The 56,993-nt window shown below is 71.0% G+C and carries 49 protein-coding genes and 1 pseudogene; 33 read left to right on the top strand and 17 right to left on the bottom strand.

The features are described from left to right. Window positions 1–396: 396 nt before the first annotated feature. Window positions 397–2,181, top strand: coding sequence for a hybrid sensor histidine kinase/response regulator (locus tag KF737_RS11805; RefSeq protein WP_296454672.1), 1,785 nt, complete (start codon window positions 397–399; stop codon window positions 2,179–2,181). Here KF737_RS11805 and KF737_RS11810 read toward each other — a convergent pair. Next, entirely contained in the window at window positions 2,132–2,830 is a 699-nt protein-coding gene (locus KF737_RS11810) for a response regulator transcription factor (RefSeq protein ID WP_296454673.1), read from the bottom strand. The genes KF737_RS11805 and KF737_RS11810 overlap by 50 nt on opposite strands. 78 nt (window positions 2,831–2,908) lie before the next feature. Here KF737_RS11810 and KF737_RS11815 point away from each other — a divergent pair, with 78 nt between their 5' ends. Continuing rightward, complete coding sequence (locus KF737_RS11815) at window positions 2,909–3,619, top strand: hypothetical protein (RefSeq protein ID WP_296454676.1); 711 nt, start codon at window positions 2,909–2,911, stop codon at window positions 3,617–3,619. A gap of 230 nt (window positions 3,620–3,849) precedes the next feature. Here the strand turns inward: KF737_RS11815 and KF737_RS11820 are convergent, their stop codons facing one another. Beyond that, on the bottom strand, window positions 3,850–4,695 hold the full coding sequence (locus KF737_RS11820) for a tetratricopeptide repeat protein (protein WP_296454677.1): 846 nt from the start codon (window positions 4,693–4,695) through the stop codon (window positions 3,850–3,852). Between the two features lie 452 nt (window positions 4,696–5,147). Here KF737_RS11820 and rpoD point away from each other — a divergent pair, with 452 nt between their 5' ends. After that, on the top strand, window positions 5,148–7,082 hold the full coding sequence (rpoD, locus tag KF737_RS11825) for an RNA polymerase sigma factor RpoD (RefSeq protein WP_296454679.1): 1,935 nt from the start codon (window positions 5,148–5,150) through the stop codon (window positions 7,080–7,082). Window positions 7,083–7,095: 13 nt separating this feature from the next. On the opposite strand, the gene KF737_RS11830 is transcribed toward rpoD, so the two are convergent. Next, window positions 7,096–8,265, bottom strand: coding sequence for an NF038122 family metalloprotease (locus KF737_RS11830; RefSeq protein ID WP_296454680.1), 1,170 nt, complete (start codon window positions 8,263–8,265; stop codon window positions 7,096–7,098). A gap of 220 nt (window positions 8,266–8,485) precedes the next feature. Here KF737_RS11830 and KF737_RS11835 point away from each other — a divergent pair, with 220 nt between their 5' ends. Then, window positions 8,486–10,132, top strand: a complete 1,647-nt coding sequence (locus KF737_RS11835; RefSeq protein ID WP_296454681.1) for a M28 family metallopeptidase — start codon at window positions 8,486–8,488, stop codon at window positions 10,130–10,132. 519 nt (window positions 10,133–10,651) lie between these two features. Here the strand turns inward: KF737_RS11835 and KF737_RS11840 are convergent. Beyond that, window positions 10,652–11,272, bottom strand: a complete 621-nt coding sequence (locus tag KF737_RS11840) for a TIGR02466 family protein (protein ID WP_296454683.1) — start codon at window positions 11,270–11,272, stop codon at window positions 10,652–10,654. A gap of 144 nt (window positions 11,273–11,416) precedes the next feature. On the opposite strand from KF737_RS11840, the gene KF737_RS11845 reads away from it, so the two are divergent. The 3 genes from KF737_RS11845 to KF737_RS11855 all read left to right on the top strand — a co-directional run bounded on the left by KF737_RS11845 (window position 11,417) and on the right by KF737_RS11855 (window position 14,150). Next, entirely contained in the window at window positions 11,417–12,280 is an 864-nt protein-coding gene (locus tag KF737_RS11845; protein ID WP_296454684.1) for a hypothetical protein, read from the top strand. A 51-nt stretch (window positions 12,281–12,331) separates the two neighbouring features. Then, complete coding sequence (locus tag KF737_RS11850; RefSeq protein ID WP_296454686.1) at window positions 12,332–12,781, top strand: DUF6152 family protein; 450 nt, start codon at window positions 12,332–12,334, stop codon at window positions 12,779–12,781. 274 nt (window positions 12,782–13,055) lie between these two features. Further along, the gene (locus tag KF737_RS11855) at window positions 13,056–14,150 is read left to right on the top strand and encodes a hypothetical protein (protein WP_296454687.1); all 1,095 of its coding nucleotides are present in this window, start codon (window positions 13,056–13,058) and stop codon (window positions 14,148–14,150) included. Between the two features lie 224 nt (window positions 14,151–14,374). Here KF737_RS11855 and KF737_RS11860 read toward each other — a convergent pair whose 3' ends face one another. Further along, a complete protein-coding gene (locus KF737_RS11860; RefSeq protein WP_296454689.1) occupies window positions 14,375–15,277 on the bottom strand; it encodes a hypothetical protein in 903 nt (300 codons plus the stop codon). A 268-nt stretch (window positions 15,278–15,545) separates the two neighbouring features. Between KF737_RS11860 and KF737_RS22455 the strand changes: the two are divergent. The 8 genes and pseudogenes from KF737_RS22455 to pgsA form a co-directional block, all read left to right on the top strand. Next, a pseudogene (locus KF737_RS22455) lies at window positions 15,546–15,680 on the top strand (ClpX C4-type zinc finger protein); the annotation flags it as partial. A gap of 321 nt (window positions 15,681–16,001) precedes the next feature. Continuing rightward, window positions 16,002–17,789 carry a long-chain-acyl-CoA synthetase gene (locus KF737_RS11870; RefSeq protein WP_296454693.1) on the top strand — a complete coding sequence of 596 codons (1,788 nt, stop codon included), beginning with the start codon at window positions 16,002–16,004 and terminating at the stop codon, window positions 17,787–17,789. A 559-nt stretch (window positions 17,790–18,348) separates the two neighbouring features. Continuing rightward, window positions 18,349–20,244 carry an excinuclease ABC subunit UvrC gene (uvrC, locus tag KF737_RS11875; RefSeq protein WP_296454695.1) on the top strand — a complete coding sequence of 632 codons (1,896 nt, stop codon included), beginning with the start codon at window positions 18,349–18,351 and terminating at the stop codon, window positions 20,242–20,244. Between the two features lie 80 nt (window positions 20,245–20,324). After that, on the top strand, window positions 20,325–21,458 hold the full coding sequence (locus tag KF737_RS11880; protein WP_296454697.1) for a hypothetical protein: 1,134 nt from the start codon (window positions 20,325–20,327) through the stop codon (window positions 21,456–21,458). 284 nt (window positions 21,459–21,742) lie between these two features. Then, on the top strand, window positions 21,743–22,039 hold the full coding sequence (locus tag KF737_RS22460) for a DUF4431 domain-containing protein (protein ID WP_367273226.1): 297 nt from the start codon (window positions 21,743–21,745) through the stop codon (window positions 22,037–22,039). 413 nt (window positions 22,040–22,452) lie between these two features. Further along, window positions 22,453–23,331 (top strand): hypothetical protein, encoded by an 879-nt coding sequence (locus tag KF737_RS11885; protein ID WP_296454698.1) that lies wholly within the window; start codon window positions 22,453–22,455, stop codon window positions 23,329–23,331. 686 nt (window positions 23,332–24,017) lie between these two features. Next, window positions 24,018–24,149 (top strand): hypothetical protein, encoded by a 132-nt coding sequence (locus KF737_RS11890; protein ID WP_296454700.1) that lies wholly within the window; start codon window positions 24,018–24,020, stop codon window positions 24,147–24,149. An 81-nt stretch (window positions 24,150–24,230) separates the two neighbouring features. Continuing rightward, window positions 24,231–24,851 carry a CDP-diacylglycerol--glycerol-3-phosphate 3-phosphatidyltransferase gene (gene pgsA / locus KF737_RS11895; RefSeq protein WP_296454701.1) on the top strand — a complete coding sequence of 207 codons (621 nt, stop codon included), beginning with the start codon at window positions 24,231–24,233 and terminating at the stop codon, window positions 24,849–24,851. Window positions 24,852–24,854: 3 nt separating this feature from the next. On the opposite strand, the gene KF737_RS11900 is transcribed toward pgsA, so the two are convergent. From KF737_RS11900 to KF737_RS11910, 3 genes are read right to left on the bottom strand one after another with little or no spacing between them, the layout of a single operon-like run. Next, window positions 24,855–26,225: an L-serine ammonia-lyase gene (locus tag KF737_RS11900; protein WP_296454703.1), complete on the bottom strand. Its 1,371-nt coding sequence runs from the start codon at window positions 26,223–26,225 to the stop codon at window positions 24,855–24,857. Between the two features lie 31 nt (window positions 26,226–26,256). Further along, on the bottom strand, window positions 26,257–27,147 hold the full coding sequence (locus KF737_RS11905; protein ID WP_296454705.1) for a pirin family protein: 891 nt from the start codon (window positions 27,145–27,147) through the stop codon (window positions 26,257–26,259). 22 nt (window positions 27,148–27,169) lie between these two features. Further along, the gene (locus tag KF737_RS11910; protein ID WP_296454707.1) at window positions 27,170–27,667 is read right to left on the bottom strand and encodes an Lrp/AsnC family transcriptional regulator; all 498 of its coding nucleotides are present in this window, start codon (window positions 27,665–27,667) and stop codon (window positions 27,170–27,172) included. Window positions 27,668–27,809: 142 nt separating this feature from the next. Here KF737_RS11910 and KF737_RS11915 point away from each other — a divergent pair, with 142 nt between their 5' ends. From KF737_RS11915 to KF737_RS11935, 5 genes are all read left to right on the top strand, one after another. Beyond that, on the top strand, window positions 27,810–31,262 hold the full coding sequence (locus tag KF737_RS11915; RefSeq protein WP_296454709.1) for an indolepyruvate ferredoxin oxidoreductase family protein: 3,453 nt from the start codon (window positions 27,810–27,812) through the stop codon (window positions 31,260–31,262). A gap of 628 nt (window positions 31,263–31,890) precedes the next feature. After that, the gene (locus KF737_RS11920) at window positions 31,891–33,255 is read left to right on the top strand and encodes a hypothetical protein (RefSeq protein ID WP_296454711.1); all 1,365 of its coding nucleotides are present in this window, start codon (window positions 31,891–31,893) and stop codon (window positions 33,253–33,255) included. Then, a complete protein-coding gene (locus KF737_RS11925; RefSeq protein WP_296454713.1) occupies window positions 33,240–33,875 on the top strand; it encodes a hypothetical protein in 636 nt (211 codons plus the stop codon). Before KF737_RS11920 ends, KF737_RS11925 begins: the two co-directional genes overlap by 16 nt. Before the next feature lie 57 nt (window positions 33,876–33,932). After that, window positions 33,933–34,691 (top strand): DUF169 domain-containing protein, encoded by a 759-nt coding sequence (locus KF737_RS11930; RefSeq protein WP_296454715.1) that lies wholly within the window; start codon window positions 33,933–33,935, stop codon window positions 34,689–34,691. Between the two features lie 65 nt (window positions 34,692–34,756). Further along, the gene (locus tag KF737_RS11935; RefSeq protein WP_296454717.1) at window positions 34,757–35,464 is read left to right on the top strand and encodes a DUF6624 domain-containing protein; all 708 of its coding nucleotides are present in this window, start codon (window positions 34,757–34,759) and stop codon (window positions 35,462–35,464) included. 168 nt (window positions 35,465–35,632) lie between these two features. On the opposite strand, the gene KF737_RS11940 is transcribed toward KF737_RS11935, so the two are convergent. Beyond that, window positions 35,633–36,169, bottom strand: coding sequence for a YkgJ family cysteine cluster protein (locus KF737_RS11940; protein ID WP_296454719.1), 537 nt, complete (start codon window positions 36,167–36,169; stop codon window positions 35,633–35,635). Beyond that, complete coding sequence (locus tag KF737_RS11945; protein ID WP_296454721.1) at window positions 36,166–36,837, bottom strand: spermidine synthase; 672 nt, start codon at window positions 36,835–36,837, stop codon at window positions 36,166–36,168. Before KF737_RS11945 ends, KF737_RS11940 begins: the two co-directional genes overlap by 4 nt. A 182-nt stretch (window positions 36,838–37,019) precedes the next feature. On the opposite strand from KF737_RS11945, the gene KF737_RS11950 reads away from it, so the two are divergent. The 4 genes from KF737_RS11950 to KF737_RS11965 all read left to right on the top strand — a co-directional run bounded on the left by KF737_RS11950 (window position 37,020) and on the right by KF737_RS11965 (window position 41,359). After that, window positions 37,020–38,231 (top strand): acyl-CoA dehydrogenase family protein, encoded by a 1,212-nt coding sequence (locus KF737_RS11950; protein WP_296454723.1) that lies wholly within the window; start codon window positions 37,020–37,022, stop codon window positions 38,229–38,231. Between the two features lie 54 nt (window positions 38,232–38,285). After that, window positions 38,286–39,311: a lysine-2,3-aminomutase-like protein gene (locus tag KF737_RS11955; protein ID WP_296454725.1), complete on the top strand. Its 1,026-nt coding sequence runs from the start codon at window positions 38,286–38,288 to the stop codon at window positions 39,309–39,311. A 193-nt stretch (window positions 39,312–39,504) separates the two neighbouring features. Next, a complete protein-coding gene (locus tag KF737_RS11960) occupies window positions 39,505–41,055 on the top strand; it encodes a L,D-transpeptidase family protein (RefSeq protein ID WP_296454728.1) in 1,551 nt (516 codons plus the stop codon). A gap of 10 nt (window positions 41,056–41,065) precedes the next feature. Further along, on the top strand, window positions 41,066–41,359 hold the full coding sequence (locus KF737_RS11965; protein ID WP_296454731.1) for a hypothetical protein: 294 nt from the start codon (window positions 41,066–41,068) through the stop codon (window positions 41,357–41,359). A gap of 197 nt (window positions 41,360–41,556) precedes the next feature. Here the strand turns inward: KF737_RS11965 and KF737_RS11970 are convergent, their stop codons facing one another. From KF737_RS11970 to KF737_RS11980, 3 genes are all read right to left on the bottom strand, one after another. After that, window positions 41,557–42,111, bottom strand: coding sequence for a YcbK family protein (locus KF737_RS11970; protein WP_296454733.1), 555 nt, complete (start codon window positions 42,109–42,111; stop codon window positions 41,557–41,559). Between the two features lie 185 nt (window positions 42,112–42,296). Further along, entirely contained in the window at window positions 42,297–42,479 is a 183-nt protein-coding gene (locus KF737_RS11975; protein WP_296454735.1) for a CsbD family protein, read from the bottom strand. Between the two features lie 63 nt (window positions 42,480–42,542). Further along, on the bottom strand, window positions 42,543–43,139 hold the full coding sequence (locus KF737_RS11980) for a TetR/AcrR family transcriptional regulator (protein WP_296454737.1): 597 nt from the start codon (window positions 43,137–43,139) through the stop codon (window positions 42,543–42,545). Between the two features lie 113 nt (window positions 43,140–43,252). On the opposite strand from KF737_RS11980, the gene KF737_RS11985 reads away from it, so the two are divergent. Next, window positions 43,253–43,585: a hypothetical protein gene (locus KF737_RS11985; RefSeq protein ID WP_296454739.1), complete on the top strand. Its 333-nt coding sequence runs from the start codon at window positions 43,253–43,255 to the stop codon at window positions 43,583–43,585. Window positions 43,586–43,764: 179 nt separating this feature from the next. Further along, window positions 43,765–45,429 (top strand): energy-dependent translational throttle protein EttA, encoded by a 1,665-nt coding sequence (gene ettA / locus KF737_RS11990; protein WP_296454741.1) that lies wholly within the window; start codon window positions 43,765–43,767, stop codon window positions 45,427–45,429. A gap of 32 nt (window positions 45,430–45,461) precedes the next feature. On the opposite strand, the gene KF737_RS11995 is transcribed toward ettA, so the two are convergent. Then, entirely contained in the window at window positions 45,462–46,727 is a 1,266-nt protein-coding gene (locus KF737_RS11995; RefSeq protein WP_296454743.1) for an MFS transporter, read from the bottom strand. Between the two features lie 203 nt (window positions 46,728–46,930). Between KF737_RS11995 and KF737_RS12000 the strand changes: the two genes are divergently transcribed. From KF737_RS12000 to KF737_RS12030, 7 genes are all read left to right on the top strand, one after another. Further along, entirely contained in the window at window positions 46,931–47,860 is a 930-nt protein-coding gene (locus KF737_RS12000; protein ID WP_296454745.1) for a 2-hydroxyacid dehydrogenase, read from the top strand. A gap of 41 nt (window positions 47,861–47,901) precedes the next feature. Beyond that, window positions 47,902–48,873, top strand: a complete 972-nt coding sequence (locus KF737_RS12005; RefSeq protein WP_296454747.1) for a metalloregulator ArsR/SmtB family transcription factor — start codon at window positions 47,902–47,904, stop codon at window positions 48,871–48,873. Continuing rightward, window positions 48,870–49,805, top strand: coding sequence for a methylenetetrahydrofolate reductase [NAD(P)H] (metF, locus tag KF737_RS12010; protein ID WP_296454750.1), 936 nt, complete (start codon window positions 48,870–48,872; stop codon window positions 49,803–49,805). The genes KF737_RS12005 and metF overlap by 4 nt, the downstream gene beginning before the upstream one ends. Beyond that, window positions 49,802–50,104 (top strand): antibiotic biosynthesis monooxygenase, encoded by a 303-nt coding sequence (locus KF737_RS12015; RefSeq protein ID WP_296454752.1) that lies wholly within the window; start codon window positions 49,802–49,804, stop codon window positions 50,102–50,104. The genes metF and KF737_RS12015 overlap by 4 nt, the downstream gene beginning before the upstream one ends. After that, complete coding sequence (locus KF737_RS12020) at window positions 50,101–51,162, top strand: homocysteine S-methyltransferase family protein (RefSeq protein ID WP_296454753.1); 1,062 nt, start codon at window positions 50,101–50,103, stop codon at window positions 51,160–51,162. The genes KF737_RS12015 and KF737_RS12020 overlap by 4 nt, the downstream gene beginning before the upstream one ends. 103 nt (window positions 51,163–51,265) lie before the next feature. Beyond that, window positions 51,266–53,914 carry a methionine synthase gene (gene metH / locus KF737_RS12025; protein ID WP_296454755.1) on the top strand — a complete coding sequence of 883 codons (2,649 nt, stop codon included), beginning with the start codon at window positions 51,266–51,268 and terminating at the stop codon, window positions 53,912–53,914. A 145-nt stretch (window positions 53,915–54,059) separates the two neighbouring features. Then, window positions 54,060–55,001, top strand: coding sequence for a phytanoyl-CoA dioxygenase family protein (locus tag KF737_RS12030; RefSeq protein ID WP_296454757.1), 942 nt, complete (start codon window positions 54,060–54,062; stop codon window positions 54,999–55,001). A gap of 151 nt (window positions 55,002–55,152) precedes the next feature. Here KF737_RS12030 and KF737_RS12035 read toward each other — a convergent pair whose 3' ends face one another. From KF737_RS12035 to plsY, 3 genes are all read right to left on the bottom strand, one after another. Next, on the bottom strand, window positions 55,153–55,455 hold the full coding sequence (locus KF737_RS12035) for a hypothetical protein (protein WP_296454759.1): 303 nt from the start codon (window positions 55,453–55,455) through the stop codon (window positions 55,153–55,155). A gap of 12 nt (window positions 55,456–55,467) precedes the next feature. Then, complete coding sequence (locus tag KF737_RS12040) at window positions 55,468–55,782, bottom strand: hypothetical protein (RefSeq protein ID WP_296454761.1); 315 nt, start codon at window positions 55,780–55,782, stop codon at window positions 55,468–55,470. A gap of 119 nt (window positions 55,783–55,901) precedes the next feature. After that, window positions 55,902–56,552 (bottom strand): glycerol-3-phosphate 1-O-acyltransferase PlsY, encoded by a 651-nt coding sequence (plsY, locus tag KF737_RS12045; RefSeq protein WP_296454763.1) that lies wholly within the window; start codon window positions 56,550–56,552, stop codon window positions 55,902–55,904. Window positions 56,553–56,993: the final 441 nt, after the last annotated feature.

The raw sequence follows: 56,993 nt of genomic DNA on the forward strand, positions 1-56,993 counted from the left end.
AACCATCGACGCACCGGAGGGTTGGGTCCCGGTCTTCGCCTGCGGCGAAACCGGGATGACAAACGGGGAAAGCCTCTGCGTATCTCCGCGATCTCTGCGGTTCGACTGACGGCCTTTCGACCGCCCGCATCCGGATGCGATGGCCCTGCCCGGCGGGGGAGGGGAAGCGATGAGATGTTTCAATCTCCTGTTCCGGCTCGTGAGCGCCGTCTGGAAGACCCTCGGTTCCCAACCCGCTCTAAGACCAAAGTCGTAGGACTTCCGTCCGATTCCGCGGGCCGGCGCGGGGCCCTACGCTGGCGGATGCCCGGACGTCCGCCAGCGCGGCTGTAGCCCTGTGACCGGAGTTCGGCGACAATCCCGGGGAGACGGTCGGGCTCGGGGAGGGGTCGGCCCATGAGCGACGAGACCAGCATCCAGCGGCACAGCCTCACCGACATCGTGCGGGCCGAGCAGGTGCGCATGCTCTACGCCGACGGCTCCACCTATTTCTCGACGATGCTGGTCGCCGCAACGCTGGGCGGCATCCTGGTCTGGGAGAAGACGCTCACGCCGCTGGCGGCGGCGATCTGGCTGGGCTTCCTGGCGTTCCACACGACGGTGCGGCTGGGCGTGCGCCGCGCCTATTTCAGGGCGAAGCCGCCGGTCGCCGACTGGGCCAGGTGGGGCTGGCGCGCCACGGCGGGCTGCATCGTCAGCGGCCTGACCTGGGCGGCGGTTCTGCCCTTCCTGCTGGCGCCGGACCGCGTCGACCTCCAGGCCCTGGTGCTGGCGGCGATGGTGGTGGGGACCTACGGCGTGATCGGCTCGGCGGGATCGTTCCGCCCGGCGCTCTACAGCTTCTTCGTGCCGTTCCTCTCGGTGATCCCGTGGCTGCTGCTCCAGGGCGACACCCTGCACATCGCCGGCGCGGTGCTGCTGGGGCTGTGGCTGCCCAGCGTGGCGGCGATGGGCCGGCGCTTCAACGCCAGCCTGGAGGAGGCGCTGACCCTGCGCTTCGAGAACGTGGCGCTGGCCGACGACCTGCGCGCGCAGAAGCAGGTGGCCGAGCAGACGAGCCTGGCGAAGTCGCGCTTCCTGGCCGCCGCCAGCCACGACCTGCGCCAGCCCGTGCATGCGCTGGGCATGTTCATCGGCGCGATGCGCAGCCACCGCCTGCCGAAGCGGACGGTGGAGCTGGTCGACCAGATGGACGCCTCGATCGCGGCGCTGGACGGCCTCTTCGGCTCGCTGCTGGACATCTCGCGGCTGGACGCGGGCGTGATCGAGAGCAGGCCCGTGGCGCTGCCGGTGCAGCCGCTGCTGGCCCGCATCTGCCGCGAACTGGAGCCCGAGGCCGAGGCCAAGGGCGTCGACATCGTGCTGGCGCCCACCACCGCCTGGGTCCGCAGCGACCCGGTGCTGCTGGAGCGGGTGATGCGCAACCTGATCAGCAACGCGGTGCGCTACACCCAGCGGGGCTGGATCATCGTAGGTTGCCGCCGGCGGGGCCGCCGCTTCTGCCTGGAGGTGCGCGACACCGGGCCGGGCATCGCGGCCGACCTGCACGAGGCGGTGTTCGAGGAGTTCTACCAGGTCGGCAACCCCGACCGGGACCGCGCCAAGGGCCTGGGGCTGGGCCTGCCGATCGTGAGGCGGCTCACCGCGATCCTCGACCATCCGCTGGAGATGGAGAGCCGGGTGGGCGAGGGGACGACCTTCCGGGTGCTGGCGCCGCGCGCGGCGGCCCGTGTCGAGGCGCCGGCGCCGCGCCGCCCGGCGGTCGGCGACCTGCGCACCGGCTTCATCCTGGCCATCGACGACGAGCAGACGATCCGGGCCGGGATGACGGCGCTGCTGGAGAGCTGGGGCCACGTGGTGATCGCCGCCCCCGGCGGCGATGCGGGCGTCGCGGCGCTGAAGGGCCGGGGCGCGCCGGACGTGGTGATCTGCGACTACCGCCTGCGCGACGGCGAGACGGGGCTGGAGGCGGTGCGCAAGGTGCAGGCCTCGGTGGGCGTCGAGGTGCCGGCGATCCTGGTGACCGGCGAGACCTCGCCCGACCGCATCCGCGAGGCGCAGGACAGCGGCTATCTGCTGCTGCACAAGCCGCTCAGCCACGCGCGGCTGCGGGCGGCCGTGACCCACCTGATCAGGCGGAAGGCGGCCCGGGTCCCGGTCCCGGCGGCGGCCGCGGAATGAGGCCGGCGGCCACGGCGGCGTTGGCCGCCTGGGTGCGGTTGAAGACCGCGAGCGCCCGGAAGATCGCGCCGACGTGGACCTTCACCGTCTTCTCGGAGAGGCCGAACTGGACGGCGATGTCCTTGTTCGAGAGCCCGCGGGCCACGGCGGCCAGGATCTCGCGCTGGCGGGGCGTCAGTTCGGCGATGCCGGGCGGCGGCGGCGGGGCGTTGGCCAGCAGCGGCGGCACGTAGACCTCGCCGGCCAGCACCATCTGCACGGCGGAGATCAGGGTCTCGGGGCTGGCCGACTTGGGCACGTAGCCGAGGGCGCCGAGGTCCAGCGCGCGGCGCACGTCCTCGGGGTCTTCCGACGACGAGAGGATGACCACGGGCAGGTCGGGCCTGAGGCGCCCGATCTCGCCGATCGCGCCCATGCCGCCGACGCCCGGCAGGTTGAGGTCGAGGAGCACGGCTTCCAGGTCGGGGTTGGCCTGCACGGCCGCCAGGGCCCCGGCGACGTCGCCGGCCTGGATCACGGCGGTGGCCGCGCCGCGCCCGTCCAGCAGGGCGGCCAGGCCCTGCCGCACCATGACGTGATCGTCGACCACCAGCAGCTTCATGGCGCGGAGGTTGCGGCGCGTCGGCCAGGCGACGCAAGGGTCGGTCACGACGTTATCCCGTTTGCCGGCGGCCCGGGCGCCGCTATCCAGTCAGGCCTGGTCGATACGCGGCGAGAGGGCCGGCGGATGAGCGACGACAGCGCGCGGACCCTCAGGTTCCGATGCCCGGCCGGGCTGGAGGGCCGCATCCCGCCGCCTGCGCCCGCCGCGCAGGGCCTGCCCGACTGGCTGCGCGCCATGCCGGCGCACCTGGTCTCGGAGTTCGCGGGCGGCGAGGACGACACGGTCAAGCGCTGCCCGCCGTTCGTGGACGCCATGACGAGCGGCTTCCTGATCCCGCTGATCTGCGACGTGGAGGTCGCCGACGGCCGGTTCACCTGGGACCTGGACCTGCCGGCGGGCGGCTCGTCGGCGTGGCCGCGCTCGCCGCTGTCGTTCCACCATCCGGACGCGGTGGCGGGCACGCCGCTGCACGATCCCGACCGCTTCGTCGTGAAGTTCCACAACCTCTGGACCATCGAGGCGCCGGAGGGCTACGCGCTCCTCTTCACGCATCCGGCGAACCGCTTCGACCTGCCGTTCACGACCCTGACCGGGATGGTCGACTGCGACCGCTACACCGATGCCTGGATCAACTTCCCGGCCCACTGGCGCGACCCGGATTTCCGCGGCGTGCTGCCGAGGGGCACGCCCGTCGCGCAGTGCGTCCCGGTGCGCCGCGAACGCTGGCGCGCGGAGATCGGCGTGATGGGCGAGGCCGAGGCGGTCGCGGCCCAGGCGCTCACCGCCGACATCCGCCGCGAGCGCGGCGTGTACCGCAAGCGGTTCCGGGCCTAGAGACTGTTAGGAACTGAGGTCTTTCAGACGGCGCTCACGAGCCGGAATAAGAGATTGAAACTCTGGATAAACATCTCCCACAGCTTCCCCTCCCCCTTGCGGGGAGGGGCCAGGGGTGGGGGTGCTCGCCTTGGAGCGCTGCGCCAACACCCCCACTCCCAAACCCTCTCCCCGCAAGGGGGAGAGGGCTTTGCTGCCTCTCGCCGACCAGCCTCAGCCCCTAACAGCTTCTAGCGGCCTTTCAGGAACCGTTCGGCGTCGCTGGGGCGCAGGAAGGCGCGGCCGTGGGGGACGGCGGCCAGGGCGTTGACCGCGGCGCCGGCGGCGTCGGGCCCCAGGCGGGCGGCCTCGCGCAGGGCCGCTTCGCCTGCGGCGCGGTCGCCCAGCTCCAGCAGGCATTTGCCGAGGCCGATGCGGCTCTGCGCGTCGCGGGGCTGGCGGGCGAGGACGAGGCGGTAGAGGTCGGCGGCCTCGGCGAACGCCCCGTCGAGGGCGGCGGCGCGCGCCAGGCCGATCATCGCGTCGGGCCGCGCAGGGTCGGCGGCGCGCACCTCGGCGAAGAGGCGGCGCGCGGCGGCCCGGTCGTCCGCCTGCAGGCGCAGGAAACCCAGGCCCACCTTCAGCACCAGCGCATCGGGCGCGAGCGCCAAGCCGTCCTCGAAGACCGCCGCCCCCTCGTCGAGGCGGCCTGCCCTGCCCAGCGTGTCGCCGAGTTCCAGGAACGCCAGCGGATAGGCCGGCCGCCGCGTCGTCGCCTGCCGCAGTTGCGCCAGCGCCGCGTCGCCCTGGCCGGAGTCGTCGAGGGCGCGGGCCAGCAGGGTCTCCAGCACCGGATCGGCGCTGCGCCGCGCCAGCGGGCCGATCGCCCGGGCGGCCTCGGCGGGACGGCCCTGCAGCAGCAGCGCCTGGCCCAGCACCTGGGCGGCGCGGGCGTCGGCGCGGCGCGATTTCAGGACGTGGGCGGCCAGCCGCTCCGCCTCGTCCAGCCGGCCGGCCCGCAGCGCCTCGGCCGCGCCGTCGAGGGCGGCCTCGACGGTGGCCGGGCGCGGGGCGGTGGGCGGCGGGCGCTGCGACATCTGAGCGCGGGATGTCACCTCGACCGGGGTGCGAAAGCAATCGCGGGCTTACGTTTCGGGTATGACACCGGGTTGACAGCGCCCGAGTCCCGCGCCATCTGCCGCGATGCGGATTTAGCGCGCAAACGACAGACATCATTGGGCCGCTGCGTTCGACGGGCGCGCCCCCTTCGCGGATGAAGATGTCTCCCTCGCTGTGCGGAAATCCCGGTGGTCGCGCCCTCCGAGGCCGACGACGCCTGCAAAGGCCGCGGGATCGTGCCCGGCGGCTGCGTCTTGCATGCGGCGTCCGGACAAGGCCGGGCTGCGTATCCACCGGCGCGCAAGAGCAGACACGGGAACGATTTCGGCGGGCTGTGGGTCGTATTGACGCGACCATTCGATCCCGGGCCGCCGGCCACCATCTTCGGCCCGCCTCCTGACCGGGGCGGCACGCCGATTCGGAGATTTAGATGAGCGCAAACACGGCCGAGACCGAAGCCCCCGAGACCACCACCGGCGACGGCCCGCTGCTCGACCTCACGGATGCGGCGGTCAAGAAGTTCATCAAGCAGGCCAAGACCCGCGGCTACGTCACGATGGACGAGCTGAACAAGGTCCTGCCCAGCGAGGAGGTCACCTCCGAGCAGATCGAGGACACCCTCGCCATGCTGAGCGAGATGGGCGTCAACGTCGTGGAGTCCGAGGACGACGCCGAGGGCGGCGAAGTCGTGGTCCGCGAGGAGAGCGCCGTCGTCGAGACGACGAAGGAGCCCGCCTACGACCGCACCGACGACCCGGTGCGCATGTACCTGCGCGAGATGGGCTCGGTCGAGCTCCTGAGCCGCGAGGGCGAGATCGCCATCGCCAAGCGCATCGAGGCCGGCCGCGACACGATGATCCGCGGCCTCTGCGAGAGCGCGCTGACCTTCGAGGCCATCATGGTGTGGCGCGAGGAGCTGGAAGGCGGCCGCATCCTGCTGCGCGAGGTGATCGACCTCGAACAGACCTACGGCGGCCAGAACCCGGCGGTCGAGGCGGCGCCCGCGGAAGCCGAATCCGAGGAGGCCGAGGCGGAAGCCGACGGTGAGGAGAAGCCCGAGGGCGAAGGCGAGAGCGACGACGACTTCGACGACGGCGCCGGCCCCACCATCAGCGCGATGGAGGCCGAGCTGCGCGACGGCGTGATGGCCACCCTGGACGCCATCGCCGCCGAGTTCGAGGCCTTCCGCCTGCTGCAGGAGAAGCTGGTCGGCCAGAAGCTGAAGGGCGAGGACCTCGGCGACAAGGACCGCGCCGCCTATCAGGCCGCGACCGGCGTCATCGTCCAGCACCTCAAGACCCTGAAGCTGAACAACAACCGCATCGAGGCGCTGGTCGAGCAGCTCTACGCGATCAACAAGCGCCTGATGGTGCTGGAAGGCCGCCTGCTGCGCCTGGCCGACAGCTACGGCATCAGCCGCACCGAGTTCCTCAAGGCCTACTTCGGCCAGGAGATGCGCCCGGACTGGGCCCTCCAGGTGAAGGCGCTGGGCGTCCGCTGGACCAAGTTCTCCGAGAACGACGGCGGCCAGATCGGCGACATCCGCAGCGAGATCGCCGCGCTCGCCACCGAGACCGGCGTGCCGATCGACGACTACCGCCGCATCGTCCAGACGGTGCAGAAGGGCGAGCGCGAGGCCCGGCAGGCGAAGAAGGAGATGGTGGAGGCCAACCTGCGCCTCGTGATCTCCATCGCCAAGAAGTACACCAACCGCGGCCTGCAGTTCCTGGACCTGATCCAGGAGGGCAACATCGGCCTGATGAAGGCGGTCGACAAGTTCGAGTACCGCCGCGGCTACAAGTTCTCGACCTATGCGACGTGGTGGATCCGGCAGGCCATCACCCGCTCGATCGCCGACCAGGCGCGGACCATCCGCATCCCGGTGCACATGATCGAGACGATCAACAAGATCGTCCGCACCAGCCGCCAGATGCTGCACGAGATCGGCCGTGAGCCGACGCCGGAGGAGCTGGCCGAGAAGCTGGCCATGCCGCTGGAGAAGGTGCGCAAGGTCCTGAAGATCGCCAAGGAGCCGATCAGCCTCGAAACGCCCATCGGCGACGAGGAGGACAGCCACCTGGGCGACTTCATCGAGGACAAGAACGCCGTCCTGCCCATCGACGCGGCCATCCAGTCGAACCTGCGCGAGACGACCACGCGCGTGCTGGCGTCGCTGACGCCGCGCGAGGAGCGCGTCCTGCGCATGCGCTTCGGCATCGGCATGAACACCGACCACACCCTGGAGGAGGTGGGCCAGCAGTTCAGCGTCACCCGCGAGCGCATCCGCCAGATCGAGGCCAAGGCGCTCCGCAAGCTGAAGCACCCCAGCCGGTCCCGGAAGCTGCGCAGCTTCCTCGACAGCTAGAGCGCCAGGGCCGTCAGAGCGCCAGGGCGGCCCGGCGGCGGCGCATCGCGGCGCCCAGCAGGCCGAAGCCCAGGATCGTCACGGCCCAGGTCGAGGGCTCGGGCACGCCGAACGCCTGGTAGGCCTGCGCCGTCGTGAAGTGGTAGTTCCCGTTGAGCACGTCGACGTTGAGGTTCCAGCCGATGGCGTCGAACAGCGCCAGGTCCAGGCCGGTCACCGCATCGCCCGTGCCGCCGCAGATGTAGGGGTTCATGATGCCCCGGAAGTTCAGGCACGGCGTGGCCTGGTTGGGCTCCTTCCAGTGCGAGGCCTGGTTGCCGTCGCCGGTGAAGGACCCCGTCGAGAAGTAGCCGTCCATCAGCGCGGTCTGGCCGCCGTCGATGGAGAAGTAGGCGGGCACGTCGGCCTGCCAGTCGAGCTGGCCCGCGCTGGTGTAGCGGAACAGGTCGAGGCCATAGCCCCACCAGAAGTCGTCGACCGGCCCGTCGTAGCCGATGGCGGCGATGAAGTCGAAGTCGTCGGCGGAGCTCACGAAGCCCAGGGCGTGGCCGATCTCGTGGATCGCCACGCCGATGAAGTCGTACCGGCCGGCGGCGATGCCGTTCAGCGGATTGAAGTCGAAGGCGAACTGGCTGGAGAACTGGATCTCGGCGTCGATGAAGTCGGGGCCGAAGTCGACGCCGAACGCCTTGGCGTTGGCCGAGGTCAGCGCGATCGTGCTGCTGATCTCCAGCCCGTCCGGCGCGACGCGGGACTCGCCGGTGACGGCGCCGGTCTGGGCGCCGGCGTCGCTGTAGTTCGGCACCAGCACGTTGACGCTGCCGCTGCCGCTGACCGGCGAGAGGTTGGCGACCGCCAGGGCGTCGAGGGCGCTGGTCCCGGTGAAGGCCAGCGCGTCGTAGTAGTCGGCGATCGGCACGAAGGTCAGCAGGCTCGAGCCGGTCGAGCCCAGCACGTTCGGGCCCAGGTCGCTGTAGCCGACGTTGATATGCACGACGGCGTTGTTGGTGAGCACGGACTCCCAGTACTTCGCCGCGATGACGAAGCCCTGCTCGGCCCGGCTGCCGGTCACGCCGCCGATGTCGTGCAGCACGATCTCCAGCGCGCTGGCGGGGGTCGAGGCGGCCATCGCCGCGGCGGCCGACCCGACGAGCAAGGTCGTCTTCAGTTTGGACTTGAGCATTGGAGTCTCCCCAGACCCGATTTCGAGGTTGCGCCCGCAACTGTAGGTGGGCGCGACATAACCGAAGGCTGAGCGCCCTTTCCTCGTTCCGTCAACACCGTTCGCCGAATTGGCGAGCGCCAGGTCCGCGCCTGCCCAAGGGCCTGGCCGCGCGCGGACCGCTCCGGTGGCGCGGCGCCGCGACGATGCGCTAGATGTGGGCGAAGTCCGGGGAGGCTCGATGCGCGTGTTGAAGGTCCTGGCCGGGTCGGTGCTGGCGCTGGCCGCCGTCTGGCCCGCCGCGGCGCAGCCGGCGTCCGCCGAGGCCGCGCGTTCGGCCGAGCGCGTGAAGGCCCACATCGCCTTCCTGGCCTCGGACCTGCTGCAGGGGCGCGAGGCCGGCTCGCCGGGGTTCGACATCGCGGCGAACTATGTGGCCAGCCAGTTCGCCCAGCTCGGCCTGAAGCCGGCCGGCGCGGACGGCGGCTGGTTCCAGCCGGTGCCGCTGGTCGCCGTGCGGCCGAAGGACGAGGGCCGCTACGTGCTGCGCGACAGGTCGGGCGCCCGGACCCCGCTGGTGTTCGGCGAGGATGTGCTGCCGGGCCGGCTGTCGTCGGTGGACGACCTGGCGGTCTCGGCCCCGCTGGTGTTCGTGGGCTTCGGCGTCGTGGCGCCCGAGCGCGGCCGCGACGACTACAGGGGCCTGGACGTGAAGGGGAAGATCGTCCTCGTGCTCTCGGGCGCGCCGTCCGCCTTCCAGACCGAGGAGCGGGCCTACTACGCCAACGCGCGCACGAAGCGCGCCGCCGCCGCCGCCCGCGGCGCGGTCGGCGTCATCTCGCTCAGCCTCCCCAGCGACGAGCGGCGGCGTCCCTTCGCCCAGGGCAGGCGCACCTGGCAGTCGTGGTCGATGACCTGGCGGCAGGCCGACGGGACGCCCTTCGACGTCGCGCCCGGGGCCCCCGCGCTGGGCTCGATCAGCGTCGCGGGCGCGCAGAAGCTGTTCGCCGGCGCGAAGAAGCCCTGGGCCGACGTCGTCGCCGCCGCTGAGAAGCCCGGGGGCGATCCGCCGCGCTTCGCGCTGCCGGGCGACCTGGACGTGACGCTGCACGCCGAGACCCGGACGATCGAGAGCGCCAATGTCGCCGGCATGATCGAGGGCTCGGACCCGAAGCTGAAGGACGAGGTGGTGGTGCTCTCCGCCCACCTGGACCACATCGGCGTCACCCCGCCGGTGAACGGCGACGGGATCAACAACGGCGCGCTCGACAATGCCGCCGGCGTCGCCACGACCCTGGAAGTGGCCCGCGCCTTCGTGGAGTCGGGCCGCCGCCCGCGCCGCTCGATCCTGTTCCTGACCGTCACCGGCGAGGAGAAGGGCCTGCTGGGCGCCGAATACTTCGCGCGCAACCCGATCGCGGGGCAGGGGACGATCGTGGCCAACGTCGACCTCGACATGCCGATCCTGCTCTACGACTTCACCGACGTGGTGGCGTTCGGCTCGGACCGGTCGGGCGTGGGGCCGGCCGTGCGGCGCGCGGCGGCGCGGATGGGCGTGGCGGTGTCGCCGGACCCGCTGCCGGAGGAGGGCAACTTCACTCGCTCGGACCACTACCGGTTCGTCGAGGCGGGCGTGCCGGCGGTCTTCCTGATGACCGGCTTCCAGAACGGCGGCGAGGCGAAGTTCCGCGGCTTCCTGGCCGGCTGCTACCACCGCCCGTGCGACGACCTGAACCAGCCCATCGACTACGCGGCGGGCGCCAAGTTCGCGCGCCTGAACTACGAGATCACCCGCGAACTCGCCGACCTCGACCAGCGCCCGCTCTGGAACAAGGGCGACTTCTTCGGGACGAAGTTCGCCAGGCCCGCGGCGATCGCCGACCACTAGAGCCTGTGAGTGATTGCGGCGGGTGGGCGAGAGGCGGCAAAGCCCTCTCCCCCGTGCGGGGAGAGGGTTTGGGAGTGGGGGTGTCGGCGCAGCGATCGAAGGCGAGCACCCCACCCCTAGCCCCTCCCCGCAAGGGCAGGGCGATCGCATATGGATGCGGGCGGCCGAAAGGCCGTCAGTCGAACCGCAGAGATCGCGGAGATACGCGGAGGATTCCGGTGGATCCGCGAGCTTCTCTGCGCATCTCCGCGGTCTCTGCGGTTCAGAATCGGGCGGACAAGCCGCCCACAAGCCATATGCGATGGCCCTCAAGGAGGACCGGGCGCCGAGCTTGAAGCCCCTGGGTCCCGGCTCTACGGGCCGAATACGGCCCTCCGGCCGGGATGAGCGGTATCGGGTCCGGACCCTGGGCCTGCAACGCCCGGCCAAGGGATTGTCGCCTGCGGTCATGGCTGCGGGCGGCGCCCTCGCGCATCCTCATCCGGTCGAACGAAAGGACCGCGCGTGAGGGACCGCCCCCTACCGCCAGCCGTAGTTGAAGCTGACCGAGACGCGCGGGGCCTTCGCCTGGTTGGGCGGGACCTCGTGGCGCAGCCAGCTCTCCCACATGTAGAGCGTGCCGGGGGCGGGCTGCAGGTAGACGAAGGCCTGCGCGTCCTCGGGCGCGTCGGCGCGGCGGGTGGGCGCGGCCATCATCAGCGGCAGGCGCGGATCCTCCAGCTTCAGCGCCGAGGCGCCCTTGGGCGTCTCGACGTAGACCGTGCCCGAGATCACGCTGTGCGGGTGGATGTGGCCCGAGTGCCCGGCGCCGGGCTTCAGGACGTTCACCCAGAGGCTGTCCAGCCGCAGTTTCCCGCCGCGCAGGTCGAGATGCAGCGAATCGGCGAAGCGCGCCGCGTGGCGGTCCAGCTTGCGCTTCAACTCGGCGAACACGCTCATGCGCCGGGGCAGGTCGTCGAGTGAGCCGTACGAGGTGTACCCGCCGTACGCGTGTGCGCGGCACCAGGCGCGGCCGGCCGCGTCCTCGGCGGCAAGTTCCTGGCAGGCCTCCAAAATCTCGGCGTTGAAATTTTCGAAGCTACGGTCTGTTGTAAGGCTGGCTTCGTAGACCGGCGTGACGAAGAGCGGGCGCAGCGTCATGACGGGCGGCTTAAACCAGCCCACCGGTTTCTCAAAACGCCACGGCTCCCCGCGGGGGCCAGTGGCGCGGTATGCGAACGTTGTTTAGGTTGGCGTCATAACAACTCGCCCGGGCGAACGGCGAGCATTGGGGGAAGTGGAGAGATGATCAGGTTCGTAGCCGCCTTGGCCGTGGTGGGCCTCGTCGCCGCCGCGCCGGCCGCCGCGCAGGCGCAGGCCAGGAAGCCCGCAGCCGCCGCCTACAAGGCCCCGCGCGGCCCCGACGGCAAGCATCCCGACCTGAACGGCGTCTGGCAGGTCATGAACTCGGCCGGCTGGGACATCGAGCCCCACGCCGCGCGCGCGGCGCTGCAACTGCGCCCGGGCCCGTTCGTGCCGGTGCCGGCCAAGGCGGTGGTGGCGCTGGGCGCGGTGGGCGCGGTGCCCGCGGGCCTGGGCATCGTGGAAGGCGGCGAGATCCCCTATACGGCCGACGCCCGGAAGGCGCGCGACGAGAACCGCGCGAACTACCTGGACCGCGACCCCGAGGTGAAGTGCTACCTGCCGGGCGTGCCGCGGGCGAACTACATGCACCTGCCGTTCCAGATCTTCCAGTCCGAGAAGTCGATGATCATCGCGTACGAGTACGCGGGCGCGGTGCGCAACATCCTCTTCACCGACCCCGGCCCGTCGCCGGTGGATAGCTGGATGGGCCAGTCGGTGGCCAAGTGGGACGGCGACACCCTGGTGATCACCGTCACCGGCATGAACGACCGCACCTGGTTCGACCGCGCCGGCAACCACCACTCCGACCAGATGACCGTCGTCGAGCGCTGGACGCCGACCGGTCCGGGCGTGGTCCGCTACGAAGCGACGATCACCGACCCCGACACCTTCACCAGGCCGTGGAAGATGAGCTTCAACCTCTACAAGCGGCTGGGGGACGATGCGCGGCTGAACCAGTTCAAGTGCGTCGAGTTCGTCGAGGAACTGATGTACGGTGACCTGCGTAAAGAGCCGCTGAAGTAGGGCCGGACGGCCTTTTTGGGATAGACGACCATCCGGCGTTTGGAGGCGAAGATGGACAAGAAGAAGCTGATCGTCGCGGGGGCCATCGCGGGCGCCCTCAGCGTGGCCGCCGCCGGCGGCGCGGCCTGGGCGCACCACGCGTTCGCCGCGGAGTTCGACGGCAAGGCCCCCGTGCTGCTGCGCGGCAAGGTCACCCGCGTCGAGTGGATCAACCCGCACGCCTGGGTCCACGTGGCCAACGTGAACAAGGACGGCACCACCACCGACTGGATGGTGGAGGGCGGCACGCCCAACACGCTGCTGCGCGCCGGCATCGACCGCAACTCGCTGAAGGCCGGGACCGAGATCATCGTCCGCGGCTACCAGTCGAAGGACAAGCTCTGCCGCCCGGCCTGCAAGGCCAACGGCCGCGACGTGACCTTCCCCGACGGCCGCAAGATCTTCATGGGCTCGTCGGGCACCGGCGCGCCCCGCGACGGCGCGGACGCGAGCGAGAAATAGTCCGAGCGCAACACCGGATACGGAAAGGGGAGCCCTGCGGCTCCCCTTTTTCGTGCGCGTCCGCCACGCCGCGGCGCGGCGACTCCTGGCCGAGGACCTACGTATTCCGCGGTTCCCTGACTCGGCGGGCGCCGCCTCGCGGCCTGTCGGCGCGAAGCGCGTCCTTCGCCGTGGCATGTTGCGGCGCCGCAATTGCCCCGCAACGCCGGCAGTCGTAAAAGCGGTATGACGCGTCGCCGGGAGAGCGGCGCCATGCCTGTTGGGAGACTGCCTCGTGACCCGCGCCGCCATCGCCCCCGTCGTCCTCATGGGCGCCACCCTGCTGAGCGCCGCCGCCCTGGCCCCGCTCGCGCACGCCGCCGACAAGCCCGCCGCGCCGGCCGCGGCCTTCAAGGCGCCCAGGAACGCCTTCGGCCAGCCCGACCTCTCGGGCTTCTGGACCAACGCCAGCCTGACCCCGATGACCCGCTCGCCCACGGTGAACGGCCGCGCGACCTACACCGAGGACGAGGTCAGGAAGATGGAGGCGGCCGTCGAGCAGGAGGTCGAGGACGGCAACAAGCCCACCGACCCGAACGCCGGCGCCGAAGCCCCCAAGAAGGCCACCGCCAACATCCGTCCCGAGTTCGCCGCGGCCGGCGGCGACGTGGGCGGCTACGACCGCGGCTGGCTGGATCCGGGCAACCACGTGATGCGCGTGAACGGCGAGCCGCGCACCTCGCTCCTCACCACGCCCAACGGCCTGCCGCCCGCCCGCAAGGCCGGCGCCCCGGCGCAGCAGGGCTTCCGCGGCGGCCTGGGCTCGTTCGACAATCCCGAGCAGCGGTCGATGGGCGAACGCTGCATCCTGTCGTTCGGCCGCAACGCCGGCCCGCCGATGTTCGCCAACGGCTTCTACAACAACAACTACCAGATCCTGCAGACGCCCGACGCGATCCTCATCGAGGTCGAGATGGTCCACGACTACCGGGTCGTCCGCCTGAATTCGAAGCACCGCACCGACGGCGTGCGGCCCTACATGGGCGATTCCATCGGCTGGTGGGAGGGCGACACCCTGGTCGTCGAGACCACCAACATCCCCGCCGCCCAGCAGTTCATGGGCTCGTGGAAGGACCTGAAGGTGACCGAGCGCTTCACCCGCGTCGGCAAGAACCGCCTGCACTACGGCTTCAAGGTCGAAGACCCCGCCATCTGGGACGCGGCCTGGGGCGGCGAGTACGAGTTCTCGCCGATGCAGAACGGGGTGATCTACGAATACGCCTGCCACGAGGGCAACTACGCGCTCCCCGGCATGCTCGCCGGCGCCCGCCAGCAGGAAGCCGAAGCCGCCAAGGCCAAGACCGCCACGCCCGCCGGCTCGCAGCCGTAGATCGTCATCCCGGCCGCCTCAGGCGCGCGCCAACCTGTCGGCGCGGCCTGCGCCGCAGGCGTCCCTGATTTCCACCACCAAGACCACCAAGGTCACCAAGGGTCCGACAGGCGCACTCCACTCTGCGGGATCCGCCGCCTTCCGTGTTTTCTGTGTTTTCCGTGGTTTGAATCAAACGGCGCTGCCGCGCGCCAACGCAGTTCCGCGCGACCTCAGCAGATCGCCTACTGCGGCGGCGTGGTGGTTTCCGGCGCCGTGGGCGACGTCGTGGCCGGTTCGGTCGAGGTGACCGGCGGGGGGCTCGGGATCGGCTCCGGCGCGGGCGCGGCCTGGGCCGGCGGCAGGGTGATCAGCGGCGGCGCGGCCGGGTTCACGCTCGACGGCGCGGCGCCTGGACTGAGCGTCGAGTACGGCTGCGGGCCCGCGGGGATCGCCGCGCTGGCGTTCGTGCCGCTGGTCTCGCGCGTGGCCGCGCCGGGCGGACCCGGGGCGCGGCGCGCGGCTGGCCTCACGCGCGGCCGGGGCCGGCGGCGGGCTGCCCGTTCGGGCAGGATGTTCTCCGCCCGCTGGCCGAGGGTCGGCGCGGCCGGCGGCGCTTCCACCGGCGCCGCGGCGATCTCACGGGTCGTCGTGGCGCCCGGCGTCAGCTCGGGCACGCCGCCGTCGCCGCCACGCATGGCGAACATGCCGATGCCGCCCGCGACGATGACCGCCACGGCGCCCGCGGTGATCGCGGCCGGGCTCACCCCGCCCGTCTTCACGCCCGTCTTCGCCGAGTTCCTGTGCGCCGAGGGGCGATGGATCGGCGCCGCCAGGCCGGCGTCCTCGGCCTCCAGCGTCTCGCCGATGGTCGGCGTCGCAGCGGCCGGGCCCATCGCGTAGGCGGTCGTCTGGTCGACGCGGTCCACCGGCCGGCGAAGCGGCGCGTTCCGCGCCATCGGATCTTCGCGTTCGGCGGCGAAGGTGCGGGGTTCCGGCGCCACGGCGGGGGTCGCCGCCGCCGTGCGCGGCGCCTTCTTCGGGCCGAGGCCGCGGCGCTTGCGGCCACGTTCCCACGCGGGCGTGGCGGCGAACATCACGCCGTCCTGCTCGGTGATCGGCTTGTCGCCATCGTAGTTCATGCTCATGACGGTTCCCTCAACATCGTTCGAAGTCATCAAACGGAGATGCTTGGGCCGGGTTCCCTCCAAAGCTCAGCCCGGATTCCGCAGTGGCGGAGCTAAACTTTGAAATACTGGAGGTCGATGTCCGATTTCTGCTCCGGATATCGCCACAACAACGTCACAATCGATTTTGTCAGGATATCCTTGACGTGGCCGAAATGTCAGGCATTCCTTGACAAACGGGACGCCCCTCACGAGGCCGCTCATGCCGCCCAAGACCGCTCCGCCGCCGATGCCCGACATGTCGGCCACCTGGTACTGTTCGTTCTGCCTGAAGTCGCAGCATGAGGTCGCCAAGCTGGTGGCCGGCCCGGCCCGGGTCTCGATCTGCGACGCGTGCGTGGGCCTCGCGGGCGACTGGATCGCGGGCCGCACGCCCGACCTCTCCGGCCACACGCCGCCGCAGGAGCTGCCCACCGAGCGCCTGCTCGACCAGTTGCCGGCCATCGAGTCCCACTATCGCGGGCAGGGTACGCAGCTCGAATGGGTCGTCGACCAGCTCCGCGCCCGCAAGGTCAGCTGGGCCGCCATCGGCGAAAGGCTCGGCGTGTCCCGCCAGGCCGCCTGGGAGCGGTTCTCCTGACCCCGGGCGAGTCACGGACTTCGACGCGGTCGAAATCCGTGAGGGGTCCTTGACCGCCCCGACCGGCGCTCGCCAAGCTCACCCTTCACTTGCGAGAGGGAGAGGATGCGGCTCCAGGCCCGGATCAAGCGCGACCTGAAGTTCTGGCAGGGCCTCCGGCGCACGCTGAAGCGCGTCAAGTCGATCGCCAGGGACTCGGACAACCTGATCTGCGACGACCTGCAGGCCGCCGTCGAACAGCACCGCGCCCGCCCCGCCATGACCTTCGAGGGCCGCACGGTCACCTACGGCGAGCTCGACGCCATGGCCAACCGCTACGCGCACTGGGCCAAGGGGCTGAACATCCGCCGCGGCCAGGTGGTGGCGCTCTTCATGCCCAACCGCCTGGAGTATTTCGCGGTCTGGTACGGCCTGTCGAAGGTGGGCGTCGTGACCGCGCTGATCAACAACCAGCTTTCCGGCATGGCCCTGGCGCACAGCCTGAACATCTCGGGCGCCGGCCACATCGTCGTCGACCCCGAGACCTCGCCGGTCCTCGGCCAGGCCAAGGCGCTGCTCGAACGCACCATGCACGAGTGGGTGCTCGGCCCCGCCCAGGGCGACCAGCGCGACCTCGTCCAGGCGCTGAAGAGCTGCAGCCAGCTTCCGCCCGACCGCTCGGTGCGCGAGGACATGACCGCCGCCGACACGGCGCTGCTGATCTACACCTCGGGCACGACGGGCCTGCCCAAGGCGGCCCGCATCGCCCACATGCGGGTCCAGCTCTACATGCGCGGGTTCGCCGGCGCGACCGACGCCAGGGCCGCCGACCGCATCTACGTGGCGCTGCCGCTCTATCACGCCACCGGCGGCCTCTGCGCCCTGGGCGCCGCGCTGCTCAACGGCGGCTCGGTGGTGCTGAAGCGGAAGTTCTCGGCCAGCCAGTTCTGGGGCGACATCGTCAGCGAGGGCTGCACCATGTTCGTCTACATCGGCGAGCTCTGCCGCTACCTCGTCAACCACGCGCCCGACGAGGACGAGACGCGCCACAGGATCCGGCTCGCCTTCGGCAACGGCCTGCGCCCCGACGTCTGGCCGGTGATGAAGCAGCGCTTCCGCATCCCCGAGATCCTGGAGTTCTACGGCTCCACCGAGGGCAACGTCTCGGCCTTCAACTTCGACGGCCGCGAGGGCGCGATCGGCCGCGTGCCCCGGTGGATGAAGAAGCAGGTCAACTTCCGCCTCGTGCAGTTCGACGTGGAGGCGGGCGAGGTGGTGCGCGGCCTGGACGGCCTCTGCATCGAGTGCGGGCCGGGCCAGGTGGGCCAGTGCGTCGGCAGGATCGCCGGCGACGCGCGCAGCGAGTTCTCAGGCTACCTCGACAAGGCCGCCTCCGAGAAGAAGGTGATCCAGAACGTCTTCGAGCGCGGCGACGCCTGGTTCGCCACCGGCGACCTGATGCGGATGGACGCCGAGGGCTACGTCTACTTCGTCGACCGCATCGGCGACACCTTCCGCTGGAAGGGCGAGAACGTCTCGACCAGCGAGGTCGAGGGCCGGCTGCAGGCGTTCCCGGGCGTCGCCCAGGCCACCGTCTTCGGGGTCGAGGTCGACGGCGCCGACGGCCGCGCCGGCATGGCCGCCCTGGTCCTCGACGGCGCCTTCGACGCCACGGCCTTCGGCGAGCATGTGAAGCGCGAGCTGCCCGGCTACGCCCAGCCGCTGTTCCTGCGCATCCTGCCGGCCATGGACACCACCGGCACCTTCAAGATCCGCAAGATGGACCTGGTGAAGGACGGCTACGACCCCGCCAGGATCAAGGGCCCGCTCTTCTTCCACGATCCCCGGCGCGGCTACGTGAAGCTGACCAGGTCGGTGTTCGACCGCCTGGCCGCCGGAGCGGTGAAGATCTAAGCGGGCCTGCGCGAACGGAAGCGGCTGCAGGGCCTCGGCCCGGAAGCAGGACCCTTCCACCTGACCGAGATCGCCGCAGGTCCAGCGCATTGACGGGGAAAGCCCTCTCCCCCTCGCGGGGAGAGGGTTGGGAGTGGGGGTGTCGGCGCCGCGCCCGAAGGTTGGCGCCCCCACCCCAAACCCCTCCCCGCAAGGGCAGGGCAATCGCATATGGATGCGGGCGGCCGAAAGGCCGTCAGTCAAACCGCAGAGATCGCGGAGATGCGCAGAGGATTCCGGTGGATCCACGACCCTCTCTGCGTGTCTCTGCGATCTCTGCGGTTCAAGAATCGGGCGGACGAGCCGCCCACAGGCCATATGCGATTGCCCTGCCCGCAAGGGGGAGGGGCTCGCGCCCGGGCCCGCATCTGGTCGCGGTCATCGGCAGGGGTCCGCGCCGGTATTCGACCGCGGAGATCGCGGAGATGCGCGGAGGGCCCGGGGCGGCCCGGACCCCTTTGCGCATCTCTGCGGTTTCAAGCGCGCGCAAGCGCGCCCGGACTCGCCTATATCTTGGGCCATGTCGGAGACTGCCATGGCGCCCCTGCGCGGCGCCGCGCTCATCAAGGACGAGGTCAGGCGCCTGCCGGACAGGCCGGGCGTGTACCGGATGATGGGCGACGACGGCGAGGTGCTCTACGTCGGCAAGGCCCGCAGCCTGAAGAAGCGGGTGATCCAGTACGCGCAAGGCCGCTTCCACACCCAGCGCATCGCCCACATGGTCGACCAGACCCGGTCGATGGAGTTCGTCACCACCCGCACCGAGACCGACGCCCTGCTGCTCGAGATCAACCTGATCAAGCAGCTCAAGCCGCGCTTCAACGTCCTCCTGCGCGACGACAAGAGCTTCCCCGAGATCGTCATCCGCCGCGAGCACCCGGCCGCCCAGCTCCGCAAGCACCGCGGCGCCCACACCATCAAGGGCGACTACTTCGGCCCCTTCGCCAGCGCCAATGCGGTCAACAAGACGCTGAACACCCTGCAGAAGGCGTTCCTGCTCCGCTCCTGCTCCGACAGCGTCTACGAGAGCCGCACGCGCCCCTGCATGCTGCACCAGATCAAGCGCTGCGCGGCGCCCTGCACGGGGCTGGTCTCCATCGAGGACTACGCCGGCCTCGTGGAGCAGGCCGGCGACTTCCTGCGCGGCAAGTCCCGCGCGGTGATCGCCAGGATGGCCGAGCAGATGACCGCCGCGGCCGAGGAGATGGAGTTCGAGCGGGCCGCCCGCCTGCGCGACCGCATCCGCGCGCTGGCCAGCGTCGCCCAGGAGACCTCGATCAACCCCGAGACGGTCGACGAGGCCGACGTCTTCGCGCTGCACGCCGAGGGCGGCCAGGCCTGCGTCCAGGTCTTCTTCTTCCGCGCCGGCCAGAACTGGGGCAACCGCGCCTACTTTCCCAAGATTCCGCAGGGGGGCGTGGACAAGTCCGACGAGGACGCCGACGTCATGGGCGCCTTCCTGGGCCAGTTCTACGACGACAAGCCGATCCCGAAGCTCATCCTGGTCAACGTCGAGCCCGCCGAGTGCGGCCTGATCGCCGAGGCCTTCGCCCAGAAGTCGGGCCGCAGGGTCGAGATCGCCCGGCCCCAGCGCGGCGAGAAGAAGGGGCTCGTCCAGCACGCCTTCACCAACGCCCGCGAGGCGCTGGGGCGGAAGATGGCCGAGGGCTCGGCGCAGACGAAGCTGCTGGCCCAGGTCTGCGAGGCGTTCGGCCTGGAGGCGCCGCCCGAGCGGATCGAGGTCTACGACAACAGCCACATCATGGGCACGAACGCCGTCGGCGGCATGATCGTGGCCGGCCCCGAGGGGTTCCAGAAGAGCCAGTACCGCAAGTTCAACATCAAGGGCTCGGACCTCACCCCCGGCGACGACTTCGGGATGATGAAGGAGGTGCTGCGCCGCCGCTTCGGCCGCCTGGTGAAGGAGGAAGAGGAGGGGATGCTCTCGGGAAAGGGGGGCGAGGCGGTCCGCCCCGACCTGGTCCTGATCGACGGCGGCATGGGCCAGGTGGGCGTGGTGGTCGAGATCATGGCCGACCTGGGCGTCGACGACATCCCCGTCGTGGGCGTCGCCAAGGGCCCCGACCGCGACGCCGGGCTCGAGCGCTTCTACATCCCGGGCAAGCCCTACTTCATGCTCGAGCCCAAGAGCCCGGTCCTCTACTACCTCCAGCGCCTGCGCGACGAGGCCCACCGCTTCGCCATCGGCTCCCACCGCACCCGCCGCGCCATGGACCTGAAGAAGAACCCCCTCGACGAGATCGAGGGCGTCGGCCCCGGCCGCAAGCGCGCGCTGCTGCACGCCTTCGGCTCGGCCCGGGGCGTGAGCCGCGCCAGCGTCGAGGACCTGGCGAAGGTGGAAGGCGTCAGCGGCCCCCTCGCCCAGCGCATCCACGACTTCTTCCGCAAGGGGTAGGGCTTCCGCCGACCGCCGTTATTCGCGCATAGTCCCGCCGAGACGTCCCGGCGCGGCCCCGGACGTCGGGGGAGACTGCGATGGCGACGGCCCGCCGCTACGCCCAGCCCGGGACGGAGGCGCGTCCGGGCCTCTTCGCCGACGTCCTGGCCGGCTGGACCAACGACGACGTCCTGCAGACCGAGGCCGCCCGCGCGGCCCTGGGCGCCCGCCACCCGCAGGCCCTGCGCGTGCTGGACTGGCCCGAGCTGCGCGCGCTGTTCGACCGCTACGATCCGCCCGCCACCCGCGACGGCCGCCGCGACCGCCGGTTCGGCCAGCTCTCGGTGGCGCTGGCGACGCTGGGCCTGGTGCTCGCGATGGCCTCGCCCCTGGCCGTCGGCGGCGAGCAGGTGGTGGAGCGGGTGGCCGCCGTGCTCGTGGTCGCGGGCCTCGCGATGATGGCCGTCCACCGCTTCGGCGCGGGGGCCAGGGCCCGCGCGCTGGCCCGGCGGTTCGGGGCCGAGCGGGTGAGGGCGCTCTACTTCCAGGCGGTGGTCAACAATCCGGGCCTGGCCGCCCGCGCCATGTCCGACGACGCCGCGCTCGCCGACTGGCGGGCCGCCCGGGCGCGCATGCTGGAAGGCCTGCCCGCGCCCGAGGACCTGCCGGGCCAGGTCCCGAGGCTCGCCCGCCCCGTCGAGGACGACGCCGAGGCCTGGGTCGCGCCCGAATGGTCGACGCCGCCTGCGCCCCCCGAGCCGTCGAAGGACCTCGACCTCCTGCTCTCCCTGCTGCGCGGCCAGCGGCTGGAGGGCCAGCTCGCCTACGTGGAGCGCAAGCTCGGCGCCTCGCTGGGCGCGCCGGGCCAGCGGGCCTCGGTGGTCCGGATGCTGAGCCGCCTGCTGCTGGCCGCCGCCGTGGTCACCGGCGTCATGGCCGCCGTGCTCGTCTTCGCCCTGGACCGCGCGCCGGGCGGCGCCGACGTGAAGCTCGCCCTGGAGGTGGCCGCCGGCGCCCTCGTCGCCGCCATGGCCATCAGCGTCGTCAACGACGACCGCCGCCTGGCCGGCGACGCCACCCGCTACGCCGCCTACGCCGCCGCCCTCGCCAGGGCCCGCACCCGCTTCGACCGCGGCGACCTGCCGGAAAAGCTCGCCGCCCTGCGCGACGTCGAGATCACCTGCCACCACGACCTCCGCGCCTTCATCGCCAACCACTGGCGCGCACGCTAGCGCAGCCGGCGCGGGGGCGGGGGCGGTGAGGTCCGCCAACCACCCTTCGCAAACGTCCCACTCCTCTCCCCCCGCAAAGCGGGAGCGGAGAGGACGCAAGCGTCCGCTCCCCGCCCCGTTTGTCATCCCCCCCGTTTGTCATCCCGGTTTCGCGGCACGCGAAGACCGGGACCCAACCCTCCGGTGCTCTGAGATGGTGATCCGGCCCCGGCCGCCAGGGCCGTCCTCCTGCCGTCGATACGCCCGAGGGTTGGGTCCCGGTCTTGGGCTGCGCCCAAACCGGGATGACAAACGGGGGGAAAGGCGCGGGTCCGCTCCTCACCCCGGCGTCCCACCTCCTCTCCCAGGCCCGGTCGCGCCGGAGCGCTTCCGGCCGGCCGCGTCGATGTCACGCCTCGCTACACGGCATCGACGCACGGCCCTCGGTTGGGTCCGACGACGCGATCCGCGGAGCGCTCAAGGCCGCGGTGGGAAGGACCGTTACGGTCAGGGGCAAGGCCTTCGGCGCGCACACCGGTCACCATCACGCGCCGCTCGTGCCCATCGCCGACAGGGTGACCGTTGCAGGCGCGGCCCGCTAGCAACCCCCCGTTTGTCATCCCGGTTTTGGCCGTAAGGCCAAAGACCGGGACCCAACCCTCCGGTGCTCTGAGATGGTGATCCGGCCCCGACCGCCAGGGCCGTCCTCCTGCCGTCGATACGCCCGAGGGTTGGGTCCCGGTCTTGGGTTGCGCCCAAACCGGGATGACAAACGGGGGGAGGAGGCGAAGGCCCGCTCCTCACCCCGGCGTCCCACCGCCTCTCCCTAGGCGCTGCCGCGCCCGGGAGCGCTAAATGTTCTCATTTTGTTCTTGACGTCCGCCGTCGCGTCCCCCATATTCCGTCACCGAAGCTGGTGAATTGCGCCCGGGGCGCAGCACCTCGCCGGCCGGCCTTCCCATCCGCTGCAAACGCTCTGCGCGGCGCCGCCCGCGGGGCCTCTGAGGACATGCCCATGCCGCCCCGCCGCCTGCCGCGCGGCGCGCCCGAGCCTGCGCCCCGGCGCCGGGCCTCGCGCGCCTACATCCAGTATTCCGCCAGGCTCGCGCGGGCGATCTGCGCCCGCGTCGCCGCCGGCGAGAAGCTCGTCGCCATCTGCGCCGACGCCGACATGCCGAGCCGCGGCACGGTCGGCCGCTGGGTGCGCGAGCTGCCCCGCTTCAAGGCGATCTACGACCGCGCCAAGGCCATGGGCCTGCGCCTGGGCGGCGGCGTGGGGTCGAGCTACGACCCCGTCGCCGCCCACGAGATCGTGGTCCGGGTGTCGCAGGGCGAGACGCTGACCGCCATCGCCGACGACCCGCGCATGCCGCCGATCTGGACCATCATGTACTGGAGGCAGAACGAGGCGGGGTTCGGCGATGCGCTGACCCTGGCGCGCGAGGCGCTGGCCGACCGCTACGCCGACCTCGGGTGGCGGATGGCGCTCGCCGCCACGCCCGAGACGACCTTCCTCACCCGCATGCAGCTCGCCCAGTTGCGCTGGACCGCCGCCATCCAGTCGCCGCGCACCCACGGCAAGCTCAAGCCCGTCGAGCCGCCCCGGCCGCAGGAGGTGCATACCTACCTCTTCCGCCACTTCCAGATCGAGAAGAACCCCGAGACCGGCCAGATCCGCGTGGTCTGCTACACCCCCAACGGCGAGACCATGCTGCCCGAGCGCACCTCGGAAGGCCCCTGGGGCGACCCGCCCCACGTCATCCGCGCCCGCCACTACGCGGCCGGCACGCCGACCCCCGGCTACGGCCCCGACGGCCATCCCCTGCCGAAGTCCGAGCCCCAGACGCCGCTGCCCCCGCCGGGCCCCGCCGACGACTCCGACCGCTGGCTCTAGGTCCCGGCCTCAAGCCCCTCCGAGCGAATTCAATATTTCCGCTCATCCCGGCTTCCGCTCATCCCGGCTTCCGCTCATCCCGGCGAATGCCGGGATGAGCGGTATCGAGGACGGACGCGCGCCAACGGCGCAGCCCGCGCCGCAGGCGCGCTATTTCTCACCACCAAGACCACCAAGACCACCAAGGGTCCGGGAAGCGCCCCGCGCTCGGCTCACCCGCGGCGCCTTGGTGATCTTGGTGCCCTTGGTGGTTGAATCGAAACGGCGCTGATGCGCCCACGCAGCTCGAAGGTCCGCCCCCTCATGAGGACCGACCCCAGTCGCGCCAACCTGCCGGCGCAGCCCGCGCCGCAGGCGCCCTCAAACTGAACCACAGAAAACACGGAGGACACAGAAGGGCCCTGTGGGATCCGCCGCCTTCCGTGTTTTCTGTGTTTTCCGTGGTTGAATCAAAGCGGCGCTGACGCGCCAACGCAGCTCGAAGGTCCGCCCCCATCCGCCCCGCCGCCCCGTGTGCAGCGCACAAAAGCCTTGATCCGTCCGCCTTCAGTCGAGGTTCTAGGCGCCCGCTCGGCGGTCCGGGAGGTTACCGGCCGCGGTAACCTCCCTGACGGCGGCGTTCATGCGCGGTTCAAGGCGGGCTTGCGAGACCGGCGGCCAGGATGGATCCCGGAGCCCCGACCCCGATGACCCGCAAGACCGCGAAGGCCGCGACCGACGCCCGCCCGTCGCCCTGGGCCGTGGCCCTGCTCGTCGTCTCCACCGGCCTCGCCGCCGCCGCCATCATGCTGCTGACGACCGGGTTCGGCCTGGCGTAGGCCCGCGCGCGGCGTGGCCGCGGCGAGACGAAGCAGCTAAGCTCGGGAACGAAGCCCAAGCTTGGACGCTCGATTCGCCGCATGAAGTCGTTACCCAACATCCTGACCGCCTCGCGCCTCGTCATGGCGCTGTTCATGTTCGTGGCGCTCGCCGCCGCGGCCGGGGCGCTGCCCTACCTCTCGAACCGCATCGAGCCCGAGACCCAGTTCGCGCTGCAGCGCTGGGCGGTCTACGCCTTCGTCCTGGCGGCCGTGACCGACTTCTTCGACGGCTGGCTGGCCCGCAAGCTCCACGCCGAGAGCGTCTGGGGCGCCATCCTCGACCCGATCGGCGACAAGGTGCTGGTCTGCGGCGCGATCCTGGGCCTGCTATCCCTGGGTCCCCAACCTATGGTTGTTCTTCCCGCCGGCCTGATACTTTTCCGCGAGTTCACCGTTTCGGCCCTGCGCGAGGTGGGCGCCGGCAAGGGGGTGAAGCTGCCCGTGACCCTGCTCGCCAAGTGGAAGACGACGCTCCAGCTCACGGCGCTGGCCATGGAGCTGGTCGTCGCCGCCTGGGGCGCCTTCAGCCTCCCCGACGGCACGCCCTTCCGCGAGGGCTTCGAGGTGGCCGCCCACGCCCTCTTCTGGATCGCCACCCTCGCGACCCTGATCACCGGCGTCCAGTACTGGGAACAGACCCGCAAGGCGCTCTCGGCCTGAGCCTCAGCACTCGGCCAGGTTGACCGCCAGCCCGCCCAGGCTGGTCTCCTTGTAGACGTGGCTCATATCCTCGCCGGTGCGCTTCATGGTGGCGATGACCTTGTCCAGGCTGACGGTGTGCTGGCCGTCGCCCAGCATGGCCAGGCGGCTGGCGTCGATGGCCTTCACCGCGCCCATGGCGTTGCGCTCGATGCAGGGGATCTGCACCAGCCCGCCGATGGGATCGCAGGTGAGGCCGAGGTTGTGCTCCATCCCGATCTCGGCGGCGTTCTCGATCTGGGCGTTGGTGGCGCCCAGCGCCGCCGCCAGTCCCGCCGCCGCCATCGAGCAGGCCACGCCCACCTCGCCCTGGCAGCCCACCTCGGCCCCCGAGATCGAGGCGTTGCGCTTGTAGAGCGCCCCGATCGCCGCGGCGGTCAGCAGGAAGGTGCGCCGCCCCGCCGCCGTGCCGCCGTGGAAGCGGTCGTAGTAGCGCAGCACCGCCGGCAGCAGGCCCGCCGCGCCGTTGGTGGGCGCCGTGACCACCCGGCCGCCCGCGGCGTTCTCCTCGTTCACCGCCAGCGCCCAGAGGTTCACCCAGTCCAGCGCCGACAGCGGGTCGGCGATCTGGCGGTCGGCGTTCTCCACCAGGTTCCTCCAGATGCCGTGGGCGCGGCGCTGCACCTTCAGCGACCCCGGCAGGACGCCCTCGGTCCTCATGCCGCGGTCGATGCAGGCGTACATGGCCTGCGCGATCTCATCGAGGCCGGCGTCGATCCCGGCCTCGGTCCGCACCGAGAGCTCGTTGGCCGCCATCAGCTCCGCGATGCTCAGCCCCGCCGTCTCGGCCTGTTCCAGCAGCTCGGCGCCCGAGGCGAACGGATAGGGGATCGGCAGCGCCCGCGCCGGCGGGGCGTTCCGGGCGATCTCGTCCTCGTCGCGCACGAAGCCGCCGCCGATGGAGAAGTAGGTCCGCTCGCCCAGCGCCCGGCCCCCGGCGTCGAAGGCCGTGAACTTCAGGGCGTTGGGGTGTTGCGGGAGCCGGGTGCGCCCCTCCCAGAGGATGTCGCGCGCCTCGTCGAAGGCGATGTCGTGCGTCCCGCCCAGCTTCAGTCGGCCGCCCGCGCGCACGGCCGCGATCACGACGTCGGCCTCATCCGGGTCCAGCGTCCGCGGCTGGAAGCCCGCGAGCCCCAGGATCACGGCCCGGTCGGTCGCGTGCCCGCGGCCCGTCAGCGCCAGCGAGGCGTAGAGCGTCGTCTCCACCCGCGCCGTCCGCGCAAGGTCGCCGCCCAGGCGTTCCAGGAAACGGCCCGCCGCCGTCATCGGCCCCATGGTGTGCGAGCTGGACGGGCCGACCCCCAGCTTGAAGAGGTCGAAGACGCTGACGTGCATGGGCGGGCTCTACAGCGGCGCGGACCCGGCCTCAACTCATCGGGTTGGCCGGCGGCGCGGGCTCGGGCAGCGGGATCCATTCGTCGTGGTCGGCGTCGGGCAGCTTCATGCGCCCGGCGCGCCAGTCGGCCTTGGCCTGCTCGATCCGCTCTTTCGATGAGGAGACGAAGTTCCACTCGATGAAGCGCGGGCCCAGCGGCTCGCCGCCCAGCAGCATCATTATGGCCGGCGTGACGGCCTTGAACAGCACCGGCTGGCCGGGCGCGAACACCAGCATCTGGCCCGCCTGCCAGATGCGGCCCTCCGCCTCGACCTGGCCCTGGGCGACGTAGGCGGCGCGCTCGGGATACTCCGCCGGCAGCTCGGCCTGCGCGCCCGCGTCGAGGCGCCAGTGGACGTAGAACATCGGCGAGTGGGTGGCGACCTTGGCCTCGGCGCCGAACGCCTTGCCGACGATCAGCCGCGCCCACAGGCCGCCGCCCTCGTAGGTGGGCAGGTCGTCCGGGCCGTGGTTGGCGAAGGCCGGGGCGGTCTCCTCCAGCTCGGCCGGCAGCGCCACCCAGGCCTGGATGCCGTGCATCGACCCGCCCTCGTCGCGCAGGGTCTCGAACCGCTCGGAGTGGGTGATGCCCGAGCCCGCGGTCATCCAGTTCACCTCGCCGGGGTGGATGTCCTGCGTCACGCCGGTGGAGTCGCGGTGGGTGATCGCGCCGTCGAACAGGTAGGTGACGGTCGAGAGCCCGATGTGCGGGTGCGGCCGCACGTCGACGCTGCGCGGGAAGCCGGGCTGGAAGTCCACCGGGCCCATGTGGTCGAAGAACACGAACGGCCCGACCATGCGGCGCCTGGCGAAGGGCAGGACCCGGCCCACCTCGAACCCGCCCAGGTCCTTGCGGCGCTGGTCGATCACGAGGTCGATCATGGCGAGGCTCCTTTGGGGAGACCTACCCCTGCGCGCTCACATAGGGGCTGACAAGGCCCAGCGGGGCGGCGGTGGTGTTCTTCACCGAGCGGATGACGATGCGGCTCTCGATGTTCGACACCAGGCCCAGGCCCAGGATCCTGTCGCGCAGGAAGTCGTCGAAGGCATGCATGTCGCGGGTGACGATCCGCAGTTCGTAGTCGCACGCCCCGGTGACCGTGGCGCACTGAACCACCTCGGCCAGCTTGCCGATGGCGGTCTCGAAGCTCTCGAGGTTCTCCTTGGTCGGCAGGCTGAGCTTGACGGTGCAATAGACCTCGAAGCCCAGGCCCAGCTTGTCGCGGTCCAGGATGGTCACGCGGCGCTGGATCACGCCGGCGTCTTCCAGCCTTTTGATGCGCCGCCAGCAGGGGCTGGACGACAAACCGACCCGCTCGGCGATCTCGGCGACGGACAAACCCGCGTCGTGCTGGATCAGATCCAGGATCTTGGCATCGACCGCGTCGAGGGCCTCGGACAAGTTTTCCTCCTGTTGACGCCATAAGGGCATATGGTTCTTGCCCCGGATGGGATGTCGCGGGGCATGCTTTTGGCAAGCATTTGCGGCGCACTTATATGATCTTGCAGGCGGCGTGGGGAGGCCCGAAAGGAAGAAAATTGCGATGCGCCACCAGGAAGTGACGCTCGACGACAAATTTCTGCTCACGGATGGCCGGGTGTTCATCACCGGGGTGCAGACGCTCCTGCGGGTCCTGATGGACCAGAGGCGGCTCGACCGGGCGGCGGGGCTGAACACGGCAGGCTTCGTCTCGGGCTATCGCGGCTCGCCCCTGGGCGGGCTCGACCAGCAGGCCGCGCGCGCGGGCAAGTCCCTGAAAGCGGCCGAGGTCGTGTTCAAGGAGGGCCTGAACGAGGACCTCGCGGCGACCGCGGTGTGGGGCAGCCAGCAGGCCAACCTGTTCCCGGGCGCGCGCTACGACGGCGTCTTCGGCATGTGGTACGGCAAGGCGCCCGGCGTCGACCGCACCGGCGACGCCTTCAAGCACGCCAACTTCGCCGGCGTCTGGCCCAAGGGCGGCGTGCTGGCGGTGGCCGGCGACGACCACACCTGCAAGTCCTCCACGCTCCCGTCGCAGTCGGAGTACGCCTTCCAGGACTTCGAGATGCCGGTGCTGTCGCCGGCCGACGTGCAGGAGGTGCTGGACTACGGCCTGCTGGGCTTCGCGCTCAGCCGCTTCTCCGGCCTCTGGGTCGGGATGATCGCGCTGGCCGACACCATGGACTCCGGCGCGACCATCGACGTCTCGCTTTCGCGCCACCGGTTCGTGACGCCCGAGACCTTCCGCCTCCCGGCGGGCGGCCTCGGCATCCGACTCAAGGACCAGCCGCTCGACAAGGAGCGGCGCCTGCGGACCCAGAAGATCCCCGCGGCGCTGGCCTTCGCCCGCGCCAACCGGATCGACCGGATCATGCTGGGCGCGGCCCGGCCGCGCCTGGGCATCGTCTGCCAGGGCCAGGCCTACAAGGACGTCATCGAGGCCTTCGCCGCCATGGGGATCGCCGAGGCCGAGGCCGCATCGCTGGGCGTCGCCATCTACAAGGTCGGCATGCCCTGGCCCCTGGAGCCGACCGGCATCCGCGCCTTCGCCGCCGGCCTCGAGACCCTGATGGTGATCGAGCACAAGCGGCCGCTGATCGAGACCCAGGCCCGCGCCGCGCTCTACGACCTGCCCGCCCACGCCCGGCCAGTGATCATCGGCAAGGCCGACGAGAAGGGCGCGCCGCTGCTCTCCGAGCTCACGTCGCTGTCGGTGGCCGAGATCGCGCTGGCCATCGCCGACCGCCTGCCGGCCGGCGGCCACATGGACCGCGTCTACGACTACCTGAACCGCGTCTCGGCCGCCTCGATGGCCGCCGTCACGCTCTCGGCCGACCAGCAGCGGAAGCCCTTCTTCTGCTCGGGCTGCCCGCACAACACCTCGACCCGCCTGCCCGAGGGCAGCCGCGCCCTGGCCGGCATCGGTTGCCACTACATGGCCAGCTTCAACGACCCGTCGACCGACCTGAACAGCCACATGGGCGGCGAGGGCCTCTCGTGGGTCGGGGCCTCGCCCTTCACCGACGAGAAGCACGTCTTCGTCAACCTCGGCGACGGCACCTACAACCACTCCGGCTCGCTGGCGATCCGGGCCGCCGTCGCGGCGGGCGCCAACATGACCTACAAGCTCTTGTTCAACGACGCGGTCGCCATGACGGGCGGCCAGCGGGCCGAGAGCGGCTTCACGGTTCCGCAGATCACCCGCCAGCTCGCCTCGGAAGGCGTGGCCAAGGTGGTGGTCGTGGCCGCCGAGCCCGAGCGCTACGAGAAGGTCACCGACCTGGCTCCCGGCGTCGAGGTGCGGCCGCGCATCGAGCTGATGAAGGTGCAGCGCGAGCTGCGCGACACGGCCGGCGTCACGGTGCTGATCTACGACCAGGTCTGCGCCACCGAGAAGCGCCGCCGCAGGAAGCGCGGCAAGATGGCCGCCGCCCCGCAGCGGGTGATGATCAACCCGCTGGTCTGCGAGGGCTGCGGCGACTGCTCGGTCAAGTCGAACTGCGTCTCGGTCGAGCCGCTGAACACAGAATTCGGCCGCAAGCGGAAGATCAACCAGTCGACCTGCAACCAGGACTATTCGTGCCTGGACGGCTTCTGCCCCAGCTTCATCACGCTGGAGGGCGCCGAGAACGCCCACCGCGAGAAGATGCCGGCGCTGACGGCCGACTCGACGCCGCTGCCGGCGTTCCAGGACCTGAAGGGCGTCCGCAACATCGTCTTCACGGGCGTGGGCGGCACTGGCGTGACGACCGTGGCGTCGATCCTGGCCATGGCGGCCCACGTCGACGGCCGCTCGGCCAGCGTGGTCGACATGACCGGCCTCGCGCAGAAGGGCGGGGCGGTCTTCAGCCACGTGCGGATCGGCGAGACCGAGACGACCACCATCGGCGGCCGCGTGCCGGCCGCCTCGGCCAACGTGCTGATCGCCTGCGACCTGCTCTCGGCCGCCGGCCCCGACGCGCTGGCGCTCTACGCCAAGGACCGGACGGTGGCCGTGGGCAACGCCGACTTCGCGCCCACCGCCGACTTCGTCACCGACCGCGACGTGCGCTTCGACGCCGACGAGCAGGGCCGGCGCATCGCCGCGGCGGTCCAGAGCTATGACGCGGCGCCCGCCAGCCACCTGGCCGAGAGCCGGCTCGGCGATGCGATCTACGCCAACATGATCATGCTGGGCTTCGCCTGGCAGAAGGGCGTGATCCCGGTCTCCAGCCGCGCGCTCTACCGCGCCATCCAGCTCAACGGCGTCGAGGCCGAGGCCAACCTGCAGGCCTTCGAGCTCGGCCGGAAGGCGGCCCACGACCCCTCGGCCCGCGGCAAGCGCGAGGACGACGTGCCGACGCCCGAGACCATGCCGCTCGGCGAGCTGATCGCGCACCGCGCGGCCGAGCTCGCCGCCTACCAGGACAAGGCCTACGCCGACCGGTACCTCGCCCGCGTGGAGACGGTGCGCGCCGCCGAGGCCGCGCTGGGCTCGACCGACCTCACCCGCGCCGTCGCGGTCAGCCTCTACAAGCTGATGGCCTACAAGGACGAGTACGAGGTGGCGCGGCTCTACACCGACGGCCGCTTCGCGAAGTACCGCGCCGAGACCTTCAAGGGCGGCAAGGCCAAGGTGTGGCTCAGCCCGCCGCTGCTGGCCCGCAAGGGGCCGGATGGCAAGCCGGTGAAGATGGCCTTCCCGCCCTGGATGCTGGACCTGGCGTTCCCGGCGCTGGCCAGGCTGAAGGGCCTGCGCGGCGGCGTCCTCGACGTCTTCGGCAGGACCGCCGAGCGCAGGATGGAGCGCGGCCTGATCGCCGACTTCGAAGCCGACATCGACAAGCTGGCCGCCGGCCTCACCCAGGCCAACCACCGCCTCTCGGTCCAGCTCGCGGCCGTCCCGCAGCAGATCCGCGGCTTCGGCCATGTGAAGGAGGCGTCGGTGGGTCCGGCCAAGGCTGAAGCGAAGCGGCTGTGGAAGGCGTGGCGCGAGGCGGGCGCGAAGGAAACGGTCACGGCTGAGGCGAACGGGTGAGGGGGCGCGCCGGGCGGGCGAGCACCCTGCCCGCCGAAGGCGCCCTCATTTGGAACCACGGACCACACGAACCACACGGACGGGTTCCGGGGCGCGGCAGCCGCGTCGGTGTGGTCCGTGTGGTCCGTGGTTGAATCAAGTCGGCGCTGACGCGCCCACGCGGCTGGAAAGCTCGCACAACCGCTCGTCCGGCGCGCAGGCTGACGGATGAGGCGCCGCGCCGGGCGAGCGAGCGAGCATCCTGCGCGCCGCAGGCGCCTTTGAGATGGACCACAGAAAACACAGAAAACACGGAAGAGGCTCCATCCGCGGGAGCCGCCGCCTTCCGTGTTTTCTGTGTTTTCCGTGGTTGAATCAAAGCGGCGCCGACGCGCCACCGAAGCCGAAGGGCTTGCACGAACCCCTCATCCGGCGCGCCGCCTTCCCTTGAGGGGAGAAGGGTGCTCGCCCGGGTCGCCGAGGGTCGATTGGCTCTCAATATGTTCATCGTTTGTTCTTGGCAGGCTCGGCCGTGTATGAGATTGTGGCTCGAAGCTGGGATAACGCGTCTCGCACGAACAAGCCTGCCTAGGCGGGCCTCGTCCCTCGCGCCCCTGCCCTGCAAAAGCATCAGGAAAGGGGAACCAGCATGGCCGCGAGCCTGCAAGAGGAGTTGCGCGCGCAGCGCGAGGCGACGGAGCGGTGGATCAGGCAGCGTCAGGCCGAACTGAGGCACGCCGCGAACGACCTCGAAGCCCGAGGCCGCCAAGTCTACGCCGCCGCGATAAGGACAGGTCAGCAAGTCATCGCCCGGACGCCGGCCGACGTGCGGCGCCTGGGCCTGGCGGCCGTCACCGGCCAGTTGCCCGTGGTATTGGCCGAGACGGCGGCGCGGAAGGCCGCGCCGAAGGCGCAGGCGGCGGTGCGCGAGACGGAGAAGTTCGTCCGTGCGGTCGCTTCGCCCGACGCCTACCAGAGAGAGCAAGCCCTGAAGAAGGCCAGGGAGCAGGCCAGGGCCGCCACCAGCGGTTTCGTCGATGAGGCGTCCTTTCATCTCGCGGATCGCGCCTTGTCCGCGGGCGGCGCCCTGGCCGAAGGCGGCCTTGCCGGGTTTGGCGATCGCTACTCGCAGAACATGGACGTCAAGCGGGCAGAGGACGCCTACGACCAGGAGCATTACGGTCTGGCCAGGAACGCCGGCCGGATTGCAGGCGTCGGAACCGGAATCGCCGTGCTCGGCGCGCCGGCGACGCTCCGGGGCGCAGTGGCCCTGACGCCGCGCGGCGCGGAACTCGTGCAGGCGCTCACGAAGTCCCGCTATGCGCTCGATCCGCGTGGGCTGACCACCATGGCGGCTACGGGCGGGGCTGGGGCGGGCTTGGTGTCGCAAGCCGTTTCGGACGCGATGTCGGGTCGCGTCAGCCCAGCGAGCGGCTACGGCGGCGCAGCGTTGGGCGGCGCCATCGACGGCGTTGGAACGCTCCGGCTGGGGCCGGTGATCGGTGGGGGCCTGGGCGGCGTGGCGACCACTGTCGCGCAAGATCGGTTCGCCGGGCGGCCGACCTCCGTGGACGACGCGATCGACAATGCCCAAGCCTCCGCAATCCTGGGCGGCCTCGGCGGAGCCGGGGCGGCCTATGGGACGAGCAGGTTGTCGATCCGCGACAAGGGCAACCTCGGAGAGCTGGCGTCGCAGATGAAGACGATGGCGCGAGGCGATGGTGTCCCCTACCGACAAGGCCGGCGCTTCAAGCTGGGCGGTCGCCGGTACACCGTCACGGACCTCCAGTTCGACACGAACCAGCCCGGAAAGAGCTACGGCATCGGCGAGTCCAAGGTGGGTCCGACGGCGAAGCTGAGCCCGCGTCAGATCGAGGCGCAGGCCCGGCCCGACGTCGACTATGTTGTGGACGGCTGGCGATACAGCGATTTTGGCAAGATGGGCGGTGCGGCCGCCTCGCCGTTCGCAGTGTACCTTGAGGACGACGAGCCAAGCGCGTGGGGCAGATGGTGAAGCAGCCTTCGGACACGGCCCGCTTCCGGAACGAGATCAGAAAGGCCGTCCGGCCGCTGATGACGTCCTGGGGGTTCGACAACCCACCGAAGGGCACGCCGGATTGGTGGGGTGCGCCCCGGATCAACAACTGGATCCGTGAACGGGATGGCTACACCGACCAGATCTTCTTCACCTGGGATCGATACGGCAGGCCCAAGTTCGCGCTCGATCTCAGGACGGATCAGCTTGAGCGCATGCTGCGTCCTGACCAGTCGCCGACAACGGCGAAAGGGCACATCGTGGACGTCATCCTACTCGACCGGCGGCCATGGCTATTCGGCGGACTGCTTCGCTTTGAGTGGACGAGCGGTCGTCGGTCGCTGCGGCGCGAAATCCGACATCTGGAGAGGCGATTGCGCGACGCCAACCACTTCCTGCTGACGGGCGAGATTCGGTCACGCCTTATTCTGCGTAAGGGCGCAGTAGGAGATGGCGTTCTGACACCCGTGTTCTGGATGCAGCAAGGGGAGGAGCGTGAACTGGCCCTTCAGCACCAGGAAGAGCTGAGGCGTCGATTGGCGGAGAAGCGTCGTTTCCGCGCCTCGGGGAGCAAGCGCCCGACGTCCCCCGAATCCTGAGGCTTGCGCCCCGGCTCCGACAACTCCAGCGTGGCGGAAAACGCCAGGGAGGCCCCAATGGACTGGCCCGTCATCACCGCCGAGTTGGAGCAGCTCCTGAAGCTGCGGTCGATCCCGTTCGGGATGAAGCTCTACGAGGACCGCGCCGAGATGGAGGCCGTGCCGCGCATCCGACGGCCGCAGCATGTCCACACGCTGGACCAGCTCGTGGGGCAGGCGTCGCGGCTGGGCTGGACGGTGGGCGTGACCGCGGACGACCTCGTCGGGAGCCAGTGCCGCGCCGTCGTGGGGCTGGGCGGGGCGAAGACGCCGGAGTGGCGGTCGGGGAAGCACATGACCGGCGTCTGGTTCGAGACCGTCGAGGACGCCACCGCGCACCAGGCGGCGATGCACTGCGTGCCGGACGGGCGCTATGAGGCGCTGGCCATCGGCCCCTTGAGCGCCGGCAAGATCGCCGACTTCGACATCGCGCTCTTCTACGCCACGCCCGGCGCGATGATCTATTTCATCAACGGGCTGCAGTGGTCCGGGTACAGGAAGTTCGACTGGGGCGTGGTGGGCGAGAGCGCCTGCGCCGACAGTTGGGGCCGGGCGCTGACGACGCACGAGCCCAGCCTCTCCATCCCCTGCTTCGCCGAGCGGAGGTACGGCGGCGTGCTGGACGACGAGATGCTGATGGCGCTGCCCGGCGAGCACCTGGTCAAGGCCATCGCCGGCATGAAGGCCCTCAGCAAGAACGGCTTCCGCTACCCCTTCCCGCAGTACGGCGTGCAGCAGGACGTGCGGGCCGGGATGGCGGTGAGCTACGGGCCGTAGGGAAGGCAAGGGCCGCCGCCACGTCGGCCGGGCGGTTCCGGCCGACCTATCCGTGAAAGACGATGATGGCTCGAAGAATCGACATCCCGTTCGGGATATGGGTTTGTGTCCTGACGCTGGCGTTCGGCCTTGCGCACGCTCAGACAGCCCGCGCTCAGGCGACGCCTGCGGGCAAGGCGGCGCTCGTCGCCATTGAACAGGTTCGCGCCAAGCAGCAGATCGTGAGCGAGCTGGCCGGAATGGGGGCCGTCGACCGCCTCATGCGCGACCGTTTCCTCGCATTGCGCCGAACCGCCACGGACGCCGAACGGGCCGACCTCGATGACGTATGGCGAGAACACTACCGCCCGATCGATCAGCAGCACACCGCACGCCTGAAGGCCTTGCTTGGCGACGGGCCGTGGTTTCGGCGCAGCGAGGTCGGCCCACGGGCCGAGGCCGCAGCCGACCTGATCGTCAGCCACTCCAACGACGATACGTTCCAGAAGCTCGTGCTTTCGAAGATGCAGCCGCTGGTCGGCGCCGAGACGCCGCGCGGCTATGCGACCCTGTTCGACCGCGTGGCCGTGCAGGAAGGACGTCCCCAGCGGTTCGGCACGCAGCGTCCGACGTGCGAGGGCGAACGGCACGCGCGGCCTGAAGACATCGAGGATCCGGAGAGTCTGGACAAGCGCCGCCGCGAGATCGGATTGCCGCCAATGACGGAGTATCTTGCGGAGCTGGACAAGATTTACGGCGCCTGTACGCCGCCTCCACCGCGCGGCGGGGAGTAGCGCGGACTGCGGCGCCGGTAGGTTGCGCGGACCTGTCAACTTCGATGGCGCGGCAGCGCCGTGTCGGTTCAACCACGAAGGGCACGAAGAACACGAAGGGCCGGGGAGGGGCTGAGCGCGGCGCGCCTCTCGGAGCCTTCGTGTTCTTCGTGCCCTTCGTGGTGGGAATCAGCGCGCCTGCGGCGCACGCCGCGCCGACAGGTTGGCGCGACCGCTGGTCCGTGAGCCCGCGGCGGTCACTTCGATCGAGCCGTCCGGCCGCTCGGTGACCTTCAGGCCGGCGGAGAGGTCTACCTCGCCCAGGTCCACGTCCTGGCGCGGGGTGACGAGCCAGGTGCGGCGGCCGGCGGTGGCGAGGACGATGCGGCTGGAGCCCCAGGTGTCCTCGGCGCGGCCCTTCAGGGCGGCGTACATCGGGTTGCGGCGCCAGGCCTGCGGGTTGGCGGGGTCGCAGCGGGCGATGAGCCAGAGGCCTTCGGCGTCCTGGTCGAGGACCACCTTGGTCTGATCGGGACGGAAGCGGTGGGGCATCTCGTCGTCCATCAGCCAGACGCATTCGAAGCTGCGGCAGGCGTGCGGGCGGGTCTCGTAGATCGTGCAGCCGGCGCCTGGCTTCGCGTGCTCGCAGAGCCTGCCGACCGGCTTGGCGAGATCGGCGACGGCCAGCACCTTGCAGCACAGGGTGCAGGGGCCGCAGGCCTTCACCGCGCCACGCCGACCCAGATGATGTGGCGCGGGCCCTTGCCCGAGGGGCTGGCGCCCACGCGGTGCTCGGTGACGGCGAAGCCTGCGCGACGCAGGCGGCCGGCGAAGGCCTGGTCGGGCCCGGCGGACCAGACGGCCAGCACGCCGCCCGTCTTCACCGCACGCCGCATCGCGGCCAGCCCGGCCACGGAATAGAGGCCGTCGTTGGCGTCGCGGTTCAGGCCGTCGGGGCCGTTGTCCACGTCCATCAGGATCACGTCGTAGGGCGGCTTCGCTGCGGCCAGCAGGTCGGCGACGTCGGTCAGGACGACGCGGGCGCGCGGGTCGTCGAGGCTATCGCCGTAGAGGCGGGCCATGTGCGTGCGGCCCCAGTCGATCACCTGCGGCACGAGCTCGGCGACGGTGATCTGGGCTTCCTTCGGCAGGGCGGCCAGCGCCGCGCGCACGGTGAAGCCCATGCCGAGGCCGCCGATCAGCATGCGCGGCGCCTTGCTCGGCGGCAGCTTCGCGACGGCGAGGTCGCACAGCGCGACCTCCGAGCCGTAGAGCCGGCTGTTCATCAGCTCGATCGACCCCGACATGATCGAATAGTCCTGCCCGCGCTGCATCAGCCGCAGTTCGCCGCCGCCGGGGATCTGCGCGGTGTCGAGATGGATCCAGGGGTTCATGCGTGCGTCCGGCCGGACGCCTCAGTAGGGCCGGAAGCCGCCCGGCTCAACGTCGGGATGGGGTAGGGGAGGTTCAGGCATGCGCCGAAAGGGCGCTTCGCTTTCGTTGCGTCATCCGAATTAGGGTGGCGGCCATACTCGCGGACTCCAGGTTCCGCGCCGGATCTTCGAGGAGCGTTCCCATGGCCGACTTTGGCGCCGACACCGATCTGGAGGCCTTCCGGGCCGAGGCGCGGAGCTGGCTGGAGGCCAACTTCCCGGCCGCGCTGAAGGGCAAGGCCGCGGCGTTGAGCTCGGCCGAGGCGCGCTCGTCCGACCCCGACCTCGCCAGGTGGCGCAAGGCCATGGGCGAGAAGGGCTGGGGTACGCCCACGTGGCCCACGCAGTACGGCGGCGGCGGCCTCTCGGTCGCCCAGGCCCGCGTGCTGGGGCAGGAGATGAGCAAGCTGGGCGCCTTCAACCCGCTGATGTTCGGGATGGGCGTGACCATGATCGGCCCGACGATCATGGACTACGGCACCGAGGAGCAGAAGGCCAGGCACCTGCCGCCGATCATCCGGGGCGAGGTGCAGTGGTGCGTCGGCTATTCCGAGCCGAACGCCGGCTCGGACCTGGCCAGCCTGCAGATGAAGGCCGAGGACGCCGGCGACAAGTGGGTGTTCAACGGCCAGAAGACGTGGACGAGCGGAGCCCAGCACTCGGACTGGTGCGGCCTGCTGGCGCGGACCGACCCATCGGCGAAGAAGCACGAGGGCATCAGCTTCTTCCTGCTCGACATGCGCCAGCCGGGCGTCGAGACGCGGCCGATCGGCCTGATCTCGGGCGCCTCGCCGTTCTGCGAGACCTTCCTGACCGACGCGACGGCGCCGAAGGACGCGCTCCTCGGACAGTTGAATGTGGGTTGGACCGTCGGCAAGCGCCTGCTGCAGCACGAGCGCGCCAGCCAGACGGGCTCGGTGATGGGCGGCCGTCCGCCCAAGCCGCTGAACCTGATCGCCAAGGACTACATCGGCGTGGACGACAAGGGCCGGCTGGCCGACGCCGACTTCCGCTCGCGCCTGGTGAAGCACGAGATGGACGCCCGCGCCCACGGCCTGACGCTGGCCCGCGCCGCCGCCGAGGCGAAGGGCAACAACAGCCCTGGCAATGCGCCGTCGGTGCTGAAGAACTCGGCCACCTGGGTCGCCCAGACCCGCGCCGAACTGACGCTGGAGCTGATGGGGTCGCAGGGCCTGGGCTGGGACGGCAAGGACTTCGCGCCCGACGAGATCGAGGCGGTCCGCGCCTGGCTCTGGGGCAAGGCCATGTCGATCTACGGCGGCAGCCAGGAAGTCCAGTTCAACATCGTCAGCAAGCGCATCCTCAGCCTGCCGGACACGACGCACAGCGCCTGACCGCGGCATCGCACGGCGTTGCGGTGCGACGCCGGCCCCTCTATGTGGCGCGCCATGCCTGGCCCCCGCACCCTCCGCACGCCGGCCGACCTCGTCGGCGCCGGGCTGGCCGCGCCCGGGCGGGTCGCGGAGCTGGAGGCGGTGGCCGCGCGCTACGCGGTGGCGATCACGCCGGCGATGGCCGCGGCGATCCCGGACAACGACGCCATGGCGCGCCAGTTCGTGCCGACCGCGGACGAGCTGGTCCAGGCCCCGGAGGAACGGGCCGACCCGATCGGCGACGAGGCGTTCAGCCCGGTCGAAGGCGTGGTGCATCGCTACCCGGACCGGGTGCTGCTGAAGGCGAATCATGCCTGCGCGGTCTACTGCCGGTTCTGCTTCCGGCGCGAGATGGTGGGGCCCGACGGCATCCGGCCGCTGAGCGCCGCACAGCTCGATGCGGCGATGGCCTACATCGCCGGGCGGCCGGAGATCTGGGAGGTGATCGTCACCGGCGGCGATCCGCTGATCCTGTCGCCGCGGCGGCTCAGCGACCTGACGGCGCGGCTGGCGAAGATCGGGCACGTGAAGATCGTGCGCTTCCACACGCGGGTCCCGGCGGTCGATCCGGGACGGGTCACGCCGGAGCTGGTCGCGGCCCTGAAGGCGCCGGGCAAGACCACCTGGGTGGGCCTGCACGCCAACCACCCGGACGAACTGACGCCCGAGGCCGCGGCGGCCTGCGCCCGCATCCTCGACGCCGGCATCCCGATGGTGAGCCAGACGGTGCTGCTGAAGGGCGTGAACGACGCCGCGGCGGTGCTGGAGGCGCTGATGCGGCGCCTCGTGGAGCTGCGGATCAAGCCCTACTACCTGCACCATCCGGACCTGGCGCCCGGCACCGGCCACTTCCGCAACACCATCGCCGAGGGGCAGGCGCTGATGCGCGATCTGCGCGGGCGCGTCTCGGGCCTCTGCCAGCCGACCTACATCCTCGACATCCCGGGAGGGCACGGGAAGTCGCCGGTCGGGCCCTGCTACGCCGGTGACGGGGAAGTGACGGACCCGCACGGCGAATCGCACGCATATCCGACCCGCTGAGACGCGCGATGTTGCATGCAGGTGACGGTGCGACTGTCATCTCATGCGGCGACGTCGACACACCTGCCCGACGAGCCCATCTGTGCGTTCATCCTGGGGTCACGGGCTCACGTAGATGATCCCGACAGTGAGAGAAGGGGCGGGCGCCAGAATGTACGGATCGCGAGGCGGACGCTTTCGACGCTGCCTGGCCTTGGCCGCGCTGGCGCCGCTGGCGTTGGGCCATCCTGTCCTGGCCGCGCAGGCGACTGCGCCCGCCGCCGCGCCGAAGGCCGCCGCCCCGAAGCCGGCGCCTGCTCCCGCGCCGGTGCTGCCGGTTCCGCCCGCCGCGGTCGTCCCGCCGCCGCCTCCGCCGCCCGTCGAGATCCCGCCGCTGAGCGCGAGCCAGCAGGCGGTGGCGCTGAAGGCGCTGGCCGCCGCCGACCTGCATGGGCTCCAGCCCAGGGACTACCTGCCGGCGGGCCTGGCCGAGGGCCAGCCGCTGACGCCGGCGCAGGCGGCCGCGCTGGCCGACGGCCTCGTCCGCTACGCCCACGACGTGAAGATCGGCCGGATGGACCCCGGGCAGTTCCCCGAACTCTGGCAGGTGCGACCGGCGCCCTACGACCCCGCGCCCGACCTCGCGAAGGCGCTGGCCGACGGGCGGCTGCAGGCGTGGCTCGACGGCCTGCCGCCCCGGTATTCCGGCTACACGGCCCTGAAGCGCGGCCTGGCCCGCTACCGCGAGATCGCCGCGGCCGGCGGCTGGAAGAAGGTCGCCGAGGGCGGGAAGATGGAGCTGGGCTCCAAGGACCCGCGCATCGCCGAACTGCGGGCCCGCCTCGCGGCGGAGGATCCGCTGCTGCCGGCGACCGGCGCGGCGGTGTTCGACGCGCCGCTGAAGGAGGCGGTGATCCGCGCCCAGCGCCGCTATGGCCTCAAGCCCGACGGCGTGGTCGGCGCCGGCACGCTCGCCTACCTGAACCAGCCGGTCGGGCAGCGCGTCCTGCAGATCATCGCCAACATGGAGCGCTGGCGCTGGATGCCGCAGGCGATGCCGGCCACGCGGGTGCAGGTGAACTCGGGCGCGGCGATCGTGACCCTGTTCCGCGACGACAAGCCGGTGCTGTCGATGAAGGCGGTGTCGGGCCGCCCCGGGGACGAGACGCCGATGCTGGCGTCGGCCATCCATTCGGTGGTGATCAATCCGCCCTGGAACGTGCCGTCGGGCATCGCGGCGCGCGAGCTGTGGCCGAAGGAGAAGGCGAGCCCCGGCTACCTGGCGCGCAACGGCTACCGGATCATCCCGGTCGAGGGCGGGCAGCCGCGCCTCCAGCAGGCGTCGGGCGACCAGAGCGCGCTGGGCCGCTTCAAGTTCGACTTCGACAACCCGTTCGCCGTCTACCTGCACGATACGCCGTCGAAGGGCGGCTTCGACCGGGTCTCGCGGCAGGCCAGCCACGGCTGCGTGCGCGTGGAGAAGCCGCGGGCCTTGGCCGAGGCGCTGCTGGAGGGCGACGCCACCTGGACGCCCGAGGCGATCGGGACCCAGCTCGAGGGCGACAAGACCGTGCGGGCGCGGCTTCCTGCGACGGTGCCGGTGTTCATCTTCTACTGGACGGCGTTCGCCGGCACGGGCGGCGAGATGCACTTCCGCTCGGACCCGTACAACTGGGACCGCCAGCTTCTGCAGCGGGTGGGCGTGCTGGCGCCCGATACGCCGAAGCCGGCTGCGGCGGCGAAGACCGACGTGAAGAAGACCTGAGGGGGGCGGGATGTTCAGGACGGTGCTGTGGATCGCGGGCGCCTGCGTGGCGGTCCTGCTCGCGCTGGCGGCCAGCCGCGCGCTGAAGTTCGACCGGGACCTGACGCCCGAGCCTGCGGCGCCGATGGCCCCGAAGGCCGCGCCGCCCACGCCGGCCGAGGCGCCTGTCGCCGCGCCGGCCGCAGTTCCGCCGCCGCCGCCTCCACCGCCGACACAGGAGGAACAGCAGATCCAGGACGACGCCGCCGCCACCGGCATGACGACGGTCGAGCCCGAGCCGCCGCCGGAAACGCCGCCGACCTGACCTCCCCCGATGCGGCAGCATCGGCGGGAGTGGTGGAGGGGGCGAGCCGTACGCGCGGCGGATCGACCGGGCTGTATTGGATTCTGGAGATGGGGCTCGCCCCCTCCACCATCCGCTCTACGCCCGGCGGGCGCCGGGCTCGGCGGACGGTCCCCCTCCCGCCATCGCTGCCGCGATGGGGGAGGTGAGGCTCGGAATCAGGCGCCCCGCCACTGGCGGACGCGGCCGGTGTCCACGTGGACGAAGTTGGAGACCGGGTAGTAGCCGACGCCGCCGGCCCCCAGGTCGATCGCCGCGTCGCGCAGGCGGGACAGGTCCACGCCTTCGAGGCGCACGTCGATGGCCTTGCCGACGGTGTGCTGGCTGTGTTCGGCGACGCCGTTCGAGCGGCTGCGCAGCATCGCGTTGGTCTTGGGCGAACGGTAGCCGGAGATGATCTGGAACGGCCGGGCCGTCTCCAGCCGGCCGCCGATGGCGTGCAGGGCGTCGAAGAGGCCAGGGTCGATGAAGTGCTCGTCGCCGGTGCGCCAGTCGCGCATCACGCGGGTCGCTTCGGCCAAGGCGTCGGGCAGGTAGCTGCCGTTGGCGTAGTAGACCTCGTTGAACCGCTCGCCCGTGTGCAGGTTGTCGAGCAGAGCGCGGCGCGGCTCCCAGATGTCCAGGCGCTGGGCCCAGGCCGGGGCGGCGATCGCGGCGAGACCCGCGGCGGCGCCGAGGGTCAGCAGCTCTCTGCGGCGGACGAGGTTGGGCAAGAGTCTTCCGCCTCCGGGCCGTCGGAAAGGCCGCAAGATGGCGGGAGAATCCTTAACGTCAAGAGTCCGCGCCGCGGCCTGCGACAGCGGGTCGCCGCATGCCCGTCGTTCGAGCCGCGCCAGGAAAGGCGGCCGTCGCCCCCGCCGCGCCTGAACCGCGCAGCGGGAGCGGGCCTATCGGCGGGTCAGCGCTTCAGCACGTCCCGGGCCGCCTCCTTCAGGGCGCCGACGCCCTTCTGGATCTTGCCTTCGACCCGCTCGGCGGCGCCTTCGGCGGCGAGGTCGGGATTGTCGGTGGCCTTGCCGACGGCTTCCTTGATCGAGCCCTTGATGTCCTTGGCGGCGCCCTTGGCTTCGTCCTTGTGCATGCTCTCGCTCCTTACGGTGTCACGCGTCCGGCATGACAGCGCCGCAGCGGCGCGGAGGTTCCGTCAGGCCGCGGCGGAGCGGGCGGTGCGGTCGAGCAGGGCTTCGAAGGCGGCGCGGGCCGAGCGCTCGGCGTCGCCGTCGCCCATCATCCGGCGCGCCTCCGAAAGGCCCAGGATGAAGCTGCGCATCTGGAAGTAGGCGGCCTTCGCCTCGGCCTCGGTCAGCGGCGGGTCGCGCAATGCCTGGAACTCGCGGATCACGGCCGCGCGGAACATGCCCAGGCCCATGTGAAGGTATTCGCGCGGGGGGCCGGGCTGATCGTCGAGTTCGGTGGTGAGCTGCATGATCGGGCAACCGCTTTCGGCCCACTCGTTCTCGCACCAGTGCAGCCAGTGTTCGAACACCGCCTCCAGGCGGCCCCGGCCGGGCGGGTGGGTCTCGGCAGGCTTCCAGACGATCTCGCCGAAACGCTCCATGACCGCCTCCACGACGGCCATCTGCATGGCGTCCTTCGACTCGAAGTGCTTGAAGAGGCCGCTCTTGGACAGGCCCACGGCATCGGCGACGTCGCCCAGGCTGACCGCCGTCAGCCCTCGCACCGCCGCGAGGCGCGCGGCGCAATCGATGATCCGTCCGCGGGTCGCTTCACCCTTGCGCAACAGGCCAAGCCTCCCTGCTTGACAGAAAGTGAACGATCGTGCTCTTTCTGGCTTAGCGACCGGTCGTGCTCTTTTCTACTGGAAGGATCACGAGAATGCAAAGTTCCTGGTGTGTGTGTTCGATCGCCGCCGCGGCGGTGTTCGCGGGCGGGACGGCGTTTGCCGCGGCGCCCGGCGCGTTCCATGGCGAGGCCAGGCTGGCCAGCGCCGCGTCGACACCGCGGAGCGAGACCATCGAAGGCGTGCAGTGGAGCTGCGACGGCGACGCCTGCACCGGCGTCGCGGCCCACAAGGCCAACCTCGATGGCCCTGTGCGCGAGTGCAGGAAGGTGGCGGCGGTGCTGGGCGCGGTCAGCGCCTACAGGTCCGGCCCCCGCGAGCTGACCGCCGGCCAGATCCGCGCCTGCAACGCCGGCGCCGCCGAGGTGCGGACCGCCGCCAGGTGAGTTTCCCTTCCCGAGCCCGGCTTCCTTTGTCCGGCCGGTCCGGGGACGCCTCGCGGGGGAGGGCCTGCGCCGTCCCCTGCGCTTTCTCGTGAACGCCCTTCCGCGTTGCGCCCGGCCCCTGCGGCCGCTATCTCCCCGCCCGACCTCCCACACCTCCGAAGAGCGAGCGGCGACGCCCCATGGCGCAGCAGTACATTTTCCAGATGCAGGGCCTGACCAAGGCCTTCCCCGGCAGCGCCAAGAAGCTCTTCGAGAACATCTGGCTCAGCTTCTACCCCGACGCGAAGATCGGCGTGGTGGGCGTGAACGGGTCGGGCAAGTCGACGCTGCTCAAGATCATGTCGGGGCTCGACAAGGAGTTCACCGGCGAGGCCTTCGCGGCCGACGGGATCAAGCGCGGCTACCTGGAGCAGGAGCCGCAACTGGACGACAAGCTCGACGTCTGGGGCAACGTCATCTCGTGGTGCGAAGAGAAGCAGATCTTCGACCGCTACAACGCCGTCGCCGCCCAGATGGGCGAGGAATACACCGACGAACTGATGGAGGAGATGACCGCGCTCCAGGAGAAGCTGGACGCCGGCGACCTCTGGGACATCGACAGCCGCATCGAGATGGCGATGGACGCCCTGCGCTGCCCGCCCAACGACTGGCCGGTGGACAAGCTGTCGGGCGGCGAGCGCCGCCGCGTGGCGCTGGCCCGCCTGCTGCTCTCCAAGCCCGACATGCTGCTGCTGGACGAGCCCACCAACCACCTCGACGCCGAGAGCGTGGCCTGGCTGCAGCACCACCTGGAGGCCTTCCCGGGCTGCGTGATCCTGGTGACCCACGACCGCTACTTCCTGGACCAGGTGACGAAGTGGACGCTGGAGCTCGACCGCGGCAAGGGCCTGCCCTACGAGGGCAACTACTCGTCGTGGCTGGAGCAGAAGACCAAGCGGATCGCGCAGGAAGAGCGCGAGGAAGCCGGCAAGAAGCGCACGATCGAGCGCGAACTGGAGTGGGTGCGTTCGTCGCCGTCGGCGCGGCGCAGCAAGTCCAAGGCCCGCCTGGCCGCCTTCGAGCAGTTGCAGAACGAGGCCGACCGCGCCAAGCAGACCTTCGCCCAGATCCAGATCCCGCCCGGCCCCCGCCTGGGCAACGTGGTCATCGAGGCCGACAACCTGGAGAAGGAGTACGGCGACAAGCTCCTCTTCAGGAACCTGTCGTTCAAGCTGCCGCCGGGCGGCATCGTGGGCGTGATCGGGCCGAACGGCGCGGGCAAGACCACGCTCTTCAAGATCATCACCGGCCAGGAGAGCGCCGACCAGGGCGCGGTGCGCCTGGGCGAGACGGTGAAGCTGGCCTACGTCGACCAGAGCCGCGACAACCTCGACCCCAACAAGAACGTCTGGGAGGAGATCTCGGGCGGCCTCGACGTGGTGAAGGTGGGGACCCGCGAGATCCCATCCCGCGCCTACGTCGGCAGCTTCAACTTCAAGGGCGGCGACCAGCAGAAGAAGGTGGGCCTGCTCTCGGGCGGCGAGCGCAACCGCGTCCACCTGGCCAAGACGCTGCTGGCCGGCGGCAACGTGCTGATGCTCGACGAACCGACCAACGACCTCGACGTGGAGACCCTGGGCGCGCTGGAATCGGCGCTGGAGGACTTCCCGGGCTGCGCCGTGGTGATCAGCCACGACCGCTTCTTCCTGGACCGCCTGGCCACCCACATCCTGGCCTTCGAGGGCGACAGCCAGGTCGAGTGGTTCGAGGGCAACTTCGAGGCCTACGAAGAGGACAAGAAGCGCCGCCTGGGCGCCGACAGCCTCATCCCCCACCGCATCAAGTTCCAGAAGTTCGCGCGATAGGGGCGGGCGCAGCCGTCGTCCGGCTCTCGTCGCTACCCGCCGACTGGATCGTCGGGGCCCGGCGGCATCTCCTTGACCCGGCGGAGCGCCGGGGCCGCGAGGCCGTAGGCCGGGCCGATCATCAAGCCGACGATCGCGGCGAACAAGGTGGCGCGCAGGCCGAAGACGCCGCCCAGCAGGCCGCCGGCCAGCGCGCCCAGCACCGCGCCGCCGCCGGCGACGGCCCGGAACGTCGCGCCGACCCGGCCGAGCAGGTTGTTGGGCAGCACGCTCTGGCGCAGGCTGGACGCCAGGATCAGCGGGACCACGCCGAACGCGTCCCCCAGCACCTGCGAGACGATCAGGGCGGCGAAGGCGCCGTCGCGGTCGGCCGGCGCGAACAGGATCAGCATCGTGCCCAGCGCCGACAGAGCCCCCGAGATCGAGATCGCCGGGCCCACGCCCAGCCGGCGCGCCATCGGCTGGGCCAGCACCGAGCCGATCATCGCGCCCGCGCCGCCCGCGGCGATGCCCAGGCCCATCAGCGCCGTGCCGAGCCCGAGGTCGCGAAGGACGTAGGCGATGTAGAGCGCGCTGAAGAAGCCGCCGAACAGGCCGCCGGTGGCGGTCATGATCAGCAGCACCCGCACGCGCGCCTCCTGCCAGGCGGCCGCGGCGCCGGTGACGAGGCCGCTCCGCCAGCCGCGCCGCCGGCTGGCGTCGGGCGCCGCCTCCGGCGTGCGGATGCGCGCCAGGAACAGGGCCGAAACGGCGTAGGTCGCGGCATTGACGGCGAGGGCGAAGGGCGCGGTCAGCACCTGGAAGAGCAACCCCGCCAGCGCCGGGCCGCCCATCTCGGCCACGGACTCGGTGGTGGCGATCTTGGCGTTGGCGTCGAGCACGTGGGCCTTGCCGACGAGGCTCGGCAGGTAGGCGTGGTCGGCGATGGCGAAGAGGACGCTGGCCGCCGCGACGACCGCGGCGACGGCATAGACCTGCCAGATCGAGAGCACGCCCAGCCAGGCCGCCAGCGGCACGCTGAGCAGCACCGCCGCGCGCAGCACGTCGGTCCGGATCAGGATGCGGCGGCGTGGCGTATGGTCGACGTAGTCGCCGGCGGTCAGGCCCACGACCAGGCCCGCGCCGCTGGAGATCGCCGCCAGCACGCCGAGTTCGGCCGGCGCCGCGGCCAGGACGACGACCGCCATGATCGGCAGGCCCTCGCGGGTGATGCGGGCGCCGAAGTCCGAGACGGACTGGGCGGCCCAGAGGCGCAGGAAGTCACGCTCGCGCCAGAGCGGGGATTTGAAGGAGACCATGAAGAGCCGAGTTCGAGCGGCGGCCGAAGCGGCCGGGCCATGCAGGGCATGGGGCGTCCGGTGAGCCGATTTTCTCGAGCCGCCGCCGGGCTCACCGAGCGGCGTTACTCCGCGAACCGGGCGGCGAAGTCAAGCTTGCGCGAGGAAAAGCTGCGCCCCAGGGCGAAGCCCGCTACAGGACGAGGCCGGTTGGGGAGGCGTGCATGGCGGGTCCGTTGGTGGCGATCTCGGCGCGGATCATCGCGGCGCTGCGGCCGGCGTTGAGCGCGGCGGGGTACGAGACCGCCCTGGCCTGGGAGCTGACCGACGCCGAGCGGCCGCAGGTGCGGGCGCTGCTGCATGCGGGCGAGTTCGGGCTGACGCCGGAGTTCCTGGAGAGCCTGCCGAACCTGGAGCTGATCGCGGTGATGACGGCGGGCTACGAGGGCGTGGACGTGGCCTGGTGCCGGGCGCGCGGGATCGAGGTGACCTACGCCGGCGGGGTCAACGCCGACGACGTGGCCGACCACGCCATGGGCCTGCTGCTGGCCTGCGCCCGCGACATGCACGTGCAGGACCGGACGATCCGCGAGGGCCGCTGGCGGCTGGAGGACCGGCTGACGCCGCAGCCGTCGCTGACCGGTCGGCGCGTAGGCGTCGTGGGGCTGGGCCACATCGGGGCCGCGATCGCGCGGCGGTGCGAGCCGTTCGGGCTGCGGGTGAGCTGGTGGGGGCCGCGCCCGAAGGACGCGCCGTGGCCGCGCGCGGAGACGCTGCTGGAGCTGGCGGCCGACAGCGATATCCTGGTCGTCGCCTGCCCCGGCGGCGAAGCGACCCGCGGGCTGATCTCCGCGGAGGTGATTGACGCGGTGGGGCCTGAGGGCATGATCGTCAACGTCAGCCGCGGCTCGGTGGTGGACGAGGACGCCCTGATCGCGGCGCTGAAGGCCGGCCGCCTGCGCCGCGCGGCGCTGGACGTGTTCCAGGCCGAACCGACGCCCGCCGGGCGCTGGGCCGACGTGCCCAACACCCTGCTGACGCCGCACCGCGCCGGCGGCACCACCGAAGGCATCCCGAACATGGTCGCCGAGGCGCTGGAGAACATGCGCCTCCACTTTGCCGGCCAGCCCGTGAAGTCGCCGGCGCCGGCCTGAAGGGCTTGACGGCATCACATATAAAGATATCTTTATGTGCGATGAAGCTCTCGGCGAAACAGACGGTCGATGTGCTGCGCGCGGCGGGCGAGCCGACGCGCCTGCGCATCCTCGCGCTGCTGGAACGGGAGGAGCTGGCGGTGCTGGAGCTGTGCCGCGTGCTGGACCAGAGCCAGCCGCGCGTCTCGCGGCACCTGAAGCTGCTGGCCGAGGCCGGGCTCGTCGAGCGGTTCCCGGACGGCGCGTGGGTCTTCTACCGCCTCTCCGGCGCAGGCCGCGAGCAAGAGGTGATCGGCGAGGTGCTGGCGCGGATCAACCCGGACGACCCGGGGCTGGCCCGCGACCGGCGCAAGCTGGACGACGTGCAGGCCGAGCGGTCGGAGGCCGCCCAGGCCTACTTCGCCGAGAACGCCGCCCAGTGGGACCGGCTGCGCTCGCTCTACGTGTCGGACGCCGACGTCGAGGCGCAGGTGGTGGCGGCCGCGGGCGGCCATCGCGTGCGCCGGCTGGTGGACCTGGGCTCGGGCACGGGGCGCATGCTCACCCTGCTGGCGCCGCAGGCCGACCACGCCATCGGCCTCGACCTCAGCCAGCAGATGCTCAACATCGCGCGCAAGCACGTGGCCGAGGCGGGCCTCTCGCATGTGGACCTGCGCCACGGCGACATCTTCGACACCCGCCTGCCCGACGAGGCGGCCGACCTGGTGGTGGTCCACCAGGTGCTGCACTACCTCGGCGACCCGGCCGCGGCGGTGAAGGAGGCGGGCCGCATCGTGGCGCCCGGCGGCAAGCTGATCATCGTCGACTTCGCCCCGCACAAGCACGAGTTCCTGCGCGAGCAGCACCAGCACCGCCGCCTGGGCTTCTCGGACGACGAGATGGCCCGTTGGCTGGCCGAGGCCGAGCTGCCCGCCGCCGCCCTGACCGCGCTGCCGCCCAACCAGGCCGACGGGCTGACCGTGAAGATCTGGGCCGCGCAGCGCGCGCCCACCGCCCTCAGGAGCGCGGCATGACCCCGGCCGACACCGCCCTGGGCCCCGTGGCCCGCGCCGGGGCCGGACAGGGCCCGCGCCCCCGCGTCTCGTTCGAGTTCTCGCCGCCCAAGGGCCCGAAGAGCGAGGAGAGCCTGTGGGAGGCGATCCGCCGGCTGGAGCCGCTGAGCCCCGAGTTCGTGTCGGTGACCTATGGCGCCGGCGGCTCGACCCGCGAGCGCACCCACCGCACCGTCGTGCGCATCCTGAAGGAGACGACGCTCAGGCCCGCCGCGCACCTGACCTGCGTCGAGGCCAGCCGCGCCGAGGTGGACGAGGTGATCCGGGACTACTGGGACGCCGGCATCCGCCACATCGTGGCCCTGCGCGGCGACCCGCCGGGTTCGCTGGGCGGCGCCTACGCGCCGCGCGCCGACGGCTACCAGAACGCCACCGAGCTGACCGCCGGCATCAAGGCCATCGCGCCGTTCGACGTGAGCGTGGGCGTCTATCCGCAGATCCACCCGGAGAGCCCCTCGGTCGACCACGACATCGCGGTGCTGAAGGCCAAGGTGGACGCGGGCGCGACGCGGGCGATCTCCAACTTCTTCTTCGACATCGACGGCTACCTGCGGTTCGTGGAGCGGATCCGCAAGGCCGGGATCGACGTGCCGATCCTGCCCGGGATCATGCCGGTCTCCAGCTTCGAGGGCCTGCGCAACATGTCGGGCCGCATCGGCGTGGCCATCCCCGCCTGGCTCGCCAACCACTTCGAGGGCCTGGACGCCGACCCCGAGACCCGCAAGCTCGTCGCCGCCTCGGTGGCCGCCGAGATGTGCGCCAAGCTCGCCGAGGAAGGCTTCTGCGACTTCCACTTCTACACGCTGAACCGCGCCGACCTGACCTATGCGATCTGCCGGGTCCTGGGCGTGCGCGAGGCCCCGCCCGCCGAACCGAGGGAGGCTGCGGCATGAGCTCCGTCGTGATCGTCACGTCCAGGCTCCGCGCGCCAGGGCATCGGGACCGCTTCATCGCCCTCAGCCGCGAGACCGAGGCGTGGATGCACGCCCAGCCCGGCTTCGTCCGCTACGAGCTGTTCGAAGGCGACGGGGCGTGGACCGACACCATGCTCTGGGAGAGCGCGGCCGCAGCCGACGCCGGGAACCGCGCATTCGCGCGCACGCCGCTCGCCGCGGCCTTCGCCGAGATCGTGGACGGCGACTATCGCGGCTTCCAGGGCCGCCTGTTCGACCTGCAGGAGCTTGCCCGATGACACGTCAGGACCGTATCGCAGCGCTGAAGGCGGCCGCCAGGGAACGCGTGCTGATCCTCGACGGGTCGTGGGGCGTGATGATCCAGAAGCGGGGGCTGGCCGAGGCCGACTACCGCGGCGACCGCTATGCGGACGCGCCCGGCCAGCTCAAGGGCGACAACGACCTGCTGTGCGTGACGCGGCCCGACATCATCGCCGACCTGCACGACCAGTATTTCGCCGCCGGCGCCGACATCTCCGAGACCAACACCTTTTCCGCCACCACCATCGGCCAGGCCGAGTACGGCATGGAAGCCGCCGTGCGCGACATCAACCTGGAGGGCGCGCGCATCGCCCGCGAGGTCGCCGACCGCTGGACCGCGAAGGAGCCGGGCAAGCCGCGGTTCGTGGCCGGCTCGATCGGGCCGCTGCCGGTCATGCTGTCGATGAGCTCGGACGTGAACGACCCGGGCGCGCGCAAGGTGACCTTCGACCAGGTCTACGAGGCCTACTCGGAGCAGGTCCGCGCGCTGCACGAGGGCGGCGTCGACCTGTTCCTGATCGAGACCATCACCGACACGCTGAACTGCAAGGCGGCGATCAAGGCGGTGCTGGACCTGGAGGACGAGGGCTACGAGCCGCTGCCGATCTGGATCTCCGGCACGATCACCGACCGCTCGGGGCGCACGCTGTCGGGCCAGACGGTGGAGGCGTTCTGGAACTCGGTCCGCCATGCCAAGCCGTTCGCCATCGGCCTGAACTGCGCGCTGGGCGCCGACCTGATGCGGCCCCACATCGCCGAGCTGGCGCGGGTGGCCGACACCCTGGTCTCGGCCTATCCGAACGCTGGCCTGCCCAACGCCATGGGCGAGTACGACGAGACGCCGGACCAGACCGGCCACATGCTGCACGAGTGGGCCGAGCACGGGCTGGTCAACATCCTGGGCGGTTGCTGCGGCACGACGCCGGACCACATCCGCCACGTCGCCGAGGCGGTGCGGGGCCTGACGCCCCGCGCCGTGCCGGACAGGCCCAAGGCCATGCGGCTCGCCGGCCTGGAGCCCTTCGAGCTGGCGTAACCCGCTCATCCCCGCGCATGCGGGGGCCCAGACTTGTGGCCTTGCAAGGAAATCAGCCTGGGTCCCCGCATTCGCGGGGATGACCGGTGGTAAGTAGGACGAAATGAGACCGGTCTTCATCAACGTCGGCGAGCGGACGAACGTCACGGGCTCGGCGAAATTCCGCAAGCTGATCGCCGAGGGGCAGTACCCCGAGGCGCTGTCGGTCGCGCGCCAGCAGGTGGAGGCCGGCGCCCAGGTCATCGACGTCAACATGGACGAGGGCCTGCTGGATTCGGTCGCGGCCATGCGGACGTTCCTGAACCTCGTGGCCGCCGAGCCGGACATCGCCCGCGTGCCGGTGATGATCGACAGCTCCAAGTGGGAGGTGATCGAGGCCGGGCTGAAGTGCGTCCAGGGCAAGGCGATCGTGAACTCGATCTCGCTGAAGGAGGGCGAGGCCAAGTTCCTGGAGCAGGCGCGCGCCTGCCTCCGCTACGGCGCCGCGGTGGTGGTGATGGCCTTCGACGAGGTGGGCCAGGCCGACACCGCTGAGCGCAAGGTCGAGATCTGCAGGCGCGCCTACGACATCCTGGTGGACGAGGTGGGCTTCCCGCCCGAGGACATCATCTTCGACCCCAACATCTTCGCCGTGGCGACCGGGATCGAGGAGCACGACAACTACGCCGTCGACTTCATCGAGGCCACGCGGCGGATCAAGGCGGCTTGCCCCTACGCGCGCATCTCGGGCGGCGTCTCGAACGTCAGCTTCTCGTTCCGCGGCAACGAGCCGGTGCGCCGCGCGATCCACTCGGTGTTCCTGTACCACGCCATCGCCGCCGGCATGGACATGGGCATCGTCAACGCCGGCGACCTGCCCGTCTACGACGACATCGACCCCGAGCTGCGCGAGGCGGTCGAGGACGTGATCCTGAACCGCCGCCAGCGGACCAACATCTCCAACACCGAGCGGCTGGTCGACCTGGCGCCGAAGTACAAGGGCCAGAAGGGCGAGGCGAAGGGCGCCGACCTCGGCTGGCGCGAGCAGCCGGTCGAGGGCCGGCTCAGCCACGCCCTGGTCCACGGCGTCACCGAGTTCATCGAGGCCGACACCGAGGAGGCCCGCGCCGCGGCCGAGCGCCCGCTGCACGTGATCGAAGGCCCGCTGATGGCCGGGATGAACGTGGTGGGCGACCTCTTCGGCGCGGGGAAGATGTTCCTGCCGCAGGTGGTGAAGTCGGCCCGCGTGATGAAGCAGGCCGTGGCCTACCTGATGCCCTTCATGGAGGCCGAGAAGGACGGCGGCGAACGCCAGTCGGCCGGCAAGATCCTGATGGCCACCGTCAAGGGCGACGTCCACGACATCGGCAAGAACATCGTGGGCGTGGTCCTGCAGTGCAACAACTACGAGGTCATCGACCTCGGCGTCATGGTCCCGGCCGACCGCATCCTCGATGAAGCCGAGAAGAACGGCGTCGACATCGTCGGCCTGTCGGGCCTGATCACGCCCAGCCTGGACGAGATGGTCTACGTGGCCTCCGAGATGGAGCGGCGCGGCATGAAGATGCCGCTGCTGATCGGCGGCGCCACCACCTCGAAGACCCATACCGCGGTGAAGATCTCGCCGCGCTATCCGGCCGGATCGACCACCTATGTGCTGGACGCCAGCCGCGCCGTGGGCGTGGTCTCGAACCTGCTGTCGCCGACCGAGAAGCCGAAGTTCCTGGCCGCCACAGAGGCCGACTACGTCAAGGTGCGCGAGCAGTTCGCGCGCGGGCAGGGCAACCGGGCGCGGGCCACGATCCAGGACGCGCGCGACAACGCCTTCACGCCCGACTGGACCACCTACGACCCGCCGAGGCCGTCGTTCCTGGGGACGCGGACCTTCGCGCCCTACGACCTGCCGGAGCTGCGCCGCTACATCGACTGGACGCCGTTCTTCGCGAGCTGGGAACTGGTGGGCCGCTTCCCGGCGATCCTGGAGGACGACGTGGTCGGCAAGGCCGCCACCGACCTCTACGCCGACGCCCAGCGCATGCTGGACCGGATCCTCCAGGAGGGCCTGCTGGAAGCCCGCGGCGTCGTCGGCTTCTGGCCCGCCAACACCGACGGCGACGACGTGGTGGTCTACGCCGACGAGGACCGCCAGACCGAGATCGCCCGGCTCCACACCCTGCGCCAGCAGATGCTGAAGTCGGGCGACGGGGCGAACGTCGCCATGGCCGACTTCGTGGCGCCCGTGGGGACCAGGCCGGACTACATCGGCGGCTTCGCGGTGACCGCCGGCCACGGCGAGTTGGCCCAGGCCAGGGCGTTCAAGGACGCCGGCGACGACTACTCCGCCATCCTGTTCACCGCGCTCGCCGACCGCCTGGCCGAGGCGTTCGCGGAGGCCATGCACCGCAAGGTGCGCACCGAGCTCTGGGGCTATGCGCCGGACGAGCCGTTCGACGTCGACGCCCTGATCGCCGAGCAATACCGCGGCATCCGTCCGGCCCCGGGCTATCCGATGCAGCCCGATCATACCGAGAAGGCGACGCTGTTCAGGCTGCTGGACGCCACCTCGGCCGCGGGCATCGAGCTGACCGAGAGCTTCGCCATGACCCCGCCGGCCGCCGTGTCCGGCCTCTATTTCGCCCACCCGGAAGCGCACTACTTCGGCGTCGGCCGCATCGAGCGCGACCAGGTCGAGGACTACGCGCGACGCAAACGCTGGGACCTGCGCACCGCCGAGCGCTGGCTCGCCCCCATCCTCAACTACGAGCCCGCCTGATGACCCCCGAAGCGCGCAACAAACTGGTCGGCCGAGTGATGATCATCCTGCTCGGCCTGCTGCTGGCGGCCTATTTCGTGCCGAGCTTCCTGAGGTAGGCGCCGCCGCTCAACGGGCGCAGAGTGCCGCGAGGAGGATCGCCCGCATGCCCAGCCTCGAGCACCTGCCCGCCGACGCGCCGACCGCCGAGATCATGGCGGTGCTCGATCGCGACGGGGCGCTGATCCTGGACGACGCGCTGTCGGCCGCGGAGGTCGACGCGCTGGTCGCGGAGCTGACGCCCTATGTGGACGCCACGCCCACCGGGAAGGACAGCTTCACCGGAAGCCGGACGACGCGGACCGGGGCCCTCGTGGCGCGCTCGCCCAGGACGCGGCCGCTGGTGATGGACGCCCGCGTGCTGGCGCTGGCCGAGGCGCTGCTGAAGCCCAACTGCCACCGCTACCAGCTCCACCTGGCGCAGGTGATCCGGATCATGCCCGGGCAGCCGGCGCAGGCGATCCACCGCGACCGCTGGGCCTGGGGCCGGCAGATGCCGGGCATCGAGCCGCAGCTCAACACCATCTGGGCGCTCACCGACTTCACGGCGGCGAACGGGGCGACGCAGGTCTGCCCCGGATCCCAGGCCTGGCCCGACGACCGCAAGGCCGAGCCGCACGAGATCGCCCGCGCCGAGATGAGGAAGGGCTCGGTGCTGATCTACACGGGCACGGTGTTCCACTCGGGCGGCGCGAACGATGCTGATCCCGATAGTGAGAAGAATGGGGACCGCTGGGGCCTCAACATCACCTATTCGCTCGGGTGGCTCAGGCAGGAGGAGAACATGTACCTCTCGTGCCCGCCCGAGGAGGCGCGGAAGCTGGAGCCGGAGCTGGCCGCGCTGGTGGGCTACGCCATGAGCAACTACGCGCTGGGCTACTACACGCCGCCGCTGCCGGCCGGCGCCGGGCCCGAGACCGTGCCGCCCGAGTGGTCGCTGGGCGTGCCCGACGACGCCGAGGGCAGCCTGGGCGGCGCGGCGCTGCTGGCCGAGGTGATCGCGCGGGCCTCCGAGGCGCGCGAGGCGCAGGTGAAGCCGGTCGGCTGAGCCGCCTCAGGCCCTGGATGACGGTCTCCTCTTGATAGGCCAGTAAGGCGTGGAGCATGCGCGGCGACCCCAGGACGGACCGCGTGGCGATTTCCCGACAAGTCGGTGAGCGGGGCATGCAGCGTCGCCGGGCTGCCGGCTGTCGTCGGGTCTAGTCGCCGGTGGGCGAGCGGACGTCGCTCTGGATGCGGTAGATCTGGTCGCGGGCGTCGTTCTTCTGCTGCTCGAACACCTTGCGATCCATGCAGCGCTTGACGGGGATCTTCGAGCCGCTCTGGGCGTCGTTGAAACAGACCTTCTTCGGCTTCGGCTGGCCCTTGCCCTCGATGATGCCGTAGGTGATCGCCTGGCCCTCGGCGGTGACCGGCGCCACCGTGACGGTCTGTCCGGGCGAAGCTGGCGGCGTGGCGGGGCCCTGCGCGAGGAGGAAGAGGGCGGCGAGCGGGATCGGCATGTGGTCCTGCGCCTAGCGGGAAGGCGGCGCGCGCGCGTCGTCCTGGACCTTGCGCACGTAGTCGCGCTGCTCGCGCTGGCGCTGCTCGAACTCGCCGCGGCCCATGCAGCGCCGGGTGGGGATCTTCGAGCCCAGGACCGGGTCGTTGAAGCAGACGCGATCCGACTTGGCGGCGCGCTTGCCTTCGACGATACCGAACGTCATCGGCGCTTCGGACGACACGGGCGCGACGGTCGCCGCGGCCGCGGCGGGGGCCGGCGGCGTCGCCGGATCGGGCGTGGCGGGCGCGCCGGACTGCAGCAGGGCGGCGAGGATCAGCGACAGCATCTTGGCGGAACTCCCCGTCGGGCGGTCACATGCGGCCCAGGGTCCGGAGCCGCCGGCATCATGCCGGTCGCCCGGGACGGGGCCAAGCGCGAAAACGCGCCCGCGCGGGCGTCGGACAGCTAGGATCTCCGTCCCAGGCGCGGCTCGGTCCCGGCGAGCAGCCGCCGGATGTTGGCGCGGTGCAGGAAGACGACGTACGCGCCGCCCGCGATCACCATCAGCCGGTAGGGCAGCGGGTGGTCCAGCGCGCAGACGACGCCGACGGCGGTCAGCGCCGCCAGGATCGACCCCAGCGAGACCATGCGGAACACGGCGACGGCGACGGCGAAGACGGCGAGGCCGCCCACGCCCACCGGCCACGACATCGCCAGCAGCACCCCCAGCCCCGTCGCGACGGACTTGCCGCCCCTGAAGCCGAGCCAGACAGGCCGGGCGTGCCCGATGAGCGCCGCGAGCCCGGCCAGGCAGACCGCCCAGGGCAGGGCGGACGGCAGATCGACGAACGTGACCGACGGCTGCGCTTCGAGCCAACTCCAGAGCGTGCGGGCGACGGCTATGGCCGCCACGCCCTTCAGCACGTCGATCAGCAGCACCGCCGCGCCGGCCCACGGTCCCAGGGTGCGAAGCACGTTGGTGGCGCCGGTGGACCCCGAGCCGAGGTCGCGGATATCCACGCCCCTGAAGAGCCGGCCTGCGATGTAGCCCGTGGGGAACGAGCCCAGGAGATAGGCGACGGCCAGGCCGGCGAGGCTCGCGATCCAGAAGACCATGGGATGTCGACCTCGGCGACCGTGGAGCGGGTCCGCGCGTTCGAGCATCGCAGCCCGAACGGGCGACGGAGCCGCAGCATGGATCGATTCACCGGCCCGCGCCTGGGCGAGACGCACTCCCCTGTGAGGCGAAGATGTGACCGGCCCGCATCGTTTGCGAAAATGCAGAGCCGTCATGCGAACTCACCGATCCTTCATCTTCGCCGGCGATGCTATCTGAAGCTTGTCCACACGGACGGCCCGCTCCCCACGGGTTTCTCCCCAGACTGAAGGTCCAGTCATGAGCCTCTCGCAGATCCGGAGCCACGTCGATCGGATCGTCCCAGCCCTGCTGCTGACGGCGATGTTCGGCCTGGTGTGCGGCTTCGCGGCGGTGGGCATGGTGGGCGCCTGAGGCGCTCAAACCCCCCGGCCGCGCGGGCCGACCTCATTCTCTCGCGA

Origin of the sequence: Phenylobacterium sp., assembly GCF_019636135.1 — a bacterium.
Classification (GTDB): domain Bacteria; phylum Pseudomonadota; class Alphaproteobacteria; order Caulobacterales; family Caulobacteraceae; genus Phenylobacterium.

Coding starts and splice junctions, on each gene's coding strand:
- KF737_RS11805 (WP_296454672.1), top strand. CDS start 397: ATGAGCGACGAGACCAGCATCCAGCGGCACAGCCTCACCGACATCGTG.
- KF737_RS11815 (WP_296454676.1), top strand. CDS start 2,909: ATGAGCGACGACAGCGCGCGGACCCTCAGGTTCCGATGCCCGGCCGGG.
- KF737_RS11820 (WP_296454677.1), bottom strand. CDS start 4,695: ATGTCGCAGCGCCCGCCGCCCACCGCCCCGCGCCCGGCCACCGTCGAG.
- rpoD (WP_296454679.1), top strand. CDS start 5,148: ATGAGCGCAAACACGGCCGAGACCGAAGCCCCCGAGACCACCACCGGC.
- KF737_RS11830 (WP_296454680.1), bottom strand. CDS start 8,265: ATGCTCAAGTCCAAACTGAAGACGACCTTGCTCGTCGGGTCGGCCGCC.
- KF737_RS11835 (WP_296454681.1), top strand. CDS start 8,486: ATGCGCGTGTTGAAGGTCCTGGCCGGGTCGGTGCTGGCGCTGGCCGCC.
- KF737_RS11840 (WP_296454683.1), bottom strand. CDS start 11,272: ATGACGCTGCGCCCGCTCTTCGTCACGCCGGTCTACGAAGCCAGCCTT.
- KF737_RS11845 (WP_296454684.1), top strand. CDS start 11,417: ATGATCAGGTTCGTAGCCGCCTTGGCCGTGGTGGGCCTCGTCGCCGCC.
- KF737_RS11850 (WP_296454686.1), top strand. CDS start 12,332: ATGGACAAGAAGAAGCTGATCGTCGCGGGGGCCATCGCGGGCGCCCTC.
- KF737_RS11860 (WP_296454689.1), bottom strand. CDS start 15,277: ATGAGCATGAACTACGATGGCGACAAGCCGATCACCGAGCAGGACGGC.
- KF737_RS11870 (WP_296454693.1), top strand. CDS start 16,002: ATGCGGCTCCAGGCCCGGATCAAGCGCGACCTGAAGTTCTGGCAGGGC.
- uvrC (WP_296454695.1), top strand. CDS start 18,349: ATGTCGGAGACTGCCATGGCGCCCCTGCGCGGCGCCGCGCTCATCAAG.
- KF737_RS11880 (WP_296454697.1), top strand. CDS start 20,325: ATGGCGACGGCCCGCCGCTACGCCCAGCCCGGGACGGAGGCGCGTCCG.
- KF737_RS22460 (WP_367273226.1), top strand. CDS start 21,743: ATGACAAACGGGGGGAAAGGCGCGGGTCCGCTCCTCACCCCGGCGTCC.
- KF737_RS11885 (WP_296454698.1), top strand. CDS start 22,453: ATGCCGCCCCGCCGCCTGCCGCGCGGCGCGCCCGAGCCTGCGCCCCGG.
- KF737_RS11890 (WP_296454700.1), top strand. CDS start 24,018: ATGACCCGCAAGACCGCGAAGGCCGCGACCGACGCCCGCCCGTCGCCC.
- pgsA (WP_296454701.1), top strand. CDS start 24,231: ATGAAGTCGTTACCCAACATCCTGACCGCCTCGCGCCTCGTCATGGCG.
- KF737_RS11900 (WP_296454703.1), bottom strand. CDS start 26,225: ATGCACGTCAGCGTCTTCGACCTCTTCAAGCTGGGGGTCGGCCCGTCC.
- KF737_RS11905 (WP_296454705.1), bottom strand. CDS start 27,147: ATGATCGACCTCGTGATCGACCAGCGCCGCAAGGACCTGGGCGGGTTC.
- KF737_RS11915 (WP_296454709.1), top strand. CDS start 27,810: ATGCGCCACCAGGAAGTGACGCTCGACGACAAATTTCTGCTCACGGAT.
- KF737_RS11920 (WP_296454711.1), top strand. CDS start 31,891: ATGGCCGCGAGCCTGCAAGAGGAGTTGCGCGCGCAGCGCGAGGCGACG.
- KF737_RS11930 (WP_296454715.1), top strand. CDS start 33,933: ATGGACTGGCCCGTCATCACCGCCGAGTTGGAGCAGCTCCTGAAGCTG.
- KF737_RS11935 (WP_296454717.1), top strand. CDS start 34,757: ATGGCTCGAAGAATCGACATCCCGTTCGGGATATGGGTTTGTGTCCTG.
- KF737_RS11945 (WP_296454721.1), bottom strand. CDS start 36,837: ATGAACCCCTGGATCCATCTCGACACCGCGCAGATCCCCGGCGGCGGC.
- KF737_RS11950 (WP_296454723.1), top strand. CDS start 37,020: ATGGCCGACTTTGGCGCCGACACCGATCTGGAGGCCTTCCGGGCCGAG.
- KF737_RS11955 (WP_296454725.1), top strand. CDS start 38,286: ATGCCTGGCCCCCGCACCCTCCGCACGCCGGCCGACCTCGTCGGCGCC.
- KF737_RS11965 (WP_296454731.1), top strand. CDS start 41,066: ATGTTCAGGACGGTGCTGTGGATCGCGGGCGCCTGCGTGGCGGTCCTG.
- KF737_RS11975 (WP_296454735.1), bottom strand. CDS start 42,479: ATGCACAAGGACGAAGCCAAGGGCGCCGCCAAGGACATCAAGGGCTCG.
- ettA (WP_296454741.1), top strand. CDS start 43,765: ATGGCGCAGCAGTACATTTTCCAGATGCAGGGCCTGACCAAGGCCTTC.
- KF737_RS11995 (WP_296454743.1), bottom strand. CDS start 46,727: ATGGTCTCCTTCAAATCCCCGCTCTGGCGCGAGCGTGACTTCCTGCGC.
- KF737_RS12000 (WP_296454745.1), top strand. CDS start 46,931: ATGGCGGGTCCGTTGGTGGCGATCTCGGCGCGGATCATCGCGGCGCTG.
- KF737_RS12005 (WP_296454747.1), top strand. CDS start 47,902: ATGAAGCTCTCGGCGAAACAGACGGTCGATGTGCTGCGCGCGGCGGGC.
- metF (WP_296454750.1), top strand. CDS start 48,870: ATGACCCCGGCCGACACCGCCCTGGGCCCCGTGGCCCGCGCCGGGGCC.
- KF737_RS12015 (WP_296454752.1), top strand. CDS start 49,802: ATGAGCTCCGTCGTGATCGTCACGTCCAGGCTCCGCGCGCCAGGGCAT.
- KF737_RS12020 (WP_296454753.1), top strand. CDS start 50,101: ATGACACGTCAGGACCGTATCGCAGCGCTGAAGGCGGCCGCCAGGGAA.
- metH (WP_296454755.1), top strand. CDS start 51,266: ATGAGACCGGTCTTCATCAACGTCGGCGAGCGGACGAACGTCACGGGC.
- KF737_RS12030 (WP_296454757.1), top strand. CDS start 54,060: ATGCCCAGCCTCGAGCACCTGCCCGCCGACGCGCCGACCGCCGAGATC.
- KF737_RS12035 (WP_296454759.1), bottom strand. CDS start 55,455: ATGCCGATCCCGCTCGCCGCCCTCTTCCTCCTCGCGCAGGGCCCCGCC.
- KF737_RS12040 (WP_296454761.1), bottom strand. CDS start 55,782: ATGCTGTCGCTGATCCTCGCCGCCCTGCTGCAGTCCGGCGCGCCCGCC.
- plsY (WP_296454763.1), bottom strand. CDS start 56,552: ATGGTCTTCTGGATCGCGAGCCTCGCCGGCCTGGCCGTCGCCTATCTC.